The 44,355-nt window shown below is 69.2% G+C and carries 42 protein-coding genes and 3 pseudogenes; 30 read left to right on the forward strand and 15 right to left on the reverse strand.

From position 1 onward, the window contains the following. Positions 1 to 144: 144 nt before the first annotated feature. The gene (locus BN10_RS00670) at positions 145 to 1,563 is read right to left on the reverse strand and encodes an IS1380 family transposase (protein ID WP_010849201.1); all 1,419 of its coding nucleotides are present in this window, start codon (positions 1,561 to 1,563) and stop codon (positions 145 to 147) included. A gap of 185 nt (positions 1,564 to 1,748) precedes the next feature. Between BN10_RS00670 and BN10_RS00675 the strand changes: the two genes are divergently transcribed. The 3 genes from BN10_RS00675 to BN10_RS00685 all read left to right on the forward strand — a co-directional run bounded on the left by BN10_RS00675 (position 1,749) and on the right by BN10_RS00685 (position 5,350). Beyond that, complete coding sequence (locus BN10_RS00675) at positions 1,749 to 2,174, forward strand: Fur family transcriptional regulator (RefSeq protein WP_010849202.1); 426 nt, start codon at positions 1,749 to 1,751, stop codon at positions 2,172 to 2,174. 24 nt (positions 2,175 to 2,198) lie between these two features. Then, positions 2,199 to 4,460, forward strand: coding sequence for a catalase/peroxidase HPI (gene katG, locus BN10_RS00680; protein WP_010849203.1), 2,262 nt, complete (start codon positions 2,199 to 2,201; stop codon positions 4,458 to 4,460). A 116-nt stretch (positions 4,461 to 4,576) separates the two neighbouring features. Beyond that, positions 4,577 to 5,350: a thioesterase family protein gene (locus BN10_RS00685; RefSeq protein WP_040750465.1), complete on the forward strand. Its 774-nt coding sequence runs from the start codon at positions 4,577 to 4,579 to the stop codon at positions 5,348 to 5,350. A 1-nt stretch (position 5,351) separates the two neighbouring features. Here BN10_RS00685 and BN10_RS00690 read toward each other — a convergent pair whose 3' ends face one another. Then, positions 5,352 to 5,741, reverse strand: coding sequence for a DUF1304 domain-containing protein (locus BN10_RS00690; protein ID WP_010849205.1), 390 nt, complete (start codon positions 5,739 to 5,741; stop codon positions 5,352 to 5,354). A 186-nt stretch (positions 5,742 to 5,927) separates the two neighbouring features. On the opposite strand from BN10_RS00690, the pseudogene BN10_RS17615 reads away from it, so the two are divergent. The 3 genes and pseudogenes from BN10_RS17615 to BN10_RS00700 all read left to right on the forward strand — a co-directional run. After that, positions 5,928 to 6,026: pseudogene (locus BN10_RS17615) on the forward strand (YdeI/OmpD-associated family protein); the annotation flags it as partial. Between the two features lie 10 nt (positions 6,027 to 6,036). Further along, complete coding sequence (locus tag BN10_RS00695) at positions 6,037 to 7,515, forward strand: protein adenylyltransferase SelO (protein WP_010849207.1); 1,479 nt, start codon at positions 6,037 to 6,039, stop codon at positions 7,513 to 7,515. Positions 7,516 to 7,524: 9 nt separating this feature from the next. Next, complete coding sequence (locus BN10_RS00700) at positions 7,525 to 8,439, forward strand: exodeoxyribonuclease III (protein ID WP_010849208.1); 915 nt, start codon at positions 7,525 to 7,527, stop codon at positions 8,437 to 8,439. An 88-nt stretch (positions 8,440 to 8,527) separates the two neighbouring features. Here BN10_RS00700 and BN10_RS00705 read toward each other — a convergent pair whose 3' ends face one another. The 4 genes from BN10_RS00705 to BN10_RS00720 all read right to left on the reverse strand — a co-directional run bounded on the left by BN10_RS00705 (position 8,528) and on the right by BN10_RS00720 (position 11,736). Further along, the gene (locus BN10_RS00705; protein WP_010849209.1) at positions 8,528 to 9,298 is read right to left on the reverse strand and encodes a hypothetical protein; all 771 of its coding nucleotides are present in this window, start codon (positions 9,296 to 9,298) and stop codon (positions 8,528 to 8,530) included. Positions 9,299 to 9,395: 97 nt separating this feature from the next. Then, positions 9,396 to 10,328 carry a diacylglycerol/lipid kinase family protein gene (locus BN10_RS00710; protein WP_010849210.1) on the reverse strand — a complete coding sequence of 311 codons (933 nt, stop codon included), beginning with the start codon at positions 10,326 to 10,328 and terminating at the stop codon, positions 9,396 to 9,398. Beyond that, positions 10,325 to 11,023: a phosphatase PAP2 family protein gene (locus BN10_RS00715; RefSeq protein WP_010849211.1), complete on the reverse strand. Its 699-nt coding sequence runs from the start codon at positions 11,021 to 11,023 to the stop codon at positions 10,325 to 10,327. Before BN10_RS00715 ends, BN10_RS00710 begins: the two co-directional genes overlap by 4 nt. Then, positions 11,023 to 11,736 (reverse strand): phosphatase PAP2 family protein, encoded by a 714-nt coding sequence (locus tag BN10_RS00720; protein ID WP_010849212.1) that lies wholly within the window; start codon positions 11,734 to 11,736, stop codon positions 11,023 to 11,025. The genes BN10_RS00715 and BN10_RS00720 overlap by 1 nt, the downstream gene beginning before the upstream one ends. 104 nt (positions 11,737 to 11,840) lie before the next feature. Here BN10_RS00720 and BN10_RS00725 point away from each other — a divergent pair, with 104 nt between their 5' ends. Both BN10_RS00725 and ppk2 read left to right on the forward strand, forming a co-directional pair. Continuing rightward, a complete protein-coding gene (locus BN10_RS00725) occupies positions 11,841 to 12,626 on the forward strand; it encodes a DUF1206 domain-containing protein (RefSeq protein ID WP_010849213.1) in 786 nt (261 codons plus the stop codon). 300 nt (positions 12,627 to 12,926) lie between these two features. Continuing rightward, positions 12,927 to 13,823: a polyphosphate kinase 2 gene (ppk2, locus tag BN10_RS00730; RefSeq protein WP_010849214.1), complete on the forward strand. Its 897-nt coding sequence runs from the start codon at positions 12,927 to 12,929 to the stop codon at positions 13,821 to 13,823. Here ppk2 and BN10_RS16560 read toward each other — a convergent pair whose 3' ends face one another. Beyond that, on the reverse strand, positions 13,824 to 13,964 hold the full coding sequence (locus tag BN10_RS16560; protein WP_010849215.1) for a hypothetical protein: 141 nt from the start codon (positions 13,962 to 13,964) through the stop codon (positions 13,824 to 13,826). An 18-nt stretch (positions 13,965 to 13,982) separates the two neighbouring features. Here BN10_RS16560 and BN10_RS00735 point away from each other — a divergent pair, with 18 nt between their 5' ends. From BN10_RS00735 to BN10_RS00765, 6 genes are all read left to right on the forward strand, one after another. Continuing rightward, a complete protein-coding gene (locus BN10_RS00735; RefSeq protein ID WP_010849216.1) occupies positions 13,983 to 14,351 on the forward strand; it encodes a DMT family transporter in 369 nt (122 codons plus the stop codon). Beyond that, complete coding sequence (locus tag BN10_RS00740; protein ID WP_010849217.1) at positions 14,348 to 15,064, forward strand: B3/B4 domain-containing protein; 717 nt, start codon at positions 14,348 to 14,350, stop codon at positions 15,062 to 15,064. Before BN10_RS00735 ends, BN10_RS00740 begins: the two co-directional genes overlap by 4 nt. A gap of 308 nt (positions 15,065 to 15,372) precedes the next feature. After that, on the forward strand, positions 15,373 to 16,578 hold the full coding sequence (locus BN10_RS00750; protein WP_040750478.1) for a sensor histidine kinase: 1,206 nt from the start codon (positions 15,373 to 15,375) through the stop codon (positions 16,576 to 16,578). Further along, the gene (locus tag BN10_RS00755; protein ID WP_010849220.1) at positions 16,575 to 17,240 is read left to right on the forward strand and encodes a response regulator; all 666 of its coding nucleotides are present in this window, start codon (positions 16,575 to 16,577) and stop codon (positions 17,238 to 17,240) included. The genes BN10_RS00750 and BN10_RS00755 overlap by 4 nt, the downstream gene beginning before the upstream one ends. A gap of 94 nt (positions 17,241 to 17,334) precedes the next feature. Next, positions 17,335 to 18,084 carry an ABC transporter ATP-binding protein gene (locus BN10_RS00760; protein WP_407674651.1) on the forward strand — a complete coding sequence of 250 codons (750 nt, stop codon included), beginning with the start codon at positions 17,335 to 17,337 and terminating at the stop codon, positions 18,082 to 18,084. Beyond that, positions 18,081 to 19,475: an ABC transporter permease gene (locus BN10_RS00765; RefSeq protein WP_010849222.1), complete on the forward strand. Its 1,395-nt coding sequence runs from the start codon at positions 18,081 to 18,083 to the stop codon at positions 19,473 to 19,475. The genes BN10_RS00760 and BN10_RS00765 overlap by 4 nt, the downstream gene beginning before the upstream one ends. A gap of 118 nt (positions 19,476 to 19,593) precedes the next feature. Here the strand turns inward: BN10_RS00765 and BN10_RS16020 are convergent. Continuing rightward, positions 19,594 to 20,313 (reverse strand): annotated as a pseudogene (locus BN10_RS16020) (RimK family alpha-L-glutamate ligase); the annotation flags it as partial. Between BN10_RS16020 and BN10_RS16025 the strand changes: the two are divergent. From BN10_RS16025 to BN10_RS00780, 3 genes are all read left to right on the forward strand, one after another. Then, positions 20,281 to 20,640, forward strand: a complete 360-nt coding sequence (locus BN10_RS16025; RefSeq protein ID WP_010849224.1) for an ATP-dependent zinc protease family protein — start codon at positions 20,281 to 20,283, stop codon at positions 20,638 to 20,640. The pseudogene BN10_RS16020 and the gene BN10_RS16025 overlap by 33 nt on opposite strands. Next, complete coding sequence (locus tag BN10_RS00775) at positions 20,637 to 21,650, forward strand: succinylglutamate desuccinylase/aspartoacylase family protein (RefSeq protein WP_010849225.1); 1,014 nt, start codon at positions 20,637 to 20,639, stop codon at positions 21,648 to 21,650. The genes BN10_RS16025 and BN10_RS00775 overlap by 4 nt, the downstream gene beginning before the upstream one ends. A gap of 106 nt (positions 21,651 to 21,756) precedes the next feature. Beyond that, a complete protein-coding gene (locus BN10_RS00780; protein ID WP_010849226.1) occupies positions 21,757 to 22,128 on the forward strand; it encodes a tetratricopeptide repeat protein in 372 nt (123 codons plus the stop codon). Between the two features lie 36 nt (positions 22,129 to 22,164). Here the strand turns inward: BN10_RS00780 and BN10_RS00785 are convergent, their stop codons facing one another. Next, positions 22,165 to 22,689 (reverse strand): ASCH domain-containing protein, encoded by a 525-nt coding sequence (locus BN10_RS00785; protein WP_010849227.1) that lies wholly within the window; start codon positions 22,687 to 22,689, stop codon positions 22,165 to 22,167. Positions 22,690 to 22,693: 4 nt separating this feature from the next. Continuing rightward, the gene (locus BN10_RS00790; protein ID WP_010849228.1) at positions 22,694 to 23,491 is read right to left on the reverse strand and encodes a TspO/MBR family protein; all 798 of its coding nucleotides are present in this window, start codon (positions 23,489 to 23,491) and stop codon (positions 22,694 to 22,696) included. Between the two features lie 58 nt (positions 23,492 to 23,549). Between BN10_RS00790 and BN10_RS00795 the strand changes: the two genes are divergently transcribed. Together BN10_RS00795 and BN10_RS00800 are read left to right on the forward strand one after the other, a co-directional pair. Next, entirely contained in the window at positions 23,550 to 23,969 is a 420-nt protein-coding gene (locus BN10_RS00795; protein ID WP_040750488.1) for a DUF2177 family protein, read from the forward strand. A gap of 32 nt (positions 23,970 to 24,001) precedes the next feature. Beyond that, positions 24,002 to 25,762 carry an alpha-amylase family glycosyl hydrolase gene (locus BN10_RS00800; protein WP_010849230.1) on the forward strand — a complete coding sequence of 587 codons (1,761 nt, stop codon included), beginning with the start codon at positions 24,002 to 24,004 and terminating at the stop codon, positions 25,760 to 25,762. Positions 25,763 to 26,049: 287 nt separating this feature from the next. Here the strand turns inward: BN10_RS00800 and BN10_RS00805 are convergent, their stop codons facing one another. Next, the gene (locus BN10_RS00805; protein ID WP_010849231.1) at positions 26,050 to 27,798 is read right to left on the reverse strand and encodes a phospholipase D family protein; all 1,749 of its coding nucleotides are present in this window, start codon (positions 27,796 to 27,798) and stop codon (positions 26,050 to 26,052) included. A 71-nt stretch (positions 27,799 to 27,869) separates the two neighbouring features. Between BN10_RS00805 and BN10_RS18165 the strand changes: the two are divergent. The 4 genes and pseudogenes from BN10_RS18165 to BN10_RS00825 all read left to right on the forward strand — a co-directional run. Then, positions 27,870 to 28,019, forward strand: a pseudogene (locus tag BN10_RS18165) (SIMPL domain-containing protein); the annotation flags it as partial. 103 nt (positions 28,020 to 28,122) lie between these two features. Then, positions 28,123 to 28,536 (forward strand): SIMPL domain-containing protein, encoded by a 414-nt coding sequence (locus BN10_RS00815; protein ID WP_010849232.1) that lies wholly within the window; start codon positions 28,123 to 28,125, stop codon positions 28,534 to 28,536. Between the two features lie 3 nt (positions 28,537 to 28,539). Further along, entirely contained in the window at positions 28,540 to 29,925 is a 1,386-nt protein-coding gene (locus BN10_RS00820) for a TIGR01777 family oxidoreductase (protein ID WP_010849233.1), read from the forward strand. A 239-nt stretch (positions 29,926 to 30,164) separates the two neighbouring features. Beyond that, positions 30,165 to 31,829 (forward strand): HNH endonuclease signature motif containing protein, encoded by a 1,665-nt coding sequence (locus tag BN10_RS00825; RefSeq protein ID WP_010849234.1) that lies wholly within the window; start codon positions 30,165 to 30,167, stop codon positions 31,827 to 31,829. A 67-nt stretch (positions 31,830 to 31,896) separates the two neighbouring features. On the opposite strand, the gene BN10_RS00830 is transcribed toward BN10_RS00825, so the two are convergent. Both BN10_RS00830 and BN10_RS00835 read right to left on the reverse strand, forming a co-directional pair. Then, entirely contained in the window at positions 31,897 to 32,934 is a 1,038-nt protein-coding gene (locus BN10_RS00830) for a 1-acyl-sn-glycerol-3-phosphate acyltransferase (protein WP_156917081.1), read from the reverse strand. After that, the gene (locus tag BN10_RS00835; RefSeq protein WP_010849236.1) at positions 32,927 to 33,790 is read right to left on the reverse strand and encodes a patatin-like phospholipase family protein; all 864 of its coding nucleotides are present in this window, start codon (positions 33,788 to 33,790) and stop codon (positions 32,927 to 32,929) included. The genes BN10_RS00830 and BN10_RS00835 overlap by 8 nt, the downstream gene beginning before the upstream one ends. A 33-nt stretch (positions 33,791 to 33,823) precedes the next feature. On the opposite strand from BN10_RS00835, the gene pgi reads away from it, so the two are divergent. Then, on the forward strand, positions 33,824 to 35,494 hold the full coding sequence (pgi, locus tag BN10_RS00840) for a glucose-6-phosphate isomerase (RefSeq protein ID WP_010849237.1): 1,671 nt from the start codon (positions 33,824 to 33,826) through the stop codon (positions 35,492 to 35,494). Positions 35,495 to 35,636: 142 nt separating this feature from the next. On the opposite strand, the gene BN10_RS00845 is transcribed toward pgi, so the two are convergent. Beyond that, positions 35,637 to 36,050: a VOC family protein gene (locus BN10_RS00845; protein WP_010849238.1), complete on the reverse strand. Its 414-nt coding sequence runs from the start codon at positions 36,048 to 36,050 to the stop codon at positions 35,637 to 35,639. Next, positions 36,047 to 36,772 carry a FadR/GntR family transcriptional regulator gene (locus BN10_RS00850; protein WP_156917281.1) on the reverse strand — a complete coding sequence of 242 codons (726 nt, stop codon included), beginning with the start codon at positions 36,770 to 36,772 and terminating at the stop codon, positions 36,047 to 36,049. The genes BN10_RS00845 and BN10_RS00850 overlap by 4 nt, the downstream gene beginning before the upstream one ends. A 217-nt stretch (positions 36,773 to 36,989) precedes the next feature. Between BN10_RS00850 and BN10_RS00855 the strand changes: the two genes are divergently transcribed. From BN10_RS00855 to BN10_RS00880, 6 genes are all read left to right on the forward strand, one after another. Then, positions 36,990 to 38,621 carry an ABC transporter substrate-binding protein gene (locus BN10_RS00855; protein ID WP_010849240.1) on the forward strand — a complete coding sequence of 544 codons (1,632 nt, stop codon included), beginning with the start codon at positions 36,990 to 36,992 and terminating at the stop codon, positions 38,619 to 38,621. Between the two features lie 113 nt (positions 38,622 to 38,734). Continuing rightward, a complete protein-coding gene (locus BN10_RS00860; RefSeq protein WP_010849241.1) occupies positions 38,735 to 39,700 on the forward strand; it encodes an ABC transporter permease in 966 nt (321 codons plus the stop codon). Next, positions 39,700 to 41,862, forward strand: a complete 2,163-nt coding sequence (locus tag BN10_RS17065) for a dipeptide/oligopeptide/nickel ABC transporter permease/ATP-binding protein (protein ID WP_010849242.1) — start codon at positions 39,700 to 39,702, stop codon at positions 41,860 to 41,862. Before BN10_RS00860 ends, BN10_RS17065 begins: the two co-directional genes overlap by 1 nt. Further along, on the forward strand, positions 41,859 to 42,647 hold the full coding sequence (locus BN10_RS00870) for an ABC transporter ATP-binding protein (protein ID WP_010849243.1): 789 nt from the start codon (positions 41,859 to 41,861) through the stop codon (positions 42,645 to 42,647). Before BN10_RS17065 ends, BN10_RS00870 begins: the two co-directional genes overlap by 4 nt. A 37-nt stretch (positions 42,648 to 42,684) precedes the next feature. Further along, complete coding sequence (locus tag BN10_RS00875) at positions 42,685 to 43,623, forward strand: dihydrodipicolinate synthase family protein (protein WP_010849244.1); 939 nt, start codon at positions 42,685 to 42,687, stop codon at positions 43,621 to 43,623. Beyond that, a partial coding sequence (locus tag BN10_RS00880; protein WP_040750519.1) for an ROK family protein occupies positions 43,620 to 44,355 on the forward strand: 736 nt, incomplete at its 3' end. The genes BN10_RS00875 and BN10_RS00880, both read left to right, overlap by 4 nt.

Below are 44,355 nucleotides of genomic sequence, written 5' to 3' on the forward strand. Positions count from 1 at the left end.
AGCCTCGATCCACCGACGTCCTGGGTGGGGTGAGCTGATTTCGCTCTGGGCCGCGGCTCCGGCTTGAGGGCGTGGCTGTTGTCCTGACCTGGCTGTCAGGGTGTTCCACGTCGGTTGTTCGGTCGGGCCGGGGCGGCTGGGTGGTCAGGGATTGACCGGTTCTGGTGGGCCGCAGTTCTGGGTGAACAGGCGGGTCCACGCTTCCTGCCAGGGCCAGGCGGTCGGTAGGTGCAGGGTGACCCGTCGGGCCGAGGACGCCACCCGGGCGGGGACGGTGATCAGCTTGCGGCGGATGGTGGCGGTGGTGGCTCTGGCGAGGTCGGCGCTGGCGATGGTGGCTGCGGTGCGGGTGAGGTTGAACGCGATGACGGCCAGCACGAGCCAGGCGGCGTTGGCGGTGAATTTGCCTGAGGGCAGGTGCGCCAGGGCGGAGTTCTTGAGGTCGGCGTGGACCTGCTCGATGATCGCGTGTCCGCGGTGGGTCTTATCCGCGGCGACGGTGTCCAGGTCGGTGGGGTCGGTGGTGGTGAAGAAGGCGTGGAAGCGCCAGGTGTCGAACAGGGTGCCCTGCCCGGTTGCGTTCTTCTTGTCAGCGTTGACGTCGGGGATGCGGCGCACCACCAGGCGCCCGGGAACCTGATCGGCCGCCTTCTTGGAGGAGAACGCGGTGAAGGGCACCTCGGCGACCTCAGCCCGCGACACCCAGGTGCCGCTGGCCTCGTCGTAGATGGCGTCGGTGTACTCGATCGGGGTCCACGCGTGTTCGCTGATGGTGGTGATCGCGGCCTTGACCTTGGGGTCCAGGCGTACGGTGACCGACACCTGCGCCCCGGCGCGGACCGCGGCACCGACGGTGGGCGCCCCGTAGAACGCCGAGTCCGCCCGCAGCAACGGCTTGCCCTGACCGGGGTGCAGCGTGCGCACGGTCTTGAGCGCGTCGGCGACCAACCGTTTGGCTCCGCGCGGGGACCCGCACGAGCCTTTCCGTAGCCGCTGCGCCACGACCACCGGTGCCGACCCAGTGGTGGTGACCGTGGCCAGCAACGCGTTCAGCCCGCGGACCCCGGAGTAGCCGAACCCGGCTCCCTGTTTGGCGTGGCCGTGCACCTGAATGATCGTGTCGTCGATATCGACCAACACCCGGCCACCGGTGCCGTCGCCGACGACCTGCGCGGCTCGCTCGCCTTGAGCTGCCAGGCGTGTGAGGAACCTCGAGGCGAGCGCGTCGAGCTGGCGGACGTGACCGAACGTGAACGAGCGCAGGAACGACCCCAACGTCGACGGCGCGTACGCCCGGGCGAAGACCCGGCCCATCCCACCGTGCCGCAGCAGCGCCATGTCGTCGATGCTGTCGGCGCCAGCGACCATCCCCGCGACCAGCGAGGCGACCTTCAACCCGGCGTTGGCGCCCTTGTCACCCGGCACGCTCAGATGCTCATCCGCAAGGCGTCGCAGCCCCGCCCGATCAGCCAGGGCCAAGACCGGAACCAACCCGGCGGCCGACACAAGATTCGGGTCGTCGAAGACCGCCGAGGTCGCTGGGAGGGTGTGAGAGAGTTTCACCTACGAGATGCCCCTTGCGTGTGTGACGAACTGAAGCGTGAAGAACTCCAATTCTGTTGCCACACAGGGGCATTCTCATGTCCCGACACGCCTCCTCAGCCCACTACCACCCTGCCCATCGGTGGATCGAGGCTTAGAGGGAGTCACTCTCTGGACAGATTCCAGAAAAGCGGTAGGGTCGAGTCATGCCGACGACGGACTTCCCCCAGCAGTTGCGCGAGGTCGCGCTGCGGGTGACGCGTCCACGGCTGGCCGTCCTGGGAGTGCTCGCGCAGCATCCGCACGCGGATGCGAGCGGCGTCATCACGCACGTGCGCTCCGACCTGCCGAGCGTCTCCAGCCAGGCCGTTTACGACTGCCTCAATGCGCTCACCGACGCCGGGCTCGTCCGCCGCATCCAGCCGGCCGGTTCGACCGCGCGCTACGAGTTGCGCGTCGGCGACAACCACCACCATTTGGTATGCCGCGGGTGCGGCCGCGTCGTCGACGTCGAGTGCGCCACGGGGTCGGCGCCCTGCCTGGACACCGGCGTCGACCACGGATTCGCCATTGACGAAGCCGAAGTGAACTTCTGGGGGCTGTGCCCTCAGTGTCAGATCAAGACCGACTGAAACCTCCAACGAAAGGCAACGCGCATGTCCGTCCACGACGACACGGTCGACCAGACCCAGCCCAAGCAGGAGACCGACGACGCCCAGGTCAAGGAGATGAACGAGCCCGGCCCCGGCGAGACCGGTGGCTGCCCGGTCATGCACGACCTCGTGCCGCCGACCCGGGGTGACGCCAACCAGCAGTGGTGGCCGAACCGGCTGAACCTGCGCATCCTGGCCAAGAACACCCCGGAGAAGAACCCCTACGGCGCCGACTTCGACTATGCCGCCGCCTTCGCTGCCCTCGACCTCGCCGAGGTCAAGCGCGACATCGAGTCCGTCCTCACCACCTCCCAGGACTGGTGGCCGGCCGACTTCGGGCACTACGGCCCCTTGATGATTCGCATGGCGTGGCACAGTGCCGGTACCTACCGCGTGATGGATGGCCGTGGCGGTGGCGGCACCGGCCAGCAGCGCTTCGCGCCGCTGAACTCCTGGCCCGACAACGGCAACCTCGACAAGGCGCGCCGCCTGCTCTGGCCGGTCAAGAAGAAGTACGGCAAGTCGCTCTCGTGGGCCGACCTGATCATCCTCACCGGCAACGTCGCCCTGGAGTCCATGGGCTTCAAGACCTTCGGCTTCGCCGGCGGTCGGGTCGACGCGTGGGAGCCGGACGACGACGTCTACTGGGGCCCGGAGACCGAGTGGCTCGGTGGCGCCGAGGGCGGCAAGAAGCGCTACCGGGGTGAGCGTGACCTCGACAACCCTCTGGCCGCCGTCCAAATGGGCCTGATCTACGTCAACCCCGAGGGCCCGGAGGGTCAGCCCGACCCGATCGGCTCCGGCCGCGACGTCCGCGAGACCTTCAAGCGGATGGCGATGAACGACGAGGAGACCGTCGCCCTCACCGCCGGTGGGCACACCTTCGGCAAGGCGCACGGTGCCGCGAACCCGGCCGACTACGTCGGCGTCGAGCCCGAGGCCGCGCCCATCGAGCAGGCCGGCCTGGGCTGGAAGCAGACCTACGGCACCGGCAAGGCCACGGACATGACGACCTCCGGCCTCGAGGGCGCGTGGACCCCGACGCCGACGACGTGGGACAACTCCTTCTTCGAGACCCTCTTCAAGTACGAGTGGGAGGTCACCAAGAGCCCCGCCGGCGCCAACCAGTGGAAGCCCAAGGGCGGCGCCGGTGACAACACCGTGCCAGACGCCACCACCGGGGAGCTCACCCAGTCGCCGATGATGACGGCGGCCGACATGGCGATGCGCATGGACCCGGCCTACGAGAAGATCTCGCGCCGCTTCATGGAGAACCCCGACCAGTTCGCGGACGCCTTCGCCCGCGCCTGGTTCAAGCTCACCCACCGCGACATGGGACCGCGCTCGCGATACGTCGGCGCCGAGGTCCCGCAGGAGGAGCTGCTCTGGCAGGACCCGATCCCGGCCAACGACCGAGGCACGTCCGAGGCGGACATCGCCGCCGCCAAGCAGGCCATCGCGGACTCCGGCCTGACCGTCCAGCAGCTCGTCAAGACCGCCTGGGCGGCCGCCTCCTCCTTCCGCGGCAGCGACAAGCGGGGCGGCGCCAACGGCGGCCGCATCCGCCTCGAGCCGCAGCGGTCCTGGGCGGTCAACGACCCGAGCGAGCTCACGGGCGTCATCGACACCCTCGAGGGCCTGCAGCAGGGACTCAACATCTCCTTCGCCGACCTCGTCGTCCTCGCCGGCAACGTCGGTGTGGAGCAGGCCGCCAAGGCCGCCGGTGTCAACGTGACGGTCCCCTTCACACCGGGCCGCGGTGACTCGACCCAGGAGCAGACCGATGTCGAGTCCTTCTCGTGGCTCGAGCCGAAGGCCGACGGCTTCCGCAACTACGACCGGACGGACAACAGCCTCCCGGCCGAGTACGCCCTCATCGACCGCGCCAACCTCCTCGGCGTCACCGCGCCGGAGATGACCGTCCTCGTCGGTGGCCTGCGGTCCCTGGGCGCCAACGCCGGCGGCTCCACGGCCGGCCAGCTCACCGACCGCATCGGCACCCTGTCCACCGACTGGTTCGTCAACCTCCTCGACCTGGGCACCACGTGGTCGGGCGCCGAGGGTGCCGACACCTTCGAGGGCACGGGCGCCAACGGTCAGTCCTGGACCGGCACGCGCGCTGACCTCGTCTTCGCGTCCAACTCCGAGCTGCGCTCGATCGCCGAGGTGTATGCCGCGGACGACGCCGCCGAGAAATTCGTCCACGACTTCGTGGCCGCCTGGGCCAAGGTCATGGACAACGACCGCTTCGACCTCAAGAACTGAGACAGTTCGAGAGTCACCAAGGGTCGCTTCCCATCCCGGGAGGCGACCCTTTGGTGATTCTCGACTGTCTGCCGGGCCGACGCCCGACGCTCTGTGGGGCCGATAAATTGGCCGGTATGCCGTACTGGGAGCGACTGTCCGAGACCGCCTTCCGTGCCACCCACCTGACCAGCGGCGCGTGGAACATCCAGGAGCAGCACATCGCGCCGGCCATGGGGCTTCTCGCGCACCTGGTGGAGCGTGATCGTGACCATCGGCGACCGGATGTTGCCCTGCTCCCGGCCAGACTGTCCTATGACATCCTCGGCACGTTGCCGGTCGACACCTGCGAGACCGAGGTGCGCGTGCTGCGACCCGGGCGCACCGTCGAACTCGTCGAGGCGACCCTCTCGCACGATGGCCGAGCGGCATTGGTCCTGCGGGCGTGGCTGCTCGCGACCCGCGACACGACGGCTCTCGCAGGGCATTCGCTGGCGCCGATCCCCAGACCGCAGGACCTGACCCCATGGGTGCCCGGCGAGGACTGGCCCGGTGACTTCATCGGCTCCGTCGAGATTCGCCGCGACCTGGCCGAGCCGGGCCGTGGCTGCTTCTGGGCCCGCACCAACACCCCCCTGCTGGGCGGTGAGCCGGTGTCGGCACTCGCCCGCCTCGCGGGACTCTTCGACATCGCCAACGGGATGACGGTCCGCCTCGACCCGCGCGAGGTGCTCTTCCCCAACCTCGACCTCTGCGCCAGATTCACCCGCGAACCCGCAGGAGAGTGGTTCGGCTTCGACAACAGCGTCATGGTCGATCGTGACGGCGTCGGGATGACCACGTGCATCCTGCACGACGCCCACGGCCCGCTGGGTGCGCTCGGCCAGACGACGACGGTTCGCCCCCGCTGACTCAGGTCAGCAGGTGGATGGCGCTGGCGATCACGGCCAGCGCGGGGAACAGGCCCTGCCGCAGCGCGGCAGACCGGTGTGCCGCCGAGGCCGAGGCCAACACCAGGGCAGCGGCCAGCATCGACGCCGTCCCCACGATGACCAGGGTGAGGCCGACGACGTGGGAGCCCGCGGCAAACCCGACGATGCCGGCGATCGTCGTGATTGCGAGGAAGAGGTTGTAGTAGCCCTGGTTGAAGGCAAGGAACTTGGTGGCCTCGGCTTCCTCCGGCGTCGTGCCGAAGACCTTGCGCGCCGCCGGCGTCGTCCACGCCATCGACTCCAGCCACCAGATGTAGACATGCAGCGCGGCCGCGAGCGCGGCGAGGACGAGAGCGATGACGACGAGCATGCCGGAAGCGTAGGGCCTCTAGGCTGAGGTGATGGGCGACCTGACGATCACGACGACCCTTGAGCCCTTCGGCCCGGCCACAGCGATCATCCTCACCGACGACCAGGTTGCCGCCCTCGGCGCCGGCAAGCGCGCCCCACTGCGGCACAGGCGTTCGCGAAGCTCGCATTCACCTACCGCAAGGAGTATGCCGTGTGGGTCGCCGAGGCCAAGCGCGAGGGGACCCGTGAGCGACGGGTCGGTCAGGCGCTCGAGATGCTGAAGGCGGGGAAGACCCGCTCGTGAAGCGGCGTTGATGCACGGCATGGACTGGGGCTTCGACAACACCTTCGCCCGGGAGCTCGACTGGCTCGGCGCGCCCATCGATCCCGTGCCCGTCGCCGCGCCCACCCTGCTCACCGTCAACGACTCCCTCGCGCTCGAGCTCGGCCTTGACCCGCACTGGCTCGCGTCGACGGACGGCGTGGCCCACCTCGCCGGCAATGCCGTGCCCGAGGGTGCGCAACCGCGGGCCCAGGCCTATGCGGGCCACCAGTTCGGGCAGTTCTCGCCGCTGCTCGGGGACGGCCGGGCCCACCTGCTCGGCGAGGTCGTCGACGCGCATGGGGCTCGGCGCGACCTCGGGCTCAAGGGCTCGGGGCGCACTCCCTTCTCTCGGGGCGGTGACGGGCGCGCGGCCTTGGGGCCGGTGCTCCGCGAACTCATCGTCAGCGAGGCCATGCACGCCCTTGGCATCCCCACCACCCGCGTGCTCGCGGCGGTCGCGACCGGCGAGCAGATCCTGCGCGCCGACGGACCCACCCCCGGAGCCGTGCTCACAAGGGTTGCGGCCTCCCACCTGCGCGTCGGCACGGCCGAGCTCGTCCGGATGCGCGCCAGTGATGCCCAGCAACTCGCCTTCGCCGATTACGTCCGTCGCCGTCACCACCCGCAGGTCGCTGAAGGGGACCACCTCGGCCTGATCGATGCCGTCGTCGAGGCCCAGGCCGCCCTCATCGCCCGGTGGATGTCCGTCGGCTTCATCCACGGCGTCATGAACACCGACAACATGACCCTCTCCGGAGAGACCATCGACTACGGCCCCTGCGCCTTCCTCGAAGCCCATGACCCGAACGCCGTCTTCAGCTCGATCGACACGATGGGCCGCTATCGCTTCGGCGCCCAACCCTCGATCGCCCAGTGGAATCTCGCCCGCTACGCCGAGACCCTCCTGCCGCTCCTGGCCCCCGATCCGTCCACCGAGAGCGACCTCATCGAGGCAGCGACCGAGCGGATCCGCGCCTTCGAGACGCGCTTCCGTGGGCACTGGCTCCGCCTCCACCGGGGCAAGCTCGGGCTGCCGGATGCGTTGTCCGACAGCGCAACTGCTGCCCTGACCGACGACCTGCTCGCCATCATGATCGCCGAGCGACTCGACCACACCCACACCTTCCGGCTCCTGGCCACCGTCCTGCGCGGGGCCGACCGCGCTGTCGCCGATCTCGTCGACGACAGCGTCCGCTGGCTCGACTGGCAGTCCCGCTGGCTGGCGGACATCACCACCGATCCCCAGTCGACCGCCGATGCCATGGACCGCGTCAACCCCGCCTACCTCGCCCGAAACCACCTCGTCGAGGAGGCCCTCGCGGCGGCGGCGACCGGGGACCTCGCTCCCACCGAGGCGCTGCTCGACGTCCTGCGCGATCCCTTCACCGTGCGCCCCGGCCTCGACCGGTATGCCGCGCCCGCCCCGGCGTCCTTCACCGCGGCATACGTCACCTTCTGTGGCACGTAAAGTGTTGGGGTGCTGCGGATCTCGACCTTCAACGTCAACGGGATCCGCGCCGCTCATCGCCGCGGCTTCCTCGAGTGGTATGCCGCGCGCTCACCGGACGTGATCGCCCTTCAGGAGGTGCGGTGCCCCCTCGGCGCCCTGCCCGAGGGCGCCTTCGCGGGGATGCATGCGGCCTACGACCCGGGGACGCTGGCCGGCCGCAACGGCGTCGCCGTCCTGACCCGGGTTCCACCTGCCGCCGTGCGCGCCTGGGGCCCGACCACCCATCTCCTCGCGCCCGACGGCATGATCGAGGACGCGAGCACCGGGCTCGAGCCGCTGGCGCGACCCCTCAGGGAGTTCACCGCCGAGGGCCGCTATGTCGAGGTCGATCTGGCCGATCGGCCGGTCACCGTCGCCTCGCTCTACCTGCCCAAGGGAGGCCTGCCCGCACACCTGCAGAAGCCCGGCTCGATGCGCGAGGCCCCCGACGGAGGCGCCCGCTACGACCGGAAGATGCGTTTCCTCACCGGCTTCGCCCGCCAGGTCGACGCCTCCCGTCGGCGGGCGCTCGCCGCCGGGCGCGACTACCTGCTCATGGGCGACTTCAACATCGCCCACGCCCCGCTCGACGTCGTCAACTGGAAGCGCCAGCACCGCAGCGAGGGCTTCCTCCCCGAGGAGCGCGCCTGGCTCGACACCCTCATCCGGCCGCGCCGGCTCCACGATGTCGTCCGCCGCCTCCACCCGGACACCCAGGGCCCCTATTCGTGGTGGTCCTGGCTCGGCGAGTCCTTCACCAAGGACACCGGGTGGCGGATCGACCTCCACCTGGCCACTCCGCGCCTGGCGCGCACCGCCCTCACCGGCTGCACCGACCGTGACGCGGCTCGTGACGCTCGCGTGAGTGACCACGCCCCGGTGACGGTCGACTACGACGTCTGAGCCACGCGGCATGCTCGGGCCATGGCCTACGAGGAGGCGTTGGCGGCGCGCATCTGTGAGGCATGAGCGGCCGCCGACGTGAGCCCACTCAGCCGAGGTGACGCCCGCTGACGAGGGCGAAATTCATGGCGACCATCGCGACCAGGGCCGCGACGCCGGCCACCGAGATCCCGCTCGTGATCACGGTGCGCGGCTGGTCGGGAGACCTGTTCTGGAAGATGAAGGACATCGGTCCGAGGACCAACAGGGAACCGCTCGCGGAGAGGATGGCGATCACTTCGCCGTCGGCGAGGTCGGCCGACGACAGGGCGAGGTATGCCGCGGTGAGCCCGAGCGACACCAAGGTCCCGATCCACCACGGGTGGAAGGCGATCGCCCACGAGAGCGTCCGATCGCGCCCCGACATCCGGACGACGTGGGGCGCGAGCATCCTGGCCCCGAGGAACATCAGCGCGACCCCGAGGGCTGCCGCGAGGAAGCCGACCCAGAGCGGGAGGTCGAGAGCGGCGAGGGTTGCCGCCGTGTCACCGGCACCCATCGGCGTGATGACCAGATAGCCGGCGCCTTCCATGAACGACGTCGCCCCGAGCCAGAAGAGGAAGAGCTGGCCGAACCGCGAGGTGGCCGGCCGGGGCAGGGCCGCGATCACCGCGGCGCCGATGACCAGGCTGGCGATCGGCGCCGAGATCGCGGTCAGGGCCGTCTCGGTGTCCGTCAGGGAGCCGTCGTGGCTGGCCCCGAAGGGATAGAGCGTGCCCCCGTGCCCGAGCACGATCCCGGTGACGAGGTGCACGAGTTCGTGGACGAAGATCGTCACGGCAGTGGCCAGCACGGCAGCCACGGTGCTGTTGACGATCACGTCCCTCGTCCTGCCCGGCGTCGCCGCCGACCCTGCTCGTTCGCCCCGGCCCACGTCTGTCGTCATGCTCCAACCCCCTGGTCTTCGTGCTCGCATCCTAGGGGTGGCGCCCCGTTGCGGACCGTGGAACGCGGACGATCAGAGTGGCGGGATCGATGCTGATCGTGACCCGGGTGCCCTTCTCGAGCACGTCCCCGTCGACTTCGACGAGTTGGGCCGGCTGCGCGGTCAACTCCACCTGCCGGCCCTGTCGGCGTTCGATCGAGGGACCGTCGGCCTCCTTCCCGACCAGGACGCGGCCGGCCAGCGCGGTCCAGTCGGCCAGACTCTGGGGCGTGAGGATGGCGACATCGAGCACGCCGTCGTCGATGACCGCGTCGGGCAGCAGCACGATCCCTCCGGTCAGCGTCCCGCAGTTGCCGACGATGACGGTGCGCGCGTCGCAACTCTCCGGCGCCCCTGCGTCGATGGCGGCGGAGGCCTGAAAGCTATTGTCGCCCAAGTGCTTCGAGGCAGACATGACATATGCGGCCCAGCCGACGCGGGCCTTCACGCCCTCCGGGGCGTCGTCCATGATCTTGGCGTCGAAGCCCAGACCGGCCATGACGGTGAAGGCATGGCGGTCGCCGTCGAGGTCGAGCCAGCCGAGGTCGATGACCCGGTCCACGCCGTCCAGGACCACCTCCATCGCCTCGCTGATGCCGGAGACGGGCACGTCGAGGTTGCGGGCCAGGAGGTTGCCGGTGCCGCCGGGGAGGAGGCCGAGGGGGACGCCGGTCCCGGCGAGCTCCTGCGCCACCGCGCGCACCGTGCCGTCGCCACCGAGGGCGCACACCACCGCTGCGCCCTGGTCGAGGGCTGTGCGCGTCTGCCCGAAGCCCGGATCGTCCTCGGTCGTCTCGACCACCCGGATCTCGACCTCGTGCTCGGTCCCCAACCTGCTCAGCTCCTGCCGGACCTCGCCGAGGCCGTCGAACTTGGTCGGGTTGACCACGACGACGATCGGGCCGGGCCGGCTCACCGTGCTCACGAGTCACTCCTTCCCCGACCACGCCTGATCCAGTGCCACGCCAGCAGCGCCGCGCAGATCCCCAGCCCGGCGCCCGCAGCGACATCGCTGGCATGGTGCATGCCGCGATACATCCGCGAGAACCCGACGAGCAGGGGGGCCAGAGCGCACACGATCATGACGAGCCAGCGCAACCAGGCGCGCTCGATCCGCGTCGCCATGAGCAGGAAGCTGACATAGAGGGCCGTTGAGGCACCCTGGTGACCGCTGGGGAAACTCGACGTGGGCGGTGCCGGGTCCAGCTTGGGCACCGGTGGGCGGGGACGACCGACGATCGCGGTGGCAGTGACGAAGATCGTCGCCTGGAGGGAGATCGCGATGACCGGCACCACGGCATACCACCACTGCTTGGTCCGCCACCACACGATGAGGGCGACGATGACGCAGACGCCAATGACGTATTCGGTGTTGCCGATGTGCGACCAGTAGTTCGTGATCGCGTTCCAGAGCGAGTCCCGCTCGGCCGCGAGACTGCGGTTGACCAACTTCTCCTCGGCGTCGGTGTAGGCCTTCGAGGCAACGATGAGCTTGCCCAGGCCGATGACCACCCCGAAGAGCACGAGCCCCGGCGCCAGGACGCGCACGGCGAGATCCCGCAGGGCCTCCCTGACGGTCGGCGCGCTCGCGTCGTCCTCGTAACGGGTGAGGAAGGACATCAGGGTGCCTCCTTGCGGTGGGGGTGGAGTGAGTCGTGCAGCGGGTGATCGGGCGGTTGCCACCCGAGCAGCCCGAGCCAGGAGGCGAGCACCAGACCGCAGCCCAGGAGCACTCCGGCGGTCACGTCGGAGGGGTAGTGGACCCCGAGGAAGACGCGGTCGAGGCACACCGAGAGCACGAAGGTGGCGGCCACGACGAGGAGGATCACCCGGCCGCCCCGGCGCAGGAGCGGCCAGCAGAGGAGCACGACGACGGTGGCCACGATGGCGGCGTTGGCTGCGTGACCGGAGGGGAAGGAGTAGCCGGGGGAGTGTGACACCGGGTCGTCGACCACCGGTCGGGCGCGTTGGACGACGTACTTGAGCACGAGAGCCAGATTCCAGCCGAGCATCATCGTGACGAAGGCCCACCAGGCCAAGGTGGTGCGGCGGCGGGCCAGCCACACCCACAGACAGACCGCCGTCATGACGATGTAGAGGTGGATCGGCTGGGTGATCTCCTGCCACGCGAGCAGGGCGCTGCGCAGGGCCGGGCGCTCGCGGGTGTAGGCGGTCGCCGTCCGGATCGCGCCCTCGTCGAGGCGCACCAAGGGGTCGAACTTCTCGCGGACGAGGAAGGCGATGAGGGTGACGAGGAGCGCGACGGCCAGACCCGACGCGATCGCGCGGACGAGTCTGCGGGCGCGGTGGGCGGTCGCCGAAGTCGTCGCCATGGCGTGTGTCTACACCCGTGAGAGCGGTCGTGGGTGGTCTGGGGGAGCAAAGCCGACACCGAGCAGACCCCCGCCGCGGGGTTCGGCGGGACGATACTCACGGCATGGACACCCACGAGGTGAAGCAGACCGCGCGACAGGTCGGGGACAACCGTGCGGTCGAGTTGCTCGCGCGCACCGGGTATGCCGCGAGCGGGGTCATGCACCTCGTCCTCGCCTTCGTGGCGCTCAAGGTGGCGTGGGCCAGCTCGGGCGAGAACGCGGACCAGTCGGGAGCGCTTGCCCTGCTCGCGCAGAACGCCTTGGGCAAGGCCCTTCTCTGGGTGCTCGTCGTCGGTTTCGCCGGGCTGGCGCTGTGGCAGCTCACCGAGGCCATCGCGGGAGGCGGTGAGGCGGCTGATCGCGCCAAGGCAGTCGGCAAACTCGTCCTCTATGCCGCGCTCTCGTGGTCCGCGCTCGGCTTCGCCAAGGGATCGGGCACATCGAGCAAGCAGCAGTCGCAGGACTTCACAGCCACGTTGATGAGCCACACCGGTGGGCGAATCCTGGTGGGACTCATCGGCCTTGGCGTCATCGGCGTCGCGGCCTACCACGTCCACAAGGGGTGGACCGAGAAGTTCCTCCAGGACCTTGTCGAGCATCCGGGCAACTTCGCGACCCAGGCGGGCAAGTGGGGCTATGTCGCCAAGGGCATCGCCCTACTGGTCGTGGGCGGACTCTTCGTCCTCGCGGCCTGGCACGAGAACAGTGGCGAGGCCAGCGGCCTCGACGGCGCGATGCGCACCCTGCAGCAGCAGCCCTTCGGGCAGTGGCTGCTCACCCTCATCGCCCTCGGCCTGGCCGCCTACGGCGTCTACTCCTTCGCGAGAGCCCGCTACGCGAAGGTCTGACGGGGGAGGGCGTGGCGCCCTGCTCACGTAGGGGTATGCCGTGCCGCGCCTCGCCGGGCTCCTTGTCCTCGCGAGCGGTTTCGAGATCGGCATCCACAACAGCACCTTGGCCATCGCGGTCGCGCTCACCGTCCTGGAGAGCACGGCGATGGCGATCCCCTCGGCGATCCACGGGATCGTCATGTTCCCGATCGCCGCAGCCTGCGACGCACGGGAGGGTGTCATGGCAGAGGTCAATGCCGCACCGGCGACCGGGGACCCCCATGGCGCGCGCAGGTGGCGGCACGGCAGGATGTGGTCATGGCCCAGAAGATGGCTCTGCGTGAATACATCGACTCGTTGCGCGACCAGGGCTACACGGTCCAGGGCAGCACCGAGGAGGACCCCACTCTCCTCGCCCCTGACGGCAGGGCCGTGGAGACCTGGCGCGAGGACTATCCGTATGACGAGTTGATCGACACGGAGGTCTACGAGGAGGAGAAGTACAAACTCCAGGTCGAGCTCCTCAAGTTCCAGTACTGGAGCCAGGACGAGGGCCACAAGCATGTGCTGGTCTTCGAGGGCCGAGACGCGGCCGGCAAGGGCGGCACCATCAAGCGGTTCATGGAGCACCTCAACCCGCGGGCCGCGCGCGTCGTCGCCCTCAACAAGCCGAGCTCCGACGAGGCCGGGCAGTGGTACTTCCAGCGCTACATCCGCCACCTGCCGACCGCCGGTGAGATCGTCCTCTTCGACCGCAGTTGGTACAACCGCGCGGGCGTCGAGCGGGTCATGGGCTTCTGCACCGAGGACCAGTACCAGGTCTTCATGAAGCAGGCCCCTGCCTTCGAGCGGATGCTCGTCGAGTCGGGCACCACGGTCACCAAGTTGTGGTTCTCGGTCACCCAACAGGAGCAGCGCACCCGCTTCGCGATCCGCCAGCTGGACCCCGTGCGCCAGTGGAAACTCTCCCCGATGGACCTGGAGAGCCTGGACCGGTGGGAGGCCTACACCGCCGCCAAGGAGGCGATGTTCGAGCTCACCGACAAGAAGACCGCGCCGTGGATCACGGTGAAGTCCAATGACAAGAAGCGCGGCCGGATCAACGCGCTGCGCGCCTTCCTCAACCAGTTCGACTACGAGGGCAAGGACAAGAGCGTCGTCTTCGCGCCGGACGACAAGATCGTCAAGCGAGCTCGTCACGCCGAGGGCGACTGATCAGTCCCACGTCGGCTTGCAGAGGCTGTTTGCCTGGTCGCTGAGGGCGTCGAGCGTTGCCCGCAGCGCCGGTGAGCGGCTGCCGGAGCGGACGAGGGTGAAGAGCTGACGCCGAACCTCGCCCTCGGCGATGTCGCGCACCGCGAGCGCCGGGTCGTCATGACCGGAGCCACGGTGACGACGGGCCTGCGAGTCGCGCTCACCGGGGGGATCGACTTCGCCTTCCCCCCGATCACGTGGATCTGGATCGCTGGGATCGTCCTGGTCTCAACCGTCGGGGCCATGGTCCTCTTCGTCATGGGGCTCCAGCGCACCGGCCCCACCAATGCGGCCATCCTCTCGACCTTCGAGCCGGTCGTCACGGCCGGCCTGGCTGCCGCGCTGCTCGGCGAGCAGCTCACTCCCGTCCAGTTGGCCGGAGCCGGGCTGGTGCTCGCGGCGGCGGTGGTGCTCCAACTCCGGCGGCGCCCCGCGCCCGTCGTGCCTGGATGTCGCGATCGTGCCCGAGGTGATGGACTCTGCTCATGAGCCGGTCGCCACGCACCGCTGACCTCCTCGCCGGAGTCACCATCGCCCCCGAGGTCCACGACCTCGTTCCTGACTATCGCGCGCTCATCGTCATGGCCGAGGGCCTGACCCCCGGCCCGAGCGACGAGACCAGCGAGGCGATTCTCGCCGCGGCCGAGAAGCGCGCACGAGAGTTGTTGGGAGACAACTCACCCGAGCACCTGCCGCACGTCGAGGAGTGGCGCGCGGCATACAGGGCCTTCGGCGCCAAGCCGCAACGCACCCGACCCAGCGTCGACGCCCTCCTGCGCCGGGTCGCCGGTGGTCTCCCACGGATCAACCGGCTCACCGATGCCTACAACGCCGTGTCGATCGCCCATGTGCTCCCGCTCGGTGGTGAGGATCTGTCGGCGTATGCCGGCAGCCCGGCTCTCGTGCGCGCCTCCGGTGACGAGGCGTTCGAGACGGTCGCCGCGGGCGAGGCGGTCGTCGAGCACCCGGCCCCCGGTGAGGTGGTGTGGCGCGACGAGCGCGGAGTGACGTGCCGGATGTGGAACTGGCGGCAGTGCCGCCGCACCCTGCTCACCGAGGAGACGACGGAGGCAGTCTTCATCCTCGACGGGCTGGGTGCGCTGGGAGCCGACGGTCTCGAAGCCGCCGGCGATGCGTTGATCGAGCACCTGACCATGCTGTCTCCGGGGGCGAGTTTCGGGCGGCGCACGCTGTCCCGTTGAGCGCCACCGATTGTGCGACCGGGGTGGGCGCGGCAGGCTCAGCCGTATACCGCGTCCTCACCTCTCCGTGCGCCCCACCGCGATCGCCTCCTCGGTCCTGGCCCTCCTGACCTGCCCGTCGGTGCGTGCTATGGCGAGAACGGCGCGTCCTATGTCAACGACAAGGTGCTGCAGAGCAACCTCGACCCGTTCAACCCCTCGAACAGCTCGTTCCACCCCAGCGCCAAGGGCTACAACGGCTACTTCCAGGCGCTGATCAACAACCAGTGATCCCGTCGGCCGCTCAGCGACGAACTATCGTGGCGCGGGTGGCCGAGCAAGAGCGCGTGAGCGACGTCTGGGCCGACCCGACCGGTCGGTGGCGCCGGCTCGACCTGCTCAACGCGGGCCTGTTCGCCCTTGTCTGCGTTCCGCTGCACCTCCGTGTCGGCCTGGCGGCTTCCGTGACCGCGCTCGTGCTCGCGGGGGCCCTCGCCGTGCGGCATCGTTCGTGGGTGGCGATGAGCGGGCTCGCCCTGGCGGCCGGGATGATCCAACTCCTGGCCGGACAGACGGCCTACGTCGCCGATCTCGCCTACGCACCGCTCTTCTTCATCCTCGGCCGGCAGGCGGACCGACGGGTCCGGCTGACTGCGCTCGGGGTGGCGGTGCTCGCCTCCGTGGCCGGTGCTACCAACGTCGTCCTCGCCGGCCAACAAGCCCCACCGGACACCGCCATCGGGCTGGCCCTCAGCCTCATGGGCACCACTGCTCTGGCGGCGATCATCTGCGTCGGCGGCTGGGTGGCCGGCTTCATCCGCTGGCAGCAGCGACAGGCGGTGCAGGCCCGGATCGACGCCCGGCTCGCGGCGGCCGAGCAGCGCCGGATCGCGCAGTTGTACGACCTCGAGCAGGAACGCCGCCGGATCGCGACCGACATGCACGACGTCGTCGCGCACTCGTGGGCCGTCGTGGCTGCCCAGGCCGACGGTGCGAGATATGCGCTTGCGCAGGATCCGCAGCGTGCGGAGCAGTCGCTCGAAGTCATTGCCGACACCGCGCGTCATGCGATCGGTGATTTGCGTTCGCTCGTCGCACGACTCCGTGACCCGGCGACGGCCACGGACCACGCTGCCGGCGACACGGCATACGGGCTGGCGAGCGCAGGACCGGAGCGGCAGGCGGACCTCCTCGCCCGCATGCGTGCCTCAGGAATGACCCTCGACGTGATCGAGCACGGGTCGCCTGGCCCGTCGGACCTGGTGGGCCTCACCGCGCATCGACTCCTCGCGGAGTCGCTGACCAACGCACTCAAGCATGGAGATCTCCGCAAACCCGTTGCCGTGGAGCAGGATTGGCGCAGCGGCTATCGTCTGCGCGTGACCAATGCCGTCGGTGAGCGCAGCGATCACGGCACTGGTCACGGCATCCTGGGGATGATCGAGCGGTGCGGTCTGGCAGGGGGCGTCGCGACGTCGCGTCGGGTCGGCGACCTGTGGGTTGTCGACGTCGAGATCCCGGAGGTCGGTGCATGAGCGGCCAGCCGCAGCGATTGCTTCGCCTCGTGCTCGTCGACGACCAGGCGCTCTTCCGGGCCGGGATCTCGATGGTCATCAACAGCCAACCCGACCTGGAGGTCGTGGGCGAGGCCGAGGACGGTGAGGCGGCCGTCGCAGCGGTCACCTCCCTTCGTCCCGACGTCGTCCTGATGGACGTGCGTATGCCGCGCCTGAACGGGGTGGCCGCGACCCGTCGCATCGTGGCCGGGCTGGGTGAGCAGGCGCCACGGATCCTTGTGCTCACGACCTTAGACCAGGACGCGCTCGCTGCCGACGCGATCGAGGCGGGGGCGAGTGGCTTCCTTCTCAAGGAGGCTCAGCCCGAACTCCTGCTCGCCGCGATCCGGGCCGTCGCTGACGGCAACCAGGTGGTGGCAGCCGGGGCGACCCGGGCCATTTTCGAGAGGTTCCGGCAGCGAGCGACGACGGCACCCGGGGTGGAGTACGACCGGCTCACCGAGCGGGAACGCGAGATCATGCTCCGGGCAGCGCAGGGCCTCTCGAATGCGGAGATCGCCGAGGTGGAGGTCCTGTCCGAGGCGACGGTGAAGACGCACATCTCGCGCATCCTCACCAAGATGGGGTTGCGTGATCGGGTGCAACTCGTCGTCTACGCCTATGAGCACGACCTGATCTGAGTGGTCGCTCGACGGTGGCATACATCGCAGGATGTACGTGAGTTGGTCCTGGCGCCGGATGTGGCGGGATGCGCGAATTCCTAGCGTGATGGGTATGCCTTCGATCACCAACGCCCAGCCCGTCGTCCGCCTGCGCGACGTGACCCGCACCTATGGTCAGGTCGTCGCTCTCGCCGGGATCAGCCTCGACATCCACCGTGGCCGCTTCACCGCCATCATGGGACCGTCCGGATCAGGCAAGTCGACCCTGATGAACGTCGCTGCCGGCCTCGACGACGCGACCTCCGGTGAAGTCCTGCTCGCCGGGGCCAACCTGCGCGCGATGGACGATGACGCCCGGACCCGGTTGCGCCGCGAGCAGGTCGGCTTCGTCTTCCAGGCCTTCAACCTCGTGCCGACCCTGTCGGCCCGGGAGAACATCGTGCTGCCCTTCGAGTTGGCCGGTCGACGGATCGACGCCGAGACGGCCGCGTGGGTCGACCACCTCATCGGGGCTCTCGGCCTCGCCGACCGGATCACCCATCGCCCCAGCGAACTCTCCGGTGGGCAGCAACAACGCGTCGCGATCGCGCGGGCGCTCGCCTCACGACCGGCGATCATCTTCGCCGACGAGCCGACCGGCAACCTCGACTCGAGATCCTCCCGAGAGGTCCTCACCCTGCTGCGCACCGCAGCCCAGGAGTACGGCCAGACGATCGCCATGGTCAGCCACGACCCGGTCGCCGCGTCGTACGCCGACCGGGTCCTGGTCATTGCCGACGGCCGGGTCGTCGGTGACCACGACCGGCTCACCCCGCAGCAAATCTCAGACCTGCTCATCGGCTTCGAGGTCGGTGCGGCATGAGTCGGCCCAACCTGGTCCTCGGCTCGCTGCGCGAACTCAGCACGGTCAGCCTCGTCGCCGGTCTCTGTGGCGCCTACGCCGGGGTGCTCATGACGACGAGCACGGTGCTTGCCGCGACAGGTCGAGAGTTCGGTGGGACCGTCGGGGTCCTGCTGTCGATCGTCTCCGGGGTGTTCGTCCTCATTGCGCTCTATGTCGGCGTCATTGTCATCATCAACGCCGTCGACACCGTCATCGCCGGACGGCTTCGCCAGATCGCGCTGCTTCGGCTGCTCGGATCGCGCGGGAGGGACCTGCGCCGGGCGGTGACGCGCGGAACGGCCGTCGTGGGGTCGGTCGGTGCGGCGCTCGGGTTGGCGATCGGCGTCGTCCTGTCCCACGGCATACGACTCGTCCTCGTGTCCCAAGGGACGCTCCCGGACACGGTCTATCCGATCGCCACGACCAACCTTGTCTGGGCCTTTGTCGCGATCGCGGCCGCCGCGGCCCTTGCCGGGTGGCTCGGCGCGCGACCCGTCCTCGGGGTCTCGCCGGCTGCCGCGATGTCCGGCGCAGCAGTCCCTGCCCCGCCACGTCGACGCGTCTCGGTGATGCGGGCGATCCTCGCCGCGATCGGCGTCCTCGGTGGAGCACTCTTCCTCGCGGGAGCCGGCTGGCTCGGTGAGACCCAGCCCCAGATCGGCTTCCCGATGGCCTTCCTCGGGGCGCTGGTATCGGGCACGGGGCTGCTCATCGGCGCGCGTTTCGTCATCCCGGCCGCCGTCGCGATGCTGTGCCGCCTGCTGGGGCGAGACCCGGCGAGCGTCGTCGCCCGTCGAAACGCCCTCCTCGACCCGCTGCGCACGACCCGCTCGACCATGGGCCTGGTGATCGGGGTCGCCCTGGTCACGACGATCGCCTCGGGGATGGACGCCCTGGGCCAATCGGTCGCGTCGTGGCAGTTGGGGCCCGAGCAGCGCGTCCAGGCCGAGCAGGTGCTCGCGATGACGTCGACGATCCTCATCTGCATCGTCGTCATCTCGTCGATCATCGCCGCCGCCGGTTTTGTCAGCACCATGTCGCTCACCGTCATCCAGCGCCACCGCGAGATCGGCCTGCTCCGCTCGCTCGGCTTCACCCAGCGTCAGGTGCGGACGATGATCACCAAGGAATCCGTGGCGCTGTCGGCCGCCGCCGTCGTGCTCGGGCTCGTCATCGGCCTTCTCTTCGGCACCGTCGGCGCGCAGTCACTCATCGGTGGCCTGACGACCGGCCTGGTGTGGGGGGCGCCGCCGATCACGCTGGCCGCGATCGCCGCAGCCGGTCTGGTCCTCGTGCTGGTGACCTCGCAAGGGCCGGCGCGGCGAGCCGTGCGGGTGGCTCCGGTCGAGGCCCTGCGCATCGACTCCTGAGCCGGACACCCACATGGTTGTCCCTTCTCTCCCGGAACAAACGCGGCATCCGGGAACAACGCCGGTGGCTGGGGAAGCAGGTGCTGGGAACAATCGCGGCATTCGGGAACAACGCCGGTCAGGACTCGCGACTCGGCACCTTGGGCAGCTTGCGGACCCGGGTCGGGCGCTTCTTGCGCTGCGGGATGAGGTCGCGCATCTCCTCGAGCCGCCCGAAGCAGAGCAGGCGGGTCGCCGTCCTCGAGCTTGCGGTTGCTGTGCGGGTTGGGCATCACGGTCGTCCCGCGGTGCAGGGTGAGCACCGAGATGTCGCGGTCGCGCAGGCCGGACTCGCCGAGGGTCTTGCCGACGAGGTCGGCACCTGGGTGGACGACGAGCTCGGCCACCCCGTAGCCGGTCGACACCGTCAGCCGTTGGCGCACGTCGATCTCGGGGAAGCCGGTCTGGTTCGCGATGTGGTCGATGATCGCGCCGGCGACGTCGAGGTTGGTCGCGGCCTCGATGCCCTGCAGGCCGGGCGAGGAGTTGACCTCCATGACGAGCGGCCCGTCGTTGCCCTCGAGCATGTCGACGCCGGCGACCCGCAGGCCCATGATCTGCGCGGCCCGCACCGCCGTCTCCTCATAGGTCGCGTCCAACTCGACCGGCTCCACGCGCCCACCGCGGTGGACATTGGACCGGAACTCATCGCCCTGCGCCACCCGCCGCATCGCCGCGACGACACGGTCGCCGACGACGATCGCCCGGATGTCGCGACCCTTGCTCTCCTGACGAAGGCCTGGATGAGCACCTGCTGGTTCGTGCCGTGCAGGGTCTCGATGATCGCCTCGGCGACCTTGGCCGGGACCACGTCTCGTTCACGATCCACCCGTGGCAAGCGACCGACGAGGATGCCGTCGGGCTCACGCTGCCCGTGCACGACCGACGTTCGGTGCGGTCGTCCTCCGGCCATGCCGAGGACCGGATCGTCGTCCTCATGCGTCTCACTCTGGCGCGCCGCCGGATCACCGCCGAGGTGACCCTCACCGACCGTGACGAGATGGGCTTTCGGATGCTCGTGGGCCGGCAGGCCCTTGAGCAGGCCTTCCTCGTGGACTCGCGACTCTCGTATGCCGGTGGGCGTCCGGCGCGCGCGACCCGCCGCAAGAACTGGGGCAGGGCATGAGCCGCCGGCGCCCCCGCGCCTCCTTCGCGATCGGCACTGTCAAGGTGCGAGCCGGCCACGCCCGCGAGGTCGGTCTGCCGATCACCCGGCTGGTCACCGGCGCCGACGTCAGCCTGCCCGTCCACGTCGTCCACGGCCGTGACGACGGGCCGACGGTCTGGATCAATGCCGCCATCCACGGCGACGAGGTCATCGGCGTCGAGGTGATCCGCCGGGTGCTCACCAAGGTCTCGCCGAAGACGATCCGCGGCACGCTGCTGGCGGTCCCGATCGTCAACGTCCTGGGCTTCATGAACGGCGACCGCTACCTACCCGACCGGCGTGACCTCAACCGATCTTTTCCCGGGTCGGCTCGGGGGTCGCTCGCGGGCCGGATCGCCAACCTGCTGATGACCGAGGTCGTCGCCAAGTGCGAGGTCGGCATCGACATGCACACCGGCTCGGACCGCCGCTCCAACCTCCCCCAGATCCGGTGCGACGTCGACGACCCGCACACCCTGGACCTGGCGCGCGCCTTCGGCGCCCCGGTCATCTTCCACGCCAAGTTGCGCGACGGTTCACTGAGGTATGCCGCCCGCGAACGGGGCGCTCGCGTCCTGCTCTTCGAGGGCGGCGAGGCCTGGCGCTTCGACGAATGGGCCATCGAGGCGGGTGTCCGGGGGGTGCTCCGGGTGCTTGCGCACCTGGGCATGATCGAGCCGGTCGAGGATGAACCCCCTCCGCTGAGCCTGATCTGTCGTCGCTCCGGCTGGGTGCGCGCCCGGCGCACCGGGATTCTCCAGATGGAGGCCAACCTGGGCCAGGTCGTCACCGATGACGAGCGCCTCGGTGGCCTCTCGGACTCCTTCGGTCGTCGGTTGCGGCTGGTGCGCGCCAATCGGGCCGGTGTCGTCATCGGCCGCACCGAGGCGCCGCTGGTCAATCGCGGCGACGCGCTCATCCACATCGCCGAGATCGAGCAGGAGAACGAGACGCCCGGACAGGCTGAACTGGCCGAGCCGTCCGAGTAGACCGAGCAAGCCGAGCCGCCCGCCGCTGCGGAATAGGTGCGGTCCGAGGACCGTTGAGCGCGGCATACCGGCGTTGCTCCCGGCAGCGCGCCGAGAGGAGATGACGATGGCGACCTTCGTGACGGCCATGCTGGACGGCCGCGAGCCCTATGACATCTACCGGTGGGCGGAGCAACTCTTCGCCGACCGCGATCACCTCGCAGCGATCGAGGCACTCGAGTACCTCATGGATCGCGCCCCGGACAGCGAACTCGGTTCTGCCCGAGAGCTTCTCGCGCGCTTCTACTACCACTCGGCCCAGCTCGACCGGGCCGCGGACGCGGCTCGCGACATCCTCGCCAAGGATCCCGACCACGGGTATGCCGCGTTGCTGCTCTACCGCTCGCTGGTGCGGGCGGGGAAGCGCGACGAGGCTGAGCGGGCGCGGCTGTTGGCCACCGCCCTGGGCATGGACGTGTCCGGTCGCCGGACCACCTGAGCTCCGCTTGCGTCCGGCAACTTGGTTGATATCCCGTCAATCTGCCGGACGCTGGCGTGAGTGCAGGATCTCGAAGCGCTGGCACACGATCGGCATGTCCGACGCAAAACCGTGGTCGTGGGCGGCGTGCTCGGTGAAGAAGTCCTCGTGGACCGCTCGCCAGTGGTCCAGTGACTGATCCCCCTCGCCCTCCAGTCGAGCGTGCTCGGCGTCCACCTCGTCGAAGGGCACGATCTCGACCGCGGTTGTGACGATGAGCGCGCGGGGGTGTCCGGAGCCATCGAGGACGATCTCGAGATCACCACGCCGGGGCAGGTCATCGCCGTCGGCCTCCCAGTCCCAAACGGCACTCGAGGTGGCCGTCTTGGTGCCGGCGACGATGAGGTCGGCAAGCTTGTCGGCAACCTCCCGCGAGCCGCCGAACGACGACGCCGGAGGCTGCAGCGAATCCAGCTCTGTCGGACCGCAATACACCTCGAGCCGGTTGAGATTGGCGCGCATCCTGGCCTCGGTCCAGAAGGCATCGATCTCGTCCTGGCGGGGGTCGGCGATCGTGGTCATGACCTCACGGTACGGCGATGATCGGCCGAGGTCGATGCCGGTGGCTGGCCGCAGCCACCACGACGAGGGCTGCGGCGAGTGCGGCCAGACCGACCGTCGGCGACTTGGGTTGGTCGGTGATCCGACCGACGCCGATCCAACCCAGGCCCCACGCCATGGCGAGGGCCACGGAATACCGGCCGCCGAGCCGTGTTGCGAGCAGGACTCCGATGCCGGCTGCGGCGGCCAGCACCGCCAGGGCAGAGAACGTCGAAGTCGGCCGGGCTGGGTCGACTCCGCTCGCGACGAGCGCGGCCGTGACATTGGCGCACGTCGCGACGGCGACCCATCCCAGGTAGAGACCCATCGTGCCGTCGACGACGACGAGCTCGGCGCGCGAGGTGGCCGCCGTCTCGTCGAGCCGCCGCAGGAGCACCCCGAGGGTCACGACGAGTGCAGCAATGACCGCGACGCTGGCCCACAGCCAGCCCTGCTGGGTGACGAGCAGCCACGCGGCATTGAGGAGCATCGACAAGGCGACCAGCCAGCCGCTGCGCCGGGCGCGGATGTTGGCCGTGTTCGCGGGAAGCCACTGCCAGATCGTGTAGGCGGCCAGACCCACGTAGATGACCGACCAGATCGAGAAAGCCGGACTGGCCGGAGCGAGAAGCGTGGCGTCGGCGGCGAGCGCACCACCGGAGGACTCCTCGACCCGGGTGCCGAGGACGCCGACCCCGACGAGGGTGCCGAGGATGCAGCCGATCTCGGCCACCGTCACGGCGACCTGACGGAGTCGGTCACTGGTTGCCCTGGAGGCCGTCATGGTTCTCAACGTAGGGATTCTGTCGAATGTTTGTCAAAGGTTGGATAGAGTGACGGGCATGAAGTGGATCAGTGCATACGTCGTGGCCGGCCTCGTCTTCGGGGCGTTGGACCTGCTCTGGCTGGGCAAGGTGGGGCGCCCGCTCTATGACGCCCGCCTCGGGGACCTGCTCGCGGCGCGCCCGAACGTCCCGGCCGCACTGCTCTTCTATGCGATCTACCTCTTCGGGCTCACCTGGTTCGTCCTGGTGCCGGCGCTCGAGTCGGGTTCGTCGGGCAAGGCCGCGCTCGGCGGCTTCCTCTTCGGCCTGGTGGCCTACGCAACGTGGAACCTCACGAATCTGGCTGTCCTCAAGGGGTTTCCGGCCTCCATCGTCCCCATCGACATGGCCTGGGGATCACTCGCGACGATGGCGACCTCGGCTCTGACCGTTCTCCTGGTGCGTGCGCTTCCGTGGGTCGGGACTCCGGCCCCCTGAGCCGGCCGCGCGGCATACAGGAAGATGGTCTGATGGACGGAATGGGCGCCATCGTCGGCGACGGAGTGATCGGTTTCCGGGTGTGGGCACCCCACGCGGACGAGGTGCACGTCGTCGGCGACTTCAATGGCTGGGACGAGGACGCGACGCCGATGGCGTCGGAGGACAACGGCCATTGGTATGCCGAGGTGCCCGGCGCGCACCCCGGTCAGGAGTACAAGTACTTGTTGCGCGTGGGTGAGGATCGCTTCCATCGCGTGGACCCACAGGCGCGGCAGGTCACCAATTCGGTCGGCAATGGTGTGATCTACGACCCGTGGGCCTTCGAGTGGCAGGGGGACGAGTTCTCGATGCCGGCCCACAACGAGTCGGTGATCTATGAACTCCACGTCGGATCCTTCGCACGCGACCCCGATGGGCGGCCGGGCGACCTGTATCGCGCGGCCGAGCGGCTGGATCACCTGGTTGACCTCGGGGTCAATGTCGTGCAGCTCATGCCGGTCGCCGAGTTCGCGGGTGACCAGTCCTGGGGCTACAACCCCGCCCATGTCTTCGCCGTCGAGTCCTCCTATGGGGGGCCGGATGCGCTGAAGACCTTTGTGCGTGAGGCTCATCGCCGAGGGATCGCTGTCATCCTCGACGTCGTCTACAACCACTTCGGCCCCAGTGATCTGGCGACGTGGCAGTTCGACGGGTGGAGCGAGGACGGCAAGGGCGGGATCTACTTCTACAACGATTGGCGATCGGCGACCCCGTGGGGCGACACCCGACCGGACTACGGGCGCGGCGAGGTGCGGCAATTCATCCACGACAACGCCTTGATGTGGCTGCGGGAGTATCGCGTCGACGGCCTGCGCTACGACATGACGCCCTACATCCGCTCTGTCTCGGGCTCCGGCGACGACCTGCCGGAGGGGTATTCGTTGCTCAAGTGGGTCAATGAGGCGATCCGTGCCGAGTTCCCCGGGAAGCTGCTCATTGCCGAGGACATGCATCGTGACGAGCGGATCACCCAGGTCGATGCCGACGGGGCGGCCTTCCATGCCCAATGGGACTCGTCCTTCGTCCACCCCGTCCGTGAAGCCGTGATCACGGCGGATGACGCCGACCGGTCGATGGCGGAGGTGATCGCGGCCGTCGGCCAGCGCTACAACGACGATGCCTTCCACCGGGTGATCTACACCGAGTCCCACGACGAGGTCGCCAACGGCCAGACGCGGGTGCCCTCGGAGATCGCCGAGGGGGACCCCACGGGCTGGTATGCCCAGAAGCGGTCCACCGTCGGGGCGGCCCTGGTGTTGACCTCGCCCGGCATCCCAATGATCTTCCAGGGCCAGGAGTTTCTCGAGGCCGCGTGGTTCCACGACGATGTGCCGCTGGACTGGGCGCAGAACCAGCAGTTCCACGGCGTGGTGCGGCTCTATCGCGACCTGATCATGCTGCGCCGCAACGCCACTGGCGTGACCAAGGGTCTCACTGGTCACCACACGGAGTTGCTCCACGGCGACGAGGAGCGCAACACCCTGGCCTATCACCGCTGGGCCAACGGTGGCCCGCACGACTCGACCGTCGTGCTCATCAACCTCTCGCACGAGGCCGTCGAAGGACTGCCGGTGCGGTTGCCCGCGGCCGGGCGGTGGACGCTCCGCCTCAACTCCGACGCTGGAATCTACAGCGAACGCTTCGGCGACGGCGCGGCATACGACCTCGACGCCGTCGACGAGGCCGGCTTCGGGATCTTCGCGAACGTCGCGATCCCGGCCTACTCGGTCCTCATCTATTCCCAGGACTGAGCCGAGACTGCCCAGCCACGGTCGATCGCACCCAGTCGAGAGGGAGCAAAACGCGGGCGGCGGACTCTCGCACCCGCGTTTTGCTCCCTCTCGACTGCAGAGATCAGGCGAGGTTGGGGGCGCCACCCCGCCCTGGTCGCCGGGGTCCGCGACCGGCTCCGCGCCATACCCGGCCTTGCCGTCGACGTGCTCGTGCGCGAGGTGGAGGAGGCCCCCTCGTCGGTGCGCGCCTGACGGCACTGGCCGACCTGCGGGCCGCGCTCGTCCCGGAGTGACGAAGGGGCAGGTCAGTCCTCGGCCGGGGCCCGGGTGACCAGCCGGCGCAGGCTCTCCCGCCGGCCCAGCGTCCCGTCCGGGTCGACGACGTTGGTCAGGAGGTTGGCGATCGTCCGTTGTGGCGCTGTGAGCTCTGGCTCGGTCAGCAGCCGCAGCTGGCCCGGTGGCCGTTGCGCGAGGCCGGTGCTGCGCTCCAGAATGTCCGCCGCCGCACGCGCCGCCCGGTCGCGACCGCGCCTGCGCGACCACGGAGTTCGCCGCCTCCGGCCGTGAACCCGCGCCACTGTCCGACGTATGCCGTGGGGCTGGTCACCGGCGCCCGCGGCATACCACTTATCGAGGGCGGTCGCCGAGTCGACCAGAAGGTCGAAGAGTTCGTGGGGGTCGTCGGGGACGTCGTCCTCCTCGATGCCCAGGTGCTCGGCACAGAGCAGCCGGCGCAGGCGGAGCGGGAAGACGTCGTCGGGAGCCGGCGCGTCGGTGGCCAGGGACTCGGTGCGCTCGTCCGTGACGAAACACGCGATCTCGCTGTCGCTGGACCAGGACCGGCGGTTGAGGTTGTCCGAGCCGACACTGGCCCACCGGTCGTCGATGATGCAGACCTTGGAGTGGACGTAGATCGGCAGTCCGTCGTCGTTGGTCAGCCCGAAGACGACCACCCGGTCGCCCCCCGCCTCGCGGATGGGGTCGAGCGCGGCGCGGCGGGCGTGCCATTGGGTCATCCGCGACACGGTGCCGTCGAGGTCGGGCAGGACCGGCAGGACGATGACCAGGCGCAGGTCGGGATTGTCGCGCAAGGCGTCAGCGAAGTGAGCCCCGACTTCGGGACCCCAGAGGTACTGGTCCTCGACGTAGACCAGCCGTCGAGCATTGCTCATCGCCTTGGCGTTGCCCAGGGCGATCGATCGCTCCCCATCGGGCGCGAAGTCGTGGGGCACCGGGAGGAGCGGCGGGTAGGTGCGCGCGATCTGGACGACGTCCGTCGCTCCCGCGACCGGAGGAGGAGGCGGCCACTGCTCCCCGAGGGGATCGGGATCCTGGTCCTCGGCCTGCAGCCAGGACGTGAACCTGCGCCCGGGGTTGGAGGTCAGCGGAGCATCGTCCTCCCAGCGCTCCCGGAAGGTCGTCTCGACGTCGTGGACCGCGGGGCCCCGGACGGCGACCTGGACGTCGTGCCACGCCGGGTTCGGGCCGTACTCGGGAGCAATCTGCAACGGCTGGGGGTCTCCGCCATGGGTGTCGTCATCCCGACGAGAGTGGCAGAGGTCGATGCCCCCGGCGTAGGCGACGTCCCGGGTCGGGTCGTCGCGGTGCCGCAGCACCACGAACTTCTGGTGGTGGGCACCGCCGGTGCGAACTCGCATGTCCCGCAGGCATTCCCCGCCGTGCGCCTCCAAGGTCTTGCCCAGCTCGAAGGCCCGCTCCGAGTGGAAGCCGAACTTGCGCCAGTGGGACCGCCACAGCAGCCCGCGCACGTCGACCCCGCGCCCCAGCGCCGCGACCAGGACGTCGACGAGGGTGTCGCCGGCGTCTTTGAGCTGCTCGTCGGGGTCGCCGCGCCAGTCCACGAAGTAGATCCGGTCCCCCTCACCCATCGCCGCGATCCGGTCGGCGAGGTCGGCGAAGTAGGTCGCCCCGTGCACCAGCGGGGTCACCTCGTTGCCGAGGCTCCACGCGGTCCCGTCCGAGCGCACGTCGTCGATACGGGCGTGCGGATTGCCTCGCTCCGAAGCGATGAGCAACCAGTCGCCTAGGGCCATGACGCCATGATGCTGCACCGGCCGGACCCGTGTGGCAGGTGGGGGAGGATCGGTCGGCCTAGAGTCGGTGCATGGAGATCACCGTCAGCGGCACCGGCCGCTCGTCGCTGCGGCCCGAGCGGGCCACCTTGCACCTGACCGCCGGCTTCGAGAGCGGTGACAAGGCCGAGGCGATGTCGGAGGCGACCCGCGTCGTCAACGAGCTGAGCGCGGACCTGCGCCGCCTCAAGGAGCTCGACCCCTCCCCGACGACCTGGTCGGCGGTCCTGCCCATCGGCACCCGGTCGTGGCGGCCCGTGGACCGACAGCGGTCAACTCGTGCCCATGCGCCACTCCGCGCACGCCCGGATCATGGTCAAGTTCCGGGACTTCCCGACGCTGGCCGGTTTTGCCGATCACTGGGGTGGACGCCCGGGCGTGACGTTGGGACACATCGAGTGGACCCTCACCGAGACCCGGCAGAAGGAGACCGAGCGCTCCGTGCTGGCCCAGGCGGTCGAGGTCGCCCGGGAGCGAGCGCAGGTGCTCGCCACGGCGGCCGGTGCCGGCGAGGTGCGCTGCCTCGAGGTCTCGGACCCCGGCATGCTCGGGCACCGGACCGAGGGCGAGCCGATGATGCTCGCGGCCAGTCGAAGCGCCTATGCCAAGGACGCCGGCGGTGGCGGCGAGGGGATCGAGATCGCACCCGAGGATGTCGACATCGAAGCCACGGTCCACGCCAGGTTCACGGCGGACTGAGCCATGGCGACCTTCACCCACGACAGCACGTACCCGCATCCGCGCGAGGAGGTCTTCGCGTGGCACGAACGTCCGGGAGCCTTCACCCGACTGTCGGCGCCGGGGCAGATCCGCGCGGGCGCCGAACCAGCCGTGGGCTTGCAGCCGGGGACGCGTCAGACCTTCTCCCTGCTGGTGCCGGGGACCCTGGGGAAGGTGGGCCCCACCTGGGTGGCCGAGCACACGGCATACGAGGTGGGGGAGAGGTTCGAGGACGTGATGGTCCGCGGGCCCCTCAAGTCCTGGCGTCATCGACATCTTTTCTCGGACACCGCAACTGGCGACACGCTGATCCGGGACCACGTCGACTACGAACTGCCGCTCGGCCTGCCGGATGTGGTCGCGCGGCTGGTGGAGCCTCAATTGCGCGGAAGTTTCGGTTTCCGAGAGCGGCAATTGCGTGACGACCTCGACTTCCACGCGCGCCATCGGGAGTCGAAGGTGATCGCCGTGTCCGGCGCCACCGGGCTGGTGGGACGGCAGCTGGTGGCGCTACTGGGCGGCGGCGGCCATGATGTGCGACGCATGGTGCGTGGAAAGTCATTGGGGGACAGGGACATACGCTGGTCTCCGGAAGATTCGGATGGACTCGACCCGGAAGCGCTCCGAGACGTCGACATCGTCGTGCACCTCGCGGGGGAGCCGATCGGGAAACGCTTCACGGCACACCACAAGGCGCGCGTCTTCGACTCCCGAGTCCGCTCCACCGACCTGCTCGCGCGCGCCCTCGCGACCCTTTCGTCGGACGGGCGCGAACGCGCGCTCGTGGTGGCCTCTGCGGCGGGCTACTACGGCGCCGATCGCGGCGATGAGGTGCTGACCGAGGTGTCAGCGCCCGGCGATGACTTCCTGGCGCTCGTCTGTCAGGCCTGGGAGGCGGCGGCCGATCCGGCTCGTGCTGCCGGGGTGCGCGTGGTGCACGTGCGCACGGGTTATGTGCAGTCGGCCGGTGGCGGACAACTGGCCCTGCAACTCCCGCTCTTCCAGGCCGGTCTCGGAGGGCGACTCGGCGACGGTCGACAGTGGATGCCGTGGATCACCGTCGACGACCTCGTCCGCCTCTACGGCCACGTCGCGCTCACTCCGGGGTTGTCCGGTCCCGTGAACGCCGCCGCTCCCAGCCCGGTCCGCGCCGGGGAGTATGCCGCGACGCTGGCTCGCGTGCTGCGCCGCCCGTCGCTGCTGCCGGTGCCGTCAGTCGGCCCTGCGGTGTTGCTCGGCGCCGAGGGCGCACGGGAACTGGCGCTGGCCGGTCAGCGAATGGACGCGTCCCGGGCGGTGGAATGGGGCGTCGAGTTCCGACAGCCGGAGCTGGCCGGGGGCTTGCGGCACGTCCTGGCGCTCGCCTGACGGATCGTCTGCTGCCCCGCGTCGGTGGCTTTGCTCAGGCGACTTGAAGCTGGGCGATCTGGCGACGCAGCGTGTCCCGGTGATCGATGAGCAGTGGCCGGAGTGGTCGCTCCCGACGGTCAGAAGGCCTATGCGTTTGTCGTAGCGCAGCGGATCCGGGCGACTCAATTCTGCTGTGGGAGAACATGAATAGGCTGCCCAAGGGTTGACTATCGAACATATGTACGAGAGAATGAGGGATGACCGAACACCCACTTCGCGAGGCCGCCCAGGCCTATCTCGCGGTTGTGCGAGCTCACGCGGCCAGCATGAGCGAGACGGAGTTGGTCGAGGCGCTGACGGGGTTGCAGGAGGCCCGCAACATTCAGGACGCGACGGAAACCATGCTGCTGGCTGAGCTGTCGCGGATCGAGCACGTGTGGGCCGAGGACGGCACTCTGCAGGAGCGTCGCCATCCCTTCGGGCGGCAGGATCTCGGCACCGTCGACCTGGTGGCGCCCTGTATAGGGGTGTCGCACCACGTGGCGGCCAGCCGGCTGACCGACATGTCGCGCATCGTGCGTACGCCACTCCTCATGGAGGAGATGGCTGCCGGCCGACTTGATCGCTTCCGGGCGAGCATCGTTGCCGACGAACTGGTCGATGCCTCAACCGAGGTGGCCCACGAGGTCGTGGAGCTGCTCGTGGCACGGTTCACGCGGCTGGGCGGTTGGGTCGAGACCGCCGGGCCACTGCGGCGTCGCACGGCCGCCGTCCTCGAGCGGGTTGATTCCACGGTCATCGCCGAGCGTGATGCCTTCGAGCTCCGCCGACGTGGGTTGTTCCGTCGGGTCGAGTCGACACGGCTCGATCGCTGGGATGGGGTGTATCCGGTGGAGGACTCGCGGCGAGCTTTCGCTCTCGTTGATGAGCGGGCGCGGGCCATCCTTGCCGCCGGGGGTGCCGAGACACTGGCGCAGGCCCGTGCCGATGCTCATGTGCAGTTGATTCTCGGGCAGTCCAAGGTCGTCCTGCACGTCCACGTGGCGACGTCGTCGGAGATGGCGGTCGAGCCGGCCGCCGGGAGTCAGGGCTTCGCCGGAAACGCGATCCAGGATGTTGCGGACGAGTCGGTGGTGCTGCACGGCTTCGGTGTGAGCGGCGAGACGGTCGTTCCGCGCAGCTGGTTGCAGAAGATGGTGGCCACTGGGGAGGCCGTCCGCTCCACCGATCTGACCTGTGACCCGGTGACCGGTGCGTTGATCGGGGGTCGGGTGCCCAAGGGCTTGGTGGCTCATGCCCGTCCGGTGGTGGAGGGACCACCCCGTGTGACCGGGAGCACCGAGAGGAGCCAGGCAGCGAGCGCGGCATACCGACCGTCCGCTGAGCTTCGGCGCCTGGTGAGTCTGCGTGATGGTCACTGCCGGTTCCCCGGCTGTTCGGTCACCATCCGCCAGTGCGATCTCGACCACGTTCGACCCTGGCCGACCGGCCTGACGACACAGGGCAATCTCATGGCCCTTTGTCGTCGGCATCATCGACTCAAGCAGTCACCGGGCTGGCAGGTCAGGCTCCTTCCCGACGCCAGAGTGGAGTGGACTGATCCGATCGGCCGGGTGCGGACGTCGTGGCCGATCGATCACCTCGGAGCCACCCTGCCAGAACGAAGACCAGCGCCCCCGTCGTCCGCCGCAGAGCCCGGGCCGCTCATCCCAGCCCGTGGCTGGCACTCCACGCTGCCGGATCTCTCGACGGAGGACCTGCCCTACGACATGGTGGACCACTCCCCCCTCGTCGAGTGGCTCGAGCGCCTGCTCAAGGAGGCGGCAGCCGACCCCAGCCTCTGCGACCCATCGCTGATTCCGCCCAGGGCCACCGACGCCCCACGGCCGCGTTCTTGGGATCTCACCGAGGCGCCCTTCTGACCGCACGAGAAGATCGAGCGCCGAGGAAGCCACCAAGGGCGGCCCTTGTGGTGACGTCGCCTGCCACTCAGTGGTGCGTGCGCGGCTGGTTCTCACCGATCCACGCATCGATGCGGGCCCACTCCTCGAAGAGCCACTCCGAGATGCCGTCGGGATCCGAGGGAATGTGCGCGCGGGGTACACGCCACCAGCGCAGGGTGAGCTCCTTGTCCATCGGCAGTTCGCGCCAGATGTCGCCGACGGTCGCGAGGTGGTCCAGGCCGGTGTGCGCGCAGAGAAGCACGTCGACTCCGGGCGCGGCACCGAGCGCCGCCGCGACCCCACCGGGTCGCGGTGCCAGCACATGGGTCCATTTCTCGGCCCGCACCGCCATCTGCTCCAGACCCAGATGGCGCAGGCGTGCGATCGCCCGCGTGCGACGGCCGGGTGTGAAGTTGCCGCCCTCGGGGAAGATCAGCAACGCGTCGTCACTGTCGAGGCCGCGCGCGAGATCGGCGATCTGGCTGCGCAGGTCCTGACCGGGGCGTGGGTCCGGTCGCACGAAGCGATTGGGTAGGCGATGCATGAGAATGCCGATCGTCGGCTCCCACATGAGCGTGTTCTTCAGGACGATCCGCGGCTCCCGGTCATAGGTGTTCATCAACGCGTTGACGATCGTGAAGGAGTCGCCCGGCCCGGCGTGGCGGGACAGGACGAGCAGCGGGTCACCGGGAAAGGCCTCGGGCGTCGGCCCGACCGTCACGATCCGCAGCCGCAGAACACGGGTCGCCTCACGGAAGAGGTTGCGCAGGTACCACTGCATGCAGTCGTAGTGCGCCCACTGCCAGAACGGCCGGCGCATCCACAGGCCGAAGCCGGACCCGATCCAGAGCCCGAGGAGCGACACCAGGACGAGCGACTCCAGCGTCAGGGCCAGCATCGCCAACCAGAGCAGCCGGAGCGCACGCCAACGACCGGGCAACCGGCCGGACAGGAACGCCGCGACAATCAGCCACAAGGGCAACCAGATCCACGCCCCGATCGTCAGCGCCACGATGGCGGCGCCGCCGACCAGACCGAAGACCCTCCACCACAACCAGATCCGAAAGCGTGGTCGCTCAGCCATGGTCATCGACCGCGAGGTGTCGGCCGGCGAGAAAGTCGCGGCTCGCGGCATACGAGGCGGTGATCCGGCGTTCGACGGCATCGAAACTGCGGAAGGCCGTGAAGGAGTCGTCGCGCGAGGATCCAGCGCCGCTCGGCAGCACCCAGGTGCGCACCCCCTCGGGCATCCGGGCCATCTCGCGGTGGAAACGGTGGCGTCGTGCGATCTCGAAGGACACCCTGGCCACCTCGATCGGACCCTCCGGCACGGAGAGCGGGCGCTCGACGCGACCGACCTGGAGCACGTAGACGTCCTGTGCTCCGAGTTCGACGGCCCGTCCCACCGGCACCGAATTGACGATGCCCCCGTCGAGGAAGTGCTCTCCGTCGATCTGCGCCGGCGGGAAGAAACCGGGGACTGCCGCCGACGCCATGACCGCCGGAGCGACAGGGCCACGGGTGAACCAGTGCTCGGCAGCGCGCTCGATGCTCGACGCGCAGCACTCGAAGTGCACCGGAAGGTCCTCGAATCGAGCACCACCGAGTTCCTGTTCCAGTCGTTCTCGCAGCGGCTGCGGCGAGAAGACATGGGTGCGTGACCGCAAAGCCCGCCGCATCTGCGTGACCGGCCTGTCGCCGTAGACCTCGCGGGTCGAGGCAGCGGCCCGCCACAGTCCCTCCAGTCGCTCGATGACCCCCAGGGACGGCTCGGTCGCGAGGAGGGCGCCATTGAGGGCTCCGATAGAGGTCCCGACGATGAGGTCGGGCGTGATGCCCGCTTCGAGCAGGGCACGCAGCATGCCGACCTCGACCGCACCCAGCACTCCGCCGCCACCGAGCACGAAGGCGGTATGCCGGGTGGTCGCCGCATCGGTCACCGCTCCAACCTAGCGCGGTCCTAGTCTGGACCCATGAGCCTCGTCGACGCGACCACCACCTCAGCTTGGGCCGACCTCGAGCGGCTGCACGCGGCATACCGTCCGGACCTGCGGGGCGCGTTCGCCGCCGACCCTGAGCGGGCCCGCACCCTGACCCTGGACTGCGCCGATCTCCATGTCGACCTCTCGAAGAACCTCGTCGACTCCGACGTCGTCGCCGCCCTGGTCCGGCTCGCCGACGAGGTCGACCTCGCCGGGCGGCGCGACGCGATGTTGCGCGGGGACCGGATCAACGTCACCGAGGGTCGCTCGGTCCTGCACACCGCCCTGCGTCGACCGCGCACCGATGAACTCGTCGTTGACGGGCAGGACGTCGTCAAGGACGTGCACGAGACCCTCGACAAGATCTACGCATTCGCGGACAAGGTCCGCTCCGGTGAATGGAAAGGCGTGTCCGGCAGGGCGATCCGCACGATCGTCAACATCGGCATCGGCGGCTCGGATCTCGGACCGGTCATGGTCTACGAGGCCCTCAAGCCCTATGTGCAGGACGGCCTGGAGTGCCGCTTCGTCTCGAACATCGACCCGACAGATGTCGCCGAGACGACCGCTGACCTCGACCCGGAGACCACCCTCTTCATCGTCGCGAGCAAGACCTTCACCACACTGGAGACCTTGACGAACGCGCGGATGGCGCGGGAGTGGCTGTGGCGCAGCCTGCTCGGCGCCGGTGCCATCGAGGACACCGAGGAGGCTCGCACGGGCGCAGTCGCCAAGCACTTCGTCGCCGTGTCGACGGCGCTGGACAAGGTCGAGGCCTTCGGCATCGACCCGGCCAACGCCTTCGGCTTCTGGGACTGGGTCGGTGGTCGCTACTCGGTCGACTCGGCCATCGGGACCAGCGTGTGTGTCGCCATCGGCCCGGACAACTTCCGCGACTTCCTCGCCGGCTTCCACGCCGTCGACCAGCACTTCGCGAGCGAGCCGTGGGCGCGCAATGTCCCGGCCCTCATGGGCCTGCTCAACGTCTGGTACGTCAACTTCTTCAAGGCGGCCAGCCACGCCGTGCTGCCCTACGCGCAACATCTGCACCGCTTCGCGGCCTACCTGCAGCAACTCACGATGGAGTCCAACGGCAAGGGCGTCCGCATGGACGGCTCACCGGTGACCACCGAAACCGGCGAGATCTTCTGGGGCGAGCCGGGCACCAACGGCCAGCACGCGTTCTACCAACTCATCCATCAGGGCACCCGGCTCATCCCGGCCGACTTCATCGCTGTCGCGACCCCGGCGCACCCGACCAAGGATGGGGGTCAGGACGTCCACGAGCTCTTCCTCGCCAACTTCTTCGCCCAGACCAAGGCGCTGGCCTTCGGCAAGACCGCCGACGAGGTGCGCGCCGAGGGGGTCAAGGAGGAGCTCGTCAGCGCCAAGGTCTTCACCGGCAACCGCCCGACGACCTCGATCATGGCGCCGGCGCTCACCCCGTCGGTCGTGGGTCAACTCATCGCGCTCTACGAGCACATCACCTTCGTCCAGGGCGTCGTGTGGGGGATCGACTCCTTCGACCAGTGGGGCGTCGAGCTCGGCAAGCAGCTCGCGCTGCAGATCGCTCCGGCGATCGGTGGCGATCAGGGCGCCCTCGACGCGCAGGACGGTTCAACCCGCGCACTCATCGAGTGGTACCGCGCCCACCGCCGGTGACGCAGGTATGCCGCGGGGCTGGGCCCCGCGGCATACCTCCCCGATGCCAAAAGTCCACCAAGTTCGTCGCCTGCGTGCCGGAGAACCGTTGTGCGGGCTTGATTCGACGAACTTGGTGGACCTTTTGTCGGACGTGGTCCGCTCAGGCTCGGTAGGCCGTGGCGTGGCGCGGCTGGTAGATCAGGATCGAGTCCGTGCCGGGCACGGCGACCTCGACTCCGACGCCCCACCCGAAGTCCTGCGGCCCTGACTCGATCACGCCGCCGCGCTCGCGAAGGGTCGCAGCGGTGGCCTCGATGTCATCGACCATGAGGCTCATCTGGTGGTGCCGAGGAGCCCGGACCCGATCGCCAGTGGTCGGGGTGTCCGTCGGGTGGACGCCGAGCTCGCTCGGACCGGTGCGGAAGATGAGCCACGACTGCTCGGTCGTGGGGTCGGCACCCTCGTCACTGCTGCCGGCGTCGCTGACCCAGGGCAGTTCGAGCACGTCACGGAAGAACGCGCGCGTCGCTGCGGGATCGTCGCTGTAGATGAGGGTGTGGACCGCGGTGATCATGGGGCCACTGTAGGCACCGCACCGGGCGAGTCCGCAGTGGCCTTCTCGATCGCCCGCGTGAGGGGCGCATAGTGGTCGAGCACGGCTGCCCGGTAGGCGGCCGTGTCACCGGCCTCCAGCGCGTCGATGATGGCGTCGTGGGCCTCCACCGTGTGCTCGATCTCGGTGTTCGGGGGGAAGCCGAGCAGCGGCACGACCTTGGTGTGTACCTCCCAGAAGGCTGCGGCCAATTCGCTGACCAGTGAGTTGCCCACCTGGGAGAGCAGCCGGGAGTGGAAGGCGCCGTCCGCCTCGGGGAAGGGCAGGCCGGCGGCGGTGCGGGTCCGCATCTCCTCGACATACCCGCGAAGTTCCGGGTTGGTCGTGCTCGCGTGCTGGGCGCACAACTCGTCGGCGACGCCGAGGTCGAGGGCGATGCGCAGCGAGACGACGTCGCGCAGGGTGGCGAACGAGTTGTCGGTGTTGAGAACGCTGCGGAAGATCAGCCCGGTCACCAGTGGGGACAGGGACAACTGCCCGACGTAGGTCCCGTGGCCGTGGCGCACCTCGACGATGTCGAGTGATTGCAACGTGCGCATCGCCTCGCGCACCGACGAGCGGGAAATGCCGAGGTCCTCACAGAGTGTGGCCTCGGTCGGCATCGGATCGCCGGGCCGCAACTCGAGGTCGAGAATCATGTCCTGGATCTGCTCGACGACGGACTTGCGCCGTGTCGGTGCCATTGATGTAGCCATCCCGCCCTCCCTCTTTGCGCGTTCGGTTCGTGTCCTCGACCCGGCCCATGGTCACGATCCGGTGTCGGCCGAGACCGCCACCGGCGGCCGCCGGTTGACGGACCACAGTCTTGCACACTAATGTCCATCACATCGGACGTCAGACGTCCTATGTCCTACACTGAAGAGACCTACCGCCGGGCCACCCGAAAGGCAGCGATCAACGATGAACGCTCTGGAAAGCACCACCTCCCGCCGAGGATTCGTTGGCCTGGCCAGCGCCTTCGGCCTCGCCGCCGGATTCAGCACTGCCCTCGCGGCCTGCGCCCCGGCCGACAAGAACTCCACCTCGGGCAGCTCCGCCGAGCCCTCGTCGACGGTCAAGGCCAACGAGAACGGCACCATCCTCGGCGCCATCTCCTACGAGCTGGGCACCAACGCCTACGACCCGATGACGACCACGGCCGCCCTGACGGTCGCCGTCAACTGGCATACCCTCGAGGGCCTGACCGAGATCGACCCCGCCTCCCGCGAGACGTATGCCGCGCTGGCCGCCGAGCTGCCCAAGGCGCCGACCGGCACCAGCGTCGAGGTCAAGCTGCGCGACGGCGCGAAGTTCCACAACGGTGACGCGGTCACCGCCGAGGACGTCGCCTTCTCCTTCACCCGGGTGCTCGACCCGGCGAACAAGTCGCTCTACGCCTCCTTCATCCCCTTCATCGACAAGGTCGAGGCCAAGGACGCCAGCACGGTGCTGTTCACCCTGAAGTACCCGGCCGGCGTCTTCGCCGACCGCCGCCTCTCGGTGGTCAAGATCGTCCCGAAGAAGGCCGTCGAGGCCGACGCGGCCGCCTTCGGCGCCAACCCGGTCGGCAGCGGCCCCTGGAAGATGACCGACAACGGGGCGACCTCGAAGTCGATCCAGTTCGAGCGCTTCGCCGACTACAACGGCTCGCGCAAGGCCCGCGCGGCGAAGATGACCTGGCAGATCATCCCGGACCCGGCGACCCGCACCAACGCGCTGCAGTCCAAGACGGTCCAGGCCATCGACTCGGTCCCCTACCTCTCGATCGACCAGCTCAAGGCGGTCGCGAACGTCGAGTCGGTCCAGGGCTTCGGCCTGCTCTTCGCGATGTTCAACCAGTCGGCCGGCAACAAGTTCGCCAACAAGGCGGCCCGCCAGGCGTTCTTCTACGCCATCGACATGAAGAAGGTCATCGAGACCGGCCTGCTCGGCCAGGCCACGCCGGCGACCTGCTTCGTCCAGGAGGACCACCCGGCATACAAGAAGGCGAAGGTGACCTACGCCCTCGACGCGGCCAAGGCCAAGTCGCTCTTCGCCGAGGCCGGCGTGACCTCCTTCCGGATGCTCTGCACCGACCACGACTGGGTGCAGAAGTGCACGCCGATCATCCAGGAGAGCCTCAAGGCGGTCGGCGTCGACGTCGCGTTCGAGCAGAAGAAGTCCTCGGACGTCTACAACACGATCGACGGCAAGCCCGACGCCTACGACGTCGTTATCGCCCCCGGTGACCCCTCGGTCTTCGGCAACGACGCGGACCTGTTGCTTCGCTGGTGGTACGCCGGCAAGACCTGGACCGACTCGCGCATGCACTGGGCGGGCACCCCGTCGCACACCCAGGTGCAGGATCTGCTTGACAAGGGCATCAAGCAGGCCGACGAGAGCGCCCGCAAGTCCACCGCCGGCGAGATCTTCGACATCGTCTCGGACGAGGTCCCGCTCTACCCGCTGTTCCACCGCAAGGCTCCGACCGCCTGGGACAAGGACACCCTCGTGGACTTCAAGCCGATCTCGCTGACCGGCCTGAGCTTCCTCGAGACCGGCTCGACCAAGTGATCTCGGCCCGGCGGGGGAATCCCTGACCTCCCCCGCCGGGTCCGGCCATTCGGCCAGCTGTTCCCCTCCACCCCGTTCGCCCACCCAATGACGTTTGTGCGGAAGGCTCGACCATGACCAATCTGCTCCGCCTGATCGGACGCCGGCTCGCGGCCTTCCCGATCATGGTCCTGGGCGTGACCTTCCTCGTCTTCGCGGTCATGTCGTTCTCCCCGGCCGACCCGGCCCGACTGGCCCTCGGCGAGTCGGCATCAGCCGACGCGCTGGAGGCCTACCGCGAGACGCACGGATTGAACGACCCGCTCCTGACCCGCTACTTCTCCTTCCTCGGTGGCCTGTTCAAGGGCGACCTGGGCACCACCACGGGCAACACCCCGGTGACCGATGTCGTCCTCAAGGCGTTCCCGATCACGCTTCAGTTGACCTTCATCGGGCTGATCATCGCCGTCGTCATCGCCCTGGTGTTCGGGGTCCTCGCCGCCGTCCACCGCGATGGCTGGGTTGACCACGCCATCCGGATCCTGTCGATCGCGGCCCTGGCCACCCCGTCCTTCTGGTTGGCCATCCTGCTCATCCAGTGGCTCGGCACCATCCCCGGAGCCTGGGGGGTCTTCCCCGCACTGATCACCTCGTGGACGTCGTTCTTCACCGACCCGGCCACCTATGTCAACAACCTCACCCTGCCGGCCCTGGCCCTGGCCGTGCCGGTCGCGGGGTCCTTGACCCGCGTCGTGCGCACGGCGATGGTCGAGGAGTTGGACAAGGACTACGTCCGCACCGCCATCGGCGGCGGCATCCCGCGCGGCACCGTCATCGCCCGCAACGTCCTGCGCAATGCCCTCATCACGCCGATCACGGTCCTGGGCCTGCGCGTGGGCTACCTCATGGGTGGCGCGGTCATCATCGAGATCATCTTCAACATCCAGGCGATGGGCCAGTTGATCCTCGACGGCGTCACCCGCAATGACGTCTACCTGGTGCAGGGCGTCACGCTCACCGTCGCCATCGCCTTCATCGTCGTCAACGTGATCGTCGACTTGCTCTACGTCATCGTCAACCCGCGGATCAGGAGCATCTGATGTTGCGTCCCGGACTCACCCGCCGCCTCGAGGGCTCGGCCGGCGCCCGCCTCGGCGCGATTCGCGACCTGCCGATCGCCAGCAAGATCGTCCTCACCTTCCTCCTCCTGCTCGGCCTGGTCGCCGTTTTCGCGCCCCTGGTCGCCACCCAGTCCCCGCTCGCGACCGGCACCCCGGTGCAGCCGCCGAGTGGCGCGCACTGGTTCGGCACCGACGCCATCGGCCGCGACATCTTCTCCCGGGTCGTCCACGGAGCCCGGACCTCGCTGCTCATCGGCCTGTGCGCCACCGCCGGCGCCCTGCTCGCCGCGGCCGTCCTCGGCTCGATCGCCGCCACCGCGGGCAAGGTCGTGTCCGAGGTGCTCATGCGCATCCTCGACATCGTCATGAGCTTCCCGGGCATCGCGCTCGCGGCCGTCTTCGTCGCCGTCTTCGGCAACTCGGTGCCCGTGCTCATCGGCACGATCGGCTTCCTCTACGTCCCGCAGCTCTCGCGCGTCATCCGCGCCAACGTGCTCGCACAGTTCGGCGAGGACTATGTCGCCGCCTCGCGGGTCATGGGTGCCCGGACCCCCTGGATCCTCGTCAAGCACGTGGCGCGCAACTGCCTTGCCCCGATCATGGTCTTCGCCACCGTGCTCGTCGCCGACGCCATCGTCTTCGAGGCGTCACTGTCCTTCATCAACGCCGGTGTGAAGCCGCCGGACCCGTCCTGGGGCAACATCCTCGCGGACGGCAAGCAGGTCCTCCTGTCGGGCTACTGGTGGCCGACCTTCTTCCCCGGCCTGATGATCCTGCTCACCGTCCTGTGCCTCAACGTCCTCTCCGAGGGGCTGACCGACACCCTTGCCAGCCCCCGAGCCAAGGTCCGCGCCGACGTCGAGGCCGACGAGGCCCAGGTCGAGGCCGCCCAGCGGGCCCTCGGCGGCGCGACCGCCAGCGGCACGGCATACGTGACCCCGACGACGGAGAACGCCGTGGCCTACCCCAGCGAGCGCGGGGAGCACGACGCGAGCGTGCTCGACGAGGCCGTTGCCGGTGGCCTGCTCGACCCGCAGGCGGGCAAGGTGCTCGGCAAGGTCGACCCACTCGAGGCCGAGCGCCTGCTCGCGGCGAATCTCGCCACCCTTGCCGTCAAGGAGCGGGATCTCGACCGACGCCTGGTCTTCACCGATGACGCGGCCCCCCTGTTGGAGGTCAAGGACCTCTCGATCGGGTTCCCGTCCGCCCACGGCGATGTCGACATCGTCGACAAGGTGAGCTTCGACGTCCGTCCCAACGAGACCATGGGCCTGGTCGGCGAATCCGGTTGCGGCAAGTCGATCACGACCCTGGCGATCATGGGCCTGCTCCCGCCGACCGCCCGCGTCACCGGCTCGATCCGCTTTGACGGCCGCGAGTTGCTCACCATGTCGGCCAAGGAGCGCAATGCGCTGCGCGGTCACGACATGGCGATGATCTACCAGGACGCGCTCTCCTCGCTCAACCCCTCGATGCTCATCAAGAGCCAGCTCGAGCAACTCATCCACCGCGGTGGGAAGCGAACTGCCGCAGACCTGCTCGAGCTGGTCGGCCTCGATCCGCAACGCACGCTCAAGTCCTATCCGCACGAGCTCTCCGGTGGCCAGCGCCAACGCGTGCTCATCGCCATGGCGCTCACCCGCAATCCCCGCCTGGTCATCGCCGACGAGCCGACCACGGCTCTTGACGTGACCGTCCAGCAGCAGGTCGTCGACCTGCTCAACGACCTGCGCAGCGAGATCGGCTTCGCGACCGTCTTCGTCAGCCATGACCTGGCGCTGGTCGCCCAGCTCGCGCACCGCATCACGGTGATGTATGCCGGTCAGGTCGTCGAGCAGGGCGACACCAAGGACCTGCTGGTCGACCCCCGCCACGAGTACACCCGCGGCCTGCTCGGTGCCGTCCTGTCGATCGAGACCCGGGCCACCCGCCTGCACCAGGTGCAGGGCACCGTCCCCTCGCCGCGCGACTTCGTCGTCGGTGACCGATTCGCGCCACGTTCGGTGCATCGCGACATCGGGAGCGAGGAGCGGCCGACCTTGCGCACCGTTCCCGGCACCACCCATCGGTATGCCGCGACCCAGGCTCTCGAGACGGCGCTTGCTGCCGCTTCGGCCGGCCCCGAAGGAGGCAACCGATGAGTGCCACTCCCGTCATCGAACTCAAGGACGTCCACGTCGTCCACAAGTCCCGCACCGGCAAGCTCTTCCGCCCCGACAAGGTGCACGCCGTCCGCGGCGTCTCCGTCGCCGTCGCCAAGGGAGAGGTCCTCGGCCTCGTCGGCGAATCCGGTTGTGGCAAGTCCACCCTCGCTCGCGTGATGGTCGGCCTGCAGAAGCCCACGGAGGGCGAGGTCCTCTTCCGCGGGAAGCCGTTGCAGCACAGCGCTGCTGCGCGCAAGGAGCTCGGTCGCGCCGTTTCGGTCGTCTTCCAGGACCCCGCGACCGCCCTCAACCCACGGATGATCGTGCGGGACCAACTCACCGACCCGCTCCGGGTGCACGGCATCGGCGACGCGCGGTCACGCGAGGCGACGGTGCGCGAGACCCTGCAGCTGGTCGGCCTCCCGCTGTCGGCCCTCGACGTGCTGCCCCGGCAGATCTCCGGCGGCCAGCGCCAGCGCGTCGCGATCGCACGCGCTCTCGTTCTGCAGCCGGACCTCATCGTCGCCGACGAACCCACCTCCGCCCTCGACGTGTCGGTGCGGGCGCAGGTGCTCAACCTGCTCACCGACCTCAAGGCCGAACTCGGCCTGGGCCTGGTCTTCATCTCGCACGACATCAACACCGTGCGCTATGTCTCCGACCGGATCATCGTCATGAACGCCGGGCGCGCCGTCGAGACCGGCACTGCCGAGGAGATCTTCACTTCTGCCAAGGACGACTACACCCGCACCCTGCTGTCCGCCACCCCCTCCCTGCTCTGACCAGCCACAGACCATCGACTCCCCAAGGAGCACGCTCATGACCACCGCACCCGTCACCGCGACCGGCGCCCTCACCGGGGTCATCCCACCGCTGCTGACGCCGTTGTCGGCCGATGGCACCGTCGACGTGCCGAGCCTGGAACGCCTGGTGGCCCGTCACCTCGACGGCGGTGTCGACGGGCTCTTCGCGCTCGGCTCGTCCGGCGAGGTCGCCTTCTTCGACGACGCGATGCGCAAGACCGTGCTCGAGACCGTCGTCGGGATCGTCGCCGGCCAGGTGCCCGTGCTCGCGGGCGTCATCGACATGCAGACCAGCCGCGTCCTGGCGCACGTGCACGCTGCCGAGAAGCTCGGTGTGGCAGGACTGGTCGCGACCGCACCCTTCTATGCCGTGACCGGTCCGGACGAGATCGACACCCACTTCCGCACCATCGCCGCCGCGACGAGCGTGCCGCTGTGGGCCTACGACCTGCCGATCTGCGTCCACACCAAGCTCTCCGTCGACCAGATGGTGCAGTGGGGCAACGATGGTGTCATCGTCGGCGTCAAGGACTCCTCGGGCGACGACGTGGCCTTCCGCCGACTCGCCATCCACGTCGCGCGCTCCGGCTCCGGCATCTCCCTGCTCACCGGCCACGAGGTCGTCGTCGACGGGTCCTACCTGGCCGGTGGCCACGGAGCGGTCCCCGGCCTGGCCAACGTCGACCCGGCCGGCTACGTCCGCATGGACCGCGCCGCCCGCGTCGAGGACTGGGCCACCGTCCGGGTCGAGCAGGACCGGCTGGCCGACCTCTTCGAGATCGTCTTCCAGCCCCGTGGCAAGGTCGGCCCCGCCGCGGGTGTCGGATCCTTCAAGACCGCCCTGCGCGAGCTCGGTGTCTTCAGCACCAATGTCATGTCGAGCCCGATGTCGCCGATCGGCGACGAGGACGCCGCCCGGATCCGCTCGATCCTGCAGGACGTGGGCCTGACGTGAGAGTCCTGACCCTCGACATCGGGGGCACGAAAACTGCTGCGGCCGTCGTCACGCTGGGTGCGCCGGACAGCAGCAAGGCCTCGGCCGGCGACCGCGTCGTCGTCCCCACGCCGGCCACTGAGGGAACTGCCGCCGTTCTCGACGCCGCCGTGGCCGCCGGCCGGGCCGCACTCTCCACCTCGCCCGACGAGCTCGCCATCGACGCCGTCGGCGTCTCGAGCGCTGGCGTCATCGACATCGAGCAGGGCGTGGTCACCCACGCAACGGATCTCATCCGCGGCTGGGCCGGCACTCGGCTCGCCGACCACCTCGCGGCTGCCTTCGGGGCGCCCACCCGCTGCCTCAACGATGTCCATGCCCATGCGCTCGGCGAGGCCCGCCACGGCGCCGGACAGGGGCACGGATCGATGCTGATGGTGGCCGTGGGCACCGGGCTCGGTGGTGCCCACGTCGTCGACGGGCATGTCGTGCACGGAGCCCGAGGCGCGGCCGGGCATCTCGGCCACGTCGGATCCCCCGACGCCGCCGGTATGCCGTGCAGCTGCGGCGGCGTCGGTCACCTCGAGGCCGTCGCCTCGGGCAGTGGCTGCTTCGCGGCATACCGGGCCCTGGGTGGGCGGGAGGTCACCGCGGCAGGTTTCGCCGCGGCCGGCCTGGCCGACGACGCCGACGGGGACATCGCCCGCGATGTGCTCCGCGTCTCGGCGCGCGCCACCGGCCGTGCCCTCGGGG

It is taken from the genome of Phycicoccus elongatus Lp2, assembly GCF_000367525.1.
Taxonomy (GTDB): Bacteria; Actinomycetota; Actinomycetes; order Actinomycetales; family Dermatophilaceae; genus Phycicoccus_A; species Phycicoccus_A elongatus.

Excerpts from the sequence above, each read along its gene's own strand:
- BN10_RS00675 (WP_010849202.1), top strand. The coding sequence starts at position 1,749 with ATGCCGACGACGGACTTCCCCCAGCAGTTGCGCGAGGTCGCGCTGCGG.
- katG (WP_010849203.1), top strand. The coding sequence starts at position 2,199 with ATGTCCGTCCACGACGACACGGTCGACCAGACCCAGCCCAAGCAGGAG.
- BN10_RS00685 (WP_040750465.1), top strand. The coding sequence starts at position 4,577 with ATGCCGTACTGGGAGCGACTGTCCGAGACCGCCTTCCGTGCCACCCAC.
- BN10_RS00690 (WP_010849205.1), bottom strand. The coding sequence starts at position 5,741 with ATGCTCGTCGTCATCGCTCTCGTCCTCGCCGCGCTCGCGGCCGCGCTG.
- BN10_RS00695 (WP_010849207.1), top strand. The coding sequence starts at position 6,037 with ATGCACGGCATGGACTGGGGCTTCGACAACACCTTCGCCCGGGAGCTC.
- BN10_RS00715 (WP_010849211.1), bottom strand. The coding sequence starts at position 11,023 with ATGTCCTTCCTCACCCGTTACGAGGACGACGCGAGCGCGCCGACCGTC.
- BN10_RS00720 (WP_010849212.1), bottom strand. The coding sequence starts at position 11,736 with ATGGCGACGACTTCGGCGACCGCCCACCGCGCCCGCAGACTCGTCCGC.
- BN10_RS00725 (WP_010849213.1), top strand. The coding sequence starts at position 11,841 with ATGGACACCCACGAGGTGAAGCAGACCGCGCGACAGGTCGGGGACAAC.
- ppk2 (WP_010849214.1), top strand. The coding sequence starts at position 12,927 with ATGGCCCAGAAGATGGCTCTGCGTGAATACATCGACTCGTTGCGCGAC.
- BN10_RS00735 (WP_010849216.1), top strand. The coding sequence starts at position 13,983 with ATGACCGGAGCCACGGTGACGACGGGCCTGCGAGTCGCGCTCACCGGG.
- BN10_RS00740 (WP_010849217.1), top strand. The coding sequence starts at position 14,348 with ATGAGCCGGTCGCCACGCACCGCTGACCTCCTCGCCGGAGTCACCATC.
- BN10_RS00755 (WP_010849220.1), top strand. The coding sequence starts at position 16,575 with ATGAGCGGCCAGCCGCAGCGATTGCTTCGCCTCGTGCTCGTCGACGAC.
- BN10_RS00760 (WP_407674651.1), top strand. The coding sequence starts at position 17,335 with ATGCCTTCGATCACCAACGCCCAGCCCGTCGTCCGCCTGCGCGACGTG.
- BN10_RS00765 (WP_010849222.1), top strand. The coding sequence starts at position 18,081 with ATGAGTCGGCCCAACCTGGTCCTCGGCTCGCTGCGCGAACTCAGCACG.
- BN10_RS00775 (WP_010849225.1), top strand. The coding sequence starts at position 20,637 with ATGAGCCGCCGGCGCCCCCGCGCCTCCTTCGCGATCGGCACTGTCAAG.
- BN10_RS00780 (WP_010849226.1), top strand. The coding sequence starts at position 21,757 with ATGGCGACCTTCGTGACGGCCATGCTGGACGGCCGCGAGCCCTATGAC.
- BN10_RS00785 (WP_010849227.1), bottom strand. The coding sequence starts at position 22,689 with ATGACCACGATCGCCGACCCCCGCCAGGACGAGATCGATGCCTTCTGG.
- BN10_RS00790 (WP_010849228.1), bottom strand. The coding sequence starts at position 23,491 with ATGACGGCCTCCAGGGCAACCAGTGACCGACTCCGTCAGGTCGCCGTG.
- BN10_RS00795 (WP_040750488.1), top strand. The coding sequence starts at position 23,550 with ATGAAGTGGATCAGTGCATACGTCGTGGCCGGCCTCGTCTTCGGGGCG.
- BN10_RS00800 (WP_010849230.1), top strand. The coding sequence starts at position 24,002 with ATGGACGGAATGGGCGCCATCGTCGGCGACGGAGTGATCGGTTTCCGG.
- BN10_RS00805 (WP_010849231.1), bottom strand. The coding sequence starts at position 27,798 with ATGGCCCTAGGCGACTGGTTGCTCATCGCTTCGGAGCGAGGCAATCCG.
- BN10_RS00815 (WP_010849232.1), top strand. The coding sequence starts at position 28,123 with ATGCGCCACTCCGCGCACGCCCGGATCATGGTCAAGTTCCGGGACTTC.
- BN10_RS00820 (WP_010849233.1), top strand. The coding sequence starts at position 28,540 with ATGGCGACCTTCACCCACGACAGCACGTACCCGCATCCGCGCGAGGAG.
- BN10_RS00825 (WP_010849234.1), top strand. The coding sequence starts at position 30,165 with ATGACCGAACACCCACTTCGCGAGGCCGCCCAGGCCTATCTCGCGGTT.
- BN10_RS00830 (WP_156917081.1), bottom strand. The coding sequence starts at position 32,934 with ATGGCTGAGCGACCACGCTTTCGGATCTGGTTGTGGTGGAGGGTCTTC.
- pgi (WP_010849237.1), top strand. The coding sequence starts at position 33,824 with ATGAGCCTCGTCGACGCGACCACCACCTCAGCTTGGGCCGACCTCGAG.
- BN10_RS00845 (WP_010849238.1), bottom strand. The coding sequence starts at position 36,050 with ATGATCACCGCGGTCCACACCCTCATCTACAGCGACGATCCCGCAGCG.
- BN10_RS00850 (WP_156917281.1), bottom strand. The coding sequence starts at position 36,772 with ATGGCACCGACACGGCGCAAGTCCGTCGTCGAGCAGATCCAGGACATG.
- BN10_RS00855 (WP_010849240.1), top strand. The coding sequence starts at position 36,990 with ATGAACGCTCTGGAAAGCACCACCTCCCGCCGAGGATTCGTTGGCCTG.
- BN10_RS00860 (WP_010849241.1), top strand. The coding sequence starts at position 38,735 with ATGACCAATCTGCTCCGCCTGATCGGACGCCGGCTCGCGGCCTTCCCG.
- BN10_RS17065 (WP_010849242.1), top strand. The coding sequence starts at position 39,700 with ATGTTGCGTCCCGGACTCACCCGCCGCCTCGAGGGCTCGGCCGGCGCC.
- BN10_RS00870 (WP_010849243.1), top strand. The coding sequence starts at position 41,859 with ATGAGTGCCACTCCCGTCATCGAACTCAAGGACGTCCACGTCGTCCAC.
- BN10_RS00875 (WP_010849244.1), top strand. The coding sequence starts at position 42,685 with ATGACCACCGCACCCGTCACCGCGACCGGCGCCCTCACCGGGGTCATC.